Origin of the sequence: Roseobacter sp. (assembly GCF_039970775.1) — a bacterium.
Classification (GTDB): domain Bacteria; phylum Pseudomonadota; class Alphaproteobacteria; order Rhodobacterales; family Rhodobacteraceae; genus Roseobacter.
This window is the reverse complement of record NZ_JBDVLG010000049.1, coordinates 57,672-114,521: the sequence shown is the minus strand read 5'-3', so window position 1 is coordinate 114,521 and position 56,850 is coordinate 57,672. Positions and strand designations below refer to the sequence as shown.

The window sequence follows — 56,850 nt, the reverse complement described above, 5'->3', positions numbered from 1 at the left end:
ATGGCCTGAGCTTGTCAGGGGCGTTGGATACTTTGGCCAATAGCTTGGTGAATACTGCCTATAATGCGGCCATCACGCCAGTGACCAAACAGGTTGGCGGGATCCTTGCACAGGGCGTTGATGGGCTGTTGGGTAACATTTTGCCTTTTGCCGATGGTGCGCCCTTTAGCCAAGGCCGCGTGATGCCTTTTGCCACAGGCGGTGTCGTCAGCGGGGCCACCCCCTTTGGGATGCGGGGCGGTATGGGCGTTATGGGTGAGGCAGGGCCAGAAGCCATCATGCCGCTGGCACGTGGTCCTGACGGTAAATTGGGTGTGCGCGGAGCCGGTGGAGGCGGGCAGTCTATCGTGATGAACATCTCAACCCCTGACGTGCAGGGGTTCCAGCGCAGCCAAGGCCAGATCGCCGCGCAAATGTCACGTGCCCTTGGGCGCGGCCAACGCAATCGCTAGTTTTAGGGGAGCATATCGATGCAGTTTCATGAAGTGAGATTTCCTGCCACGCTGAGCTTTGGGTCCGTCGGGGGGCCTGAGCGGCGTACCGACGTCGTGGCGATCAGCAACGGGTTCGAGGAGCGCAATTCGCCGTGGGCACATTCGCGCCGTCGGTATGATGCCGGTATGGGAATGCGATCCTTGGATGATATCGAGACGTTGATCGCGTTTTTCGAGGCCCGGTTCGGGCAGTTGTATGCCTTTCGGTGGAAGGATTGGTCGGATTATCGGTCTGCCAAACCGTCTGCGGATGTGACTGCGTTTGATCAAGTGATTGGTACAGGCGATGGCACACAAACAGTGTTTTCATTAACCAAGACCTATCATTCGGGGCGCTACGGCTACGTCCGGCCGATCAATAAGCCGGTGTCGGGGAGCGTTTTGGTAGGTGTTGATGAGGTCTCTTTGGTGGAGACCAGTGATTTTTCGGTCGACGACACGACGGGTGTTGTCACCTTTGCGAAAGCGCCTGCTGCGGATGTGTCTGTTACGGCGGGTTTCGAGTTCGACGTGGCCGTGCGGTTCGACACGGACCGCATTCAGACCAGTATGGCGAGCTTTCAAGCGGGCGAAGTGCCCAATGTCCCCGTTGTAGAGGTGCGGATCTGATGCCGGGTATGGATGCAGGACTACAGGCCCACCTTGAAGGCGGCCTGACCACGGTGGCGCACGCATGGGCGATCACCCGTAAAGACGGCGTGGTATTGGGGTTTACCGATCATGACCGAGACCTTGACTTTGCTGGTGTGGCGTTTCGCGCGGACACGGGGCTGAGCGCATTGGCGCTGTCTCAAAGTACCGGTTTGTCGGTGGATAACACCGAAGCACTGGGCGCGCTAAGTGATCTGTCTATCCGGGAAGACGAGATTGAGCAGGGCCGGTTTGATGATGCGGAAGTACGCGCGTGGTTGGTCAACTGGCAAGATACATCGCAGCATTGGCTGCAATTTCGCGGCACGATCGGCGAATTGCGTCGTGCAGATGGTGGGTTTCAGGCGGAACTGCGTGGCCAAACCGAGATGTTAAATCAGCCACTAGGGCGGGTTTACCAAACGCCATGTACAGCCGTTTTAGGGGATGCGAGCTGTGGGTTTGATCTCGCGACACCGGGCTTTTCCATCGAACTTCCGATTGAAGAGGTGCAGCAGCTACGGGTGTTTCGCTGGGAAGATTTTGGCGCATTTGATGCGGGGTGGTTTGCGCGCGGGCGTATGGAATTTATGGATGGGACCGCAACGGGCTTGTGGGGCATGATCAAACAAGACCGGTTTGAGGGATCACAAAGGGTGATCGAGCTGTGGGAACCGGTGCGCAGTGCACTGGAGGCGGGCACGATGGTGCGGCTGGTCGCAGGATGTGACAAGCGCAGTGAGACATGTCGGGCAAAATTTGCGAATTTGATCAACTTTCAAGGGTTCCCAGATGTGCCAAGTGAAGATTGGATAGCCGCAGTGCCCAAATCGACCAGCGCGAATACGGGTGGAAGTCTGAGATGAACGGGTTTCAATCGCAGATCATTTCCGAAGCGCGCAGTTGGATCGGTACGCCCTACGTTCATCAGTCTGCGATCAAGGGGGCCGGGACCGATTGCCTTGGGCTCATTCGCGGGGTGTGGTTGGCACTATATGGGGCCGAGCCTGAAGCCGTTCCGGCCTATTCGATGGATTGGTCGGAGCCGCAGGGCGAGGAGCGCTTGTGGGAGGCTGCGTTGCGGCATCTCGCAGAGAAACCTGTGCAAGAGGAGGCGCGGGCGGATGTCGTGTTGTTTCGGATGCGAAGCAATGGGGTTGCCAAACATCTTGGGGTCATCGGGGAAGTCGGGGACCGTCCGAGCTTTATTCATGCCTATTCGCAATACGGCGTCGTCGAAAGCCCACTGAGCTTTCCGTGGCGTCGCCGGATTGTTGCGCGTTTCACATTTCCTGAGGAGGCCACCTGATGGCTACGATTGTTCTTTCTGCTGTTGGTGCAGCTGTCGGTGGGTCTCTTGGGGGCACCGTTGCGGGCCTGTCTACCGCTGTGATTGGCCGCGCCGTTGGGGCGACATTGGGGCGGGTCATTGATCAGAAACTGCTGGGGGGAGGGTCTGAGGCCGTCGAGACCGGTCGGGTGGATCGCTTTCGTATTTCGAGTGTCGGAGAAGGTGAGGCACTAGCACAAGTCTATGGCCGCATGCGACTGGGTGGGCAGGTAATCTGGGCGTCAGATTTTGCCGAGACCGTTGCCGTTTCGGGCAGTTCGGGTGGTGGCAAGGGGATCCCAAGCCAACCGAGCGCGCAAACCAGTAGCTATTCGTACTCGGTCAACCTTGCGGTGGCGATCTGCGAGGGAGAGATTGGCCGGATCGGGCGTATCTGGGCGAATGGTGAAGAGGTCGCCCCTGATGACCTGAATATGCGCATTTATAAAGGTGCCGTTGATCAGCTGCCTGATCCGGCGATCGAAGCGATTGAGGGTGCTGGGACGGTTCCTGCGTATCGTGGCACGGCCTATGTTGTTTTCGAAAACCTTGCGTTGGAGCGGTTTGGTAACAGCATCCCTCAGTTTTCCTTCGAGGTGTCCCGCCCTGAACAAGAGGGTGAACCTGAAGCCGAGCTCGCACTGACATATGCGATCAAGAGCGTCGCGGTTATCCCCGGAACCGGGGAGTACGCGCTTGCGACCACCCCGGTGTATTACACCAGTGGCCCTGGCAGCCGCTGGAGCGCTAACGTGAATACGCCCACCGAAAAAACAGATTTCTCAACCTCGCTTGATGCTTTGGTGGAAGAACTGCCCAAATGTGAAGCCGCGTCGCTTGTGGTGTCATGGTTTGGTGATGATTTGCGGTGTGGTCAGTGCGATGTGCGCCCACGAGTGGCTAAAAAAGAATATGAAGGCGAAAATATGCCGTGGACGGTGGCTGGTTTGACCAGGTCCACAGCGTTGGCAATGCCTTTGGAAGATGAAAGGCCGATTTACGGCGGCACCCCGACAGATCAATCTGTGGTGCAAGCGATCCAAGCGACACATGCTGCGGGCAAGCAGGTCTTGTTTTATCCATTTATTTTGATGGACCAATTGTCTGATAATGACTTGCCTAATCCGTATGCGCCAGAGGACACACAACCATCGTTGCCATGGCGCGGGCGGATCACATTGTCTGTGGCACCTGATGTTGATGGGTCGCCTGATGGTACCGCAGAGGCGGAGTTGGAAGTGGATATGTTTTTCGGGGCGGCGGTTGCATCGGATTTCACAATTTCAGGCACGTCTGTTGGTTATGTCGGGCCGGATGAATGGTCATTTTCCCGGTTCATTTTGCACTATGCGGCGTTGTGCAAGGCGGCAGGCGGTGTAGAGGCGTTTTGCATCGGTACAGAGATGCGTGGTTTGACCCAAATTAGGGGGGCTGCAGGCCGCTTTATCGCTGTGGAACGCCTGCGAGCATTGGCGGCAGAGGTGCGTAAGATCGTAGGGTCGGGCACAAAAATCACCTATGCGGCGGATTGGAGCGAATATTTTGGATATCAGCCTCAGGATGGTTCAAATGACCGATATTTCCATCTGGACGCGCTTTGGGCCGACGAAAATATCGATTTCATAGGGATCGACAATTATATGCCGATGTCGGATTGGCGTGAAGGTGACGCGCATCTGGATGCCGAAGCCGGTGCGATCTACGATCTGGATTATTTGAGATCTAACATTGATGGCGGTGACGGCTATGATTGGTACTATGCGTCAGACGACGATGCTGCCGCACAGATCCGGACCCCGATTGAAGATGGCGCTCATGGTGAGCCATGGGTGTATCGATACAAGGATATCAAAAATTGGTGGTCCAACGCACACCACGAACGTATTGCGGGCGTAAGGTCGTCAGAGGCTACCTCTTGGGTGCCTCAGTCAAAGCCTATCTGGTTTACTGAAATCGGGTGTGCGGCAATCGATAAAGGGACCAACCAACCCAATAAATTCCTTGACATGAAGTCATCTGAAAGCAGCTTGCCGAATTTCTCAAATGGCGCGCGCGACGATTTTATTCAGGCACAATACCTGCGGGCAATGGTGTCATTCTGGGGTGACGAAACGAATAATCCGGTGTCTGAGGTATATGAGGCCCCGATGGTGAATATGGACCGTGCTTTCGTTTGGGCATGGGATGCGCGGCCTTACCCGTATTTTCCGAACAATTCCGGCTTATGGAGCGACTCTGAAAACTACGCTAGAGGTCATTGGATCAATGGGCGCACGTCTGCGCGTTCTCTTGCATCGGTCGTGGCCGAGATCTGCAGAAGAGCGGGTGTTACCGAGTTCGATACAAGTGGGCTTTATGGTACGGTGCGCGGGTATCTGGTGTCAGATGTGAATGACGCGCGCGCGTCTTTGCAACCGCTTATGTTGCAGCATTCGTTTGATGCTGTGGAGCGGGATGGGCAATTGATTTTCCGGATGCGGGGTGGTCAGACGCCGATAGCTCTCAGCCGAGATACGTTGGCACTGAGTGATGAATTGGACGGCACAGTTGAGCAATCCCGTTCGTCGCAGGCTGATATGGCGGGTCGGGTGCGATTGCGGTTTGTGCAGGCTGACGCAGAATTTGACGTGTTGGCCGAGGAAGCCGTCCTGGCAGATGAACAAACGCATTCGGTTTCTACATCCGAGATCCCGATTGTGCTAACCCGTGGAGAAGGGCGGCAAACCGCGGAACGGTGGTTGACCGAGGCGCGTGTTGCACGAGATTCTATCCGGTTTGCTTTGCCGCCGTCCTGTATGAATATGGGGGCCGGTGATGTGATCGAACTGGACGGGGATCAAGGCGAGGGCCGTGCGTTGTATCGGATTGACCGCGTAGAGCAGGGTGCCTTGCAGATCGCAGAAGCCGTTCGGATGGAACCGGATGTCTATACATCGGCAGAGATGATTGATGATGTTCCCAGCCCGCGGCCTTTTGTGCCGCCTGTTCCGGTGATGCCGCTTTTCCTCGATTTACCATTGATCAGCGGAGATGAAACGCCCAACGCGCCATATTTGGCGGTGACAGCCCAGCCGTGGCAGGGATCTGTCGCGGTGTATCGATCACCGACTGATAGCGATTTCACGTTGGTGAACCAGATTTCGGCGCGGTCGATTGTTGGGGTGAGCCAATCCGAAATGAAGGCAGCCCGACCGGGGATGCTGGATCGAGGGGCGCCTCTTGAGGTGAAATTGATCAGTGGGACGCTTAGCTCTGTGGATATGTCGGCCATGTTGAGTGGCACGAATCTTGCCGCGATCGGAGATGGCAGCCCAGACAATTGGGAGGTTTTTCAATTTTCGGGTGCTTCCCTTGTTGGTCAAGATACTTACCAAATCAACGGGCGCTTGCGAGGACAATTGGGCACGGATGGGATGATGCCGGACGTCTGGCCGGAAGGCTCTTGGTTCGTTTTATTGAATGGGTTCGCCGAACAGATTGACCTGAACCGCAGCTTGCGTCGCGTGTCGCAAACCTATCGGATTGGTCCGGCGCGGCGCCCGGTTGATGATCTGTCATATGTTCAAGACGTACAAAGCTTCAACGGAAATGGTGAGCGCCCCTATGCGCCAGCCCACCTTCGCGCGACAAAGGAGGTGGAGGGGCACATTGTAACAACATGGATCCGCCGTACACGTCTTGATGGGGACAGTTGGGATACGCTTGAAGTTCCATTGGCTGAGGAAACCGAGCTGTATATTGTCAAGGTCAGACAAGGAGACGATATTTTGCGCGAAGAAATGGTTGCGACCCCTGAATGGCGCTATATGGTTGAGGATCAGATCGCAGACGGCGTAACCGGCGCGTTCGAGCTTGATGTCGCGCAGGTTTCAGCGGCCTATGGTGCAGGTCTCACACGTAGCCTCACCGTGGCACTGTGAGCGGACGCGTTGTGCCGGGGGAGGGAGCATTTGTGATTGGAATATACCTTATCACAGATTTGCGTTTGGCGTTTGGGTTCTAGATAAGGGATACTCAAACGCAAAAGGATGACGGCGATGGCTGAACGCAATCCCCAAATTACCCAAGTCGACCCCGCGTGGGATCAAATTTGCACTGAGGCACGGCAGGCTGCTTCGGATGAGCCTTTGATTGGGGGCTTTTTGCATGCTTGTATCTTGCATCATAAGAGCATTGAGAAAGCGCTGTCTTATCGGATCGCCGCCAAGTTGGCGTCTAACGAGATGTCGATGGTTGTTGTACGCGAAATGGTTGAAGATGCCTATGCCGAAGACCTCTCATTGGTTCAGGCCGCGCGTGCGGATTTGGTGGCGATCTATGAGCGCGACCCCGCGTGCCATCGTTTGTTGCAACCGATACTGTATTTTAAAGGATATCAGGCCATGCAGGCCTACAGGGTTGGTCACCATCTTTGGTCGAAAGGAAAGCGAGATTTAGCTTACTTTGTTCAAATGCGGGTGTCGGAGATTTTTGGTGTTGATATTCATCCCGCCGCGCGGATCGGTAAAGGTATCATGATTGACCACGCACATTCTGTTGTCATCGGGGAAACCGCAGTGGTCGGGGACAACGTCTCTATGTTGCATTCGGTTACTCTGGGAGGGACAGGGAAAGAAGAAGAAGACCGCCATCCTACCATAGGCGAGGGGGTTTTGATTGGTGCAGGTGCGAAGGTATTAGGGAATATAAAGGTTGGTCATTGCAGCCGCATCGCAGCGGGGTCCGTTGTCTTGGAAGATGTGCCCCCGTGTAAGACTGTGGCCGGAATTCCGGCCCGCATCGTCGGAGAGGCAGGGTGTGATCAACCTTCAATTTCCATGAACCATATGCTGGGTCCGGATATTTAAATATTCATATGAAAAAGCCGGGAGCAATGCTCCCGGCTTTTTTTGTGTTTGAATGCTGGACGGTTTAGGCGAGCATGGTCATCGGATTTTCAAGGTTCTCCTTGATCGCTTGGAGCAGTTGTGCACCCAACGCGCCATCGATCACCCGGTGGTCTACCGAAAGCGTGACGGACATCACCGTTGCAACGGCAAGCTGACCATCGCTGCCAACCACTGGTTTTTTCGCGCCGGCACCCACCGCAAGAATAGCGCCATGGGGAGGGTTGATCACAGCATCGAAGTTGTCGATCCCAAACATACCCAAATTGGAAATCGCAAAGCTGCCGCCTTGGTATTCATGGGGCGCTAATTTTCGATCACGTGCTCGGGTGGCCAGGTCTTTCATCTCAGCAGAGAGCGCTGACAAAGATTTCATCTCGGCATCTTTGAGAACAGGCGTGAACAATCCACCTTCAATCGCAACCGCGACGGCAACGTCGGATGGTTGTAATTTTAGGATGCGATCGCCAGCCCAAACCGCATTTGCATCCGGCACCGCCTGCAACGCCAAGGCACAGGCCTTGATGATGAAGTCATTCACGGACAATTTGACGCCGCGCCCTTCGAGTTGCTTGTTGAGATCAGCGCGGAATTTGAGCAAAGCGTCGAGTTCGATGTCTCGTCTGAGGTAGAAATGTGGGATAGATTGCTTGGCTTCGGTCAGGCGAGCGGCAATTGTCTTGCGCATCCCGTTCAGGCTGATTTCCTCGTAGTCGCGACCTTCGTACATGGCTTTGACCAAATCAGCGCTGGGTGCTGGCGTGGATGCCGGTGCTGTGGCGGTAGGTGCATTTGCAGCCGCAGCTTTTGGTGCTGCAGTTGCATTCTCAACGTCTGCTTTGACTATTCGCCCGTGCGGCCCTGATCCTTTGATGGCGGACAGGTCCAAGCCTTTATCTGATGCGATGCGGCGCGCGAGCGGTGAAGCAAAGACACGGGTTCCACTTGCTTGTTTTGCGGCTACGGGGGCAGGGGCGGGCGCCTCGGAGGCCGTTTCGGCCACCTCGTTGCCCGCGTCAGCTGCGGGTGCAGCCGACGGCGCGGGGCTGGACGTTCCGATATCGTCGGCGCTTTCGCCGTCTTCAAGAAGGACCGCAATGACCGCGTTGACTTTGACGCCTTCGGTGCCTTCTGAGATCAGGATTTTCCCGATTGTACCTTCATCCACGGCTTCGAATTCCATGGTGGCTTTGTCGGTTTCGATTTCGGCCATGACGTCACCGGACGACACGGAATCACCCTCTTTGACGTGCCATTTGGCCAATATGCCTTCTTCCATGGTGGGGCTTAGGGCGGGCATAAGGATTTCTATAGGCATCTTGCGCGCTCCTTACTTATAGGTGACTTGCTTGACGGCGGCGATGACCTCATCGGTTGTCACCAGCGCCAGCTTTTCGAGATTTGCCGCATAAGGCATCGGAACATCTTTGCCAGTGCAATTGATGACTGGTGCGTCCAGATAGTCGAACGCTTCGGTCATGATCACGCTGCTGATATAGTTTCCGACGGATCCTTGGGGCCAACCTTCTTCAACTGTGACGCAGCGGTTGGTCTTCATCACAGATTTGACGATACTATTGGTATCCATGGGGCGCAGCGTCCGCAGGTCGATGACCTCAGCAGAAATGCCGTCTTGGGCCAGTTTATCTGCGGCCTCCAAGGCGTATTGCATGCCGATCCCAAAGCTAACGATGGTGACATCCGTGCCTTCTCGCCAGATACGCGCTTTTCCAAACGGGACAGTATAGTCATCGATGTCTGGAACATCGAAGCTGCGGCCGTAAAGAATCTCATTTTCTAGGAAAATGATCGGGTTCGGGTCTCTGATGGCAGTTTTCATCAGACCTTTGTAGTCCGAAGCCGAGTAGGGCATTGCGACCTTGAGGCCAGGGACCTGCATGAACCACGCTGCGTAGTCTTGGCTGTGCTGTGCGCCTACGCGTGCAGCAGCGCCGTTCGGGCCACGGAACACCATAGGCGCCCCCATTTGTCCGCCTGACATATAAAGTGTTTTGGCCGCAGAGTTGATGATCTGGTCCATGGCCTGCATCGCAAAGTTGAAGGTCATAAATTCAACGATTGGGCGCAAGCCGCCGAAGGCGGCACCCGTGGCGATGCCTGCGAAACCGTGCTCGGTGATCGGTGTATCGATCACGCGTTTATCGCCGAATTCGTCCAACATGCCCTGAGAAATCTTGTATGCGCCTTGGTACTCGGCGACCTCTTCCCCCAATAAGAACACGGTATCGTCGCGTCGCATTTCTTCGGACATGCCATCGCGCAAAGCTTCACGCACAGTTTGTTGCTTGATCGGAGTGCCCTCGGGCCAATCGGGTGTTGTGTCCGTCTGTGGGGCGGCAGGGGCAGGGGCGGGCGCCTCGGAGGCCGTTTCGGCCACCTCGTTGCCCGCGTCAGCTGCGGGTGCAGCCGACGGCGCGGGGCTGGACGTTCCGATATCGTCGGCGCTTTCGCCGTCTTCCAGAAGGACCGCAATGACCGCGTTGACTTTGACGCCTTCGGTGCCTTCTGAGATCAGGATTTTCCCGATTGTGCCTTCATCGACGGCTTCGAATTCCATGGTGGCTTTGTCGGTTTCGATTTCGGCCATGACGTCACCGGACGCGACCGTGTCGCCTTCCTTGACCAGCCATTTGGCCAGTGTGCCTTCTTCCATGGTGGGGCTCAGGGCGGGCATGAGGATTTCAATTGTCATGTCTCAAGCCTCCTGCGGCGCTTCGGTTGCGTAGATGTCGGTCCAAAGTTCGTCCAGCGCGGGTTCTGGCGAGGCTTTAGCAAATTCGGCGCTCTCGTTCACGATATTCTTAATGTCCTTGTCGATGGCTTTAAGATCTTCTTCCGTCGCGTGCTCCCCAGTGAGAAGCAGGGCGCGGACCTGTTCGATTGGGTCGCGTTCGTCCCGCATCTTTTGAACCTCTTCGCGTGTCCGGTATTTCGCGGGGTCAGACATAGAGTGGCCACGATACCGGTATGTCTTGATCTCTAGGATATAAGGGCCTTTGCCAGCGCGACAGTGGGCAACAGCCTTTTGGCCAGCCTCTTTTACGGCCAACACATCCATCCCATCGACCTCTTCACCCGGAATGCCGTATGCGACGCCACGCTCCCAATAACTGGGTGACATTGTCGACCGTTTGGTTGATGTCCCCATCGCATACTGGTTGTTTTCAATTACAAAAACCACCGGCAAGCTCCACAGCTCTGCCATGTTGTAGGCTTCATAGACTTGGCCTTGGTTCGCAGCACCATCGCCAAAATATGCAAAGGTAACCCGGCCATTGTCTTTGTATTTGTCGGCGAAGGCGAGCCCTGCGCCCAACGGCACCTGTGCCGCCACAATGCCGTGACCGCCGTAAAAGTGTTTCTCCTTGGAGAACATGTGCATGGAGCCGCCCTTGCCCTTGGAGTATCCTCCTTCGCGGCCGGTCAGTTCTGCCATAACGCCGTTCGGGTCCATCCCGCAGGCCAACATGTGTCCGTGATCGCGATAAGACGTGACGCGCTTGTCTCCCTCTTCGGCCGCAGCTTCCAGCCCAACGACAACGGCTTCTTGGCCGATATACAGATGGCAAAACCCACCAATCAGTCCCATGCCATAAAGCTGGCCGGCCTTTTCTTCGAACCGACGGATCAATAGCATGTCGCGGTAGTACGCTTTAAGCTCCTCCGCAGATACATTGGGTTTTTTAGTGGATTTTCGCGGTGCCATCAGAGCGGTTCTCCCTCGTCACGCCCGGTGGCCGGGCAGATAGTTTAGCGTTAAACTATTCTTTATCGGATTCGATCTCGGAATGCGAGCAACAATGTGACGCGCGTGCTGTTTCGTTACAATCAGAGCTGTTTTTACCCCGAATCCGTCAAAATCACACGAGCCTTGGGGCGACATCCCCATGCCACCGCCGACGCAAATCTTCGCCCCGCACAAGGATCGAACTTGCCGTGGCTGTGGCTCCTAGGGCGCTGGCTGGGTGCATGAGCACCCCGGGCCTATGTCAGCGAATAACGATTTCGTCTGCGCGGATCATCCCCAAAACCGAACGGGCCTGCTCATCCAGCAGATCAAGATCCAGATACGTATCCGACAGTCGCCGCGTGAGGTTTTCCATCCGGCTCACGTCGCTTTGCACCAGTTCAAGTTGTTTGCGTAAAGCGTCAGATTCAGCGTTGATTTCAGTGCGGCTGAAGATGCCAAAGTCACCTTGGATTGCGGCAAAGGTAAAATAGGTGGCCAGCGCGAGTGCGAGCGTAAAGAATACGAATGTCCCAACGGCGGGGCGGGGTGTTTTTGTCATTTGATCGGCCTCATGGGTGCCTCTTGGCGGGCATGAAACCTATATGGCACACTGCGGCCAACATGGGAATCCCCCTTGTCAGCCGCCGTGCAGGATACTTTAGGTGGTTAAGACGACAGGGCCGCAACCCCCGGCAATTCCTTGCCCTCCATCCATTCCAAAAACGCGCCGCCCGCCGTCGAGATATAGGTGAAATCCTCGGAGGCTCCGGCTTGGTTCAGCGCCGCGACCGTATCGCCGCCCCCTGCCACAGACACCAACGTGCCCGCACGGGTGTGCCGTGCCGCGTCGGCTGCAGCAGCATTGGTGGCCTGATCAAACGGCGCGATTTCAAAGGCCCCCATCGGGCCGTTCCAGATCAGCGTTTTCAGGTCGGCGAATGCGGCCGACACCGCCTTGACGCTATCGGGCCCCGCATCCAACACCATCTGATCGTCTGCCAACACGGTATCGGGGCCCAAAGCGACGACCTCATGCGGTGCGCCGGCTTTGAATTCGCGCGCAACCAACCCATCAAAGGGTAGCAAAATGCGGCACCCGGTCGCGGCGGCCTGCGTCATGATCGCATTTGCGGTGTCGATGAAATCGGGCTCTTGCAGGGATGCGCCCAATTGCGCGCCTTGGGCGGCCAGAAACGTGTTGGCCATGCCGCCACCAATCACCAGCACGTCAAGTTTCCCCACCAGATTTTCCAACAGCGCGATCTTGGTCGACACTTTCGCCCCGCCAACCACAGCCCCGACGGGCCGTTTGGGATGCGACAGTGCGCCTTCCAGCGCCGACAGTTCCGCCTGCATCAGACGCCCCGCACAAGACGGCAGCAATTGCGCAACACCGGTCGTTGACGCATGCGCACGGTGTGCGGCTGAAAAGGCATCGTTGCAAAAGATATCCCCCAGCGACGCAAGGAACTGCGCCATTGCGGGGTCATTGGCTTCTTCGCCCGCCGCAAACCGCGTGTTTTCGATCAAAACCACACTGCCTGCGGGCAACGCCTTGAGCGCTTCCACATCGGGACGTTCAACAAAGGTAACGGGCTGGCCCAATGCGGCCTCTAACGTCGGCAGCGTCACACGCAAGGACATGTCAGGCACGGGCTGCCCTTTGGGGCGACCAAAATGCGCCAACAAAATCGGCACACCGCCGCCCGCCAAAATATCCTTAATCGTGGGGATGATGCGGTCAATCCGGGTGCTGTCAGTCACGCGGCCATCTTCTACGGGCACGTTGATATCCACCCGCACCAGCACGCGTTTACCCGCGAGCTCCATGTCGTCCAGCGTCTTCCAACCCATCGTCTTGTCCTTTCGTAGCCGTTTGCCCCGTGTGTTGCGCGTATCACCGCTTGGGTCAATGACCTGCTTGGCATTCGGGGCTGCACGAATTAGGTAATCGGGCAACACAACTGACAGGAGCGCCACCATGGCCGATATCAAAGACCCCGAAAACACAATCCTGATGGAGCTGAAAGGTGGCACCGTGACCATCGAACTGCTGCCGGACGTTGCCCCAAAGCACGTGGAGCGTATGAAAGAACTGGCCCGCGCCGGTGAATACGACAACGTCGCGTTTCACCGCGTGATCGAAGGGTTCATGGCGCAAACGGGCGACGTGCAGCACGGCGATATGGAAGACGGCTACAACCTGTCGCGCGCCGGTACCGGTGGGTCCGACCTGCCGGACGTACCTGCAGAATTCTCAAAGGTTCCGCATGCGCGTGGGTCGTTGGGGGCCGCTCGGTCGCAAAACCCAGACAGCGCCAACAGCCAGTTCTTTATCAACTTCAAAGACAATGATTTCCTGAACGGCCAATATACCGTTTACGGTCAGGTCACGTCGGGTATGGAACACGTTGACGCGATCACCCGTGGCGAGCCCGCCCCAGAGCCCGACCGGATGATTTCGGTCAAGGTAGCGGCTGATGTATAAGGCCGCAGTCGCCGCAGTGATGTTGGCCAGCCCCGCGCTGGCCACAGATCTCGAAATCCAAGTGACGGGCGAAGCCAACGGCACGATCACCATCGATCTGCTCGAGGACATCGCACCCGGCCACGTTGAACGGATCACATCACTGGCAAAAGCAGGCGCCTATGACGGCGTCGTGTTTCACCGCGTGATCGAAGGATTCATGGCGCAAACGGGCGACGTAGAACATGGCAAGGTCGGCGCAGATCTGCGCCGGGCAGGCACCGGCGGGTCAGACCAACCCAACCTAGCGGCCGAATTTTCGGATGTGCCGTTTGACCGGGGTGTGGTGGGCATGGCGCGGGCGCAAAGCCCCGACAGTGCCAACAGCCAGTTCTTCATCATGTTTGACGCAGGCCATTTCCTGAACGGGCAATATACCGTGGTTGGCCGCGTGACCGAAGGGCTCGACGTGCTGGACACGATCAAACGCGGCGCTGGCCCCAACGGTGCCGTAATTGGCGCGCCGGATGTGATGCAAACCGTGACCATCACGGATTGATTGCCCCTGATGAGCGGCCGCCATTATCGGTGGCCGCTCTCTAGTAATCTACTCTAACAGCCAAATTTCACTCGATCAAAGTCGAACTGATCTGGCGCCTTGCATCGATCAAGGCGGTAGGGCACCTGACCTGAAGCGAGGTCAAAAACATCCCCAGACAGTTCTGAAACAACCGCTTTGCTGGCGAAAGCCAACGGTTCGCAGGCAAAGCTTCCGCCGTTTTGACCCGTCACAGGATTGTAGCTATTGTTAGGATGTTGCCAGCAAATTGCGGCCTGGCCCGACACACGATCCAGCTTGTAAGTTTCGGGTAAACTGCGCCCATTTCCGGGATACCAAAGCCAAGCCTTGGATGCTTGAGCGATATAGTTCACCTGAAATCCATGTGCGTGAGAGAACGACAAATAGGTTCGTCCAGACTGTGGATATTCCGGGAAGCGGATGTCTCGGTCCTGAACTTCTTGAATGGCTGCCGCAACGGATTTCCCAGATGATCCTGTTGACGGGGTGCAGGCCGCAGCCAGCAGACAGACCAACGCGCAAATAAACGTTGACTTCAGCACTGCAGACCGACGTTCCAGCCGCTGAAGGGTTTATTGCTTTTTGAGTTGATCTTGCTGAGGTCGCTCGTATCAACATCAAACCCTCAGATAAACACCAGGACACCGGCGCCGAACGTCGCTTTGCATCCGGTCACATTGCGCGCCGCGGTTTCAAGGTTGGCGCCAGTATAGGGCGTAGGCGTACCGACTAAAGCGACCAAGGCAAAAGCGGTGCCTTCGGGCAGAGCGACACGAAAGGTCTTACCATCCACGGTGGTCTGCGTTGCGCTTTCTACAGCCTTCTCATTGCGGGCAAATGCGGCGTCTTGAGCCGTCCGTTGCTCGGGTGTGAGCGACGGTCCAGAGCCGCAACCCGCAAGCGTAAGAGCGGTGAGAATGCTAAAAACTGACTTTTTCATATTGGCATCTATCACTTCAATTTTAAGTTGAAATCTTATTTCAAAAGCCAAAGATGAGGTCAATCTCTAATATAGATAGCGCCGGCTTTATGCTTGTACAGTAAGTTCGATGTTTAGCGCAGGTCCTGATCACTTTAGGGGCAAGCAACCGCCCTAAAGGATTGGCCACCTGTTGTCGCACGGATAGGCCGTCATCAAGCGACACATAACGCAAAAAGACGCGCCTGTCTGGCGCGCCATCGTGTCGCTTATGAAGCCTGTGTAGCCCTTAGGCGGCCGGGTTGGCTTTCCCAGCAGGCGCTGATTTTGCACCGGGGTTCAGAGGGTCGTCCTGGCGTTGAACCGACCCTTCGAAATGCGCACCGCTTTCGATCGCGATGGTCTTGTGGATGATATCACCCTCAACCCGCGCGGTCGACGTCAGGCGGACCTTCAGACCACGCACGCGGCCCACGATACGGCCATTCACTACGACATCATCCGCGATCACTTCGCCTTTGATGGTCGCCGTTTCGCCAATGGTCAGCAGGTGCGCACGAATATCGCCCTCAACAGTGCCTTCCACCTGGATATCGCCGGTGGTCTTCATGTTGCCCGTCACGTGCAGATCGGACGACAAAACAGACGCTGGCGGCTTGGCCTTGGGCGGGCTGGGTTTGTACTCAGCCGGTTTGGGCGTGGCAGGCGCCGCAGCAGAGGCTGCCGCTGGTGTCGTGTCCGAATCAGCCGGTTTGGTGCCTGGTTCGTTGATTTTGCTCTTAGAAAACATCTTTTGCAGCCTTGATATATATCATTGGGTTTACAGCTTTCCCTCCAACGCGCACCTCATAGTGTAGGTGTACGCCGGTCACCCGTCCTGACGCACCCATATCACCGATATGTTCGCCACGCGAGACCCTTTGCCCTACTTTGACGCGAATTTTTGAAAGGTGAGCGTATCTTGTCTCAATTCCGAAGTCGTGTTTGATCTTCACAAGGCGCCCGTAACCCGATTGCCAACCGGCATGAATGACCACGCCATCCGCCGTCGCAAAGAGGTCCGTCCCAGAGGGGGCGGCGAAATCGACACCTTTATGCATGCGTCTGCCACCGGTCTTTGGGTCGCGCCGAAAGCCGTAATCGCTGGTGAAACGAAACGCCTGTTTGATAGGCAACGCAAAGGGTGCTTTTTCAGCCGCAATGCGATATAGGTTGAGTGTATCCATCTGTTCAAGGATCCGGTTGGCCCGCAAATAGTCGGACGATAGTTCCTCGCCACGGCTCGAAAACGACAGCGGCGTCAGCGGGCCGCCCTGACCTGAATAGCCGCGGCGCACCTGCTTCAAAATCCGCTCAGGCGCCATGCCCGCAGCTTTGAACATCTTATCCAGCGGCTCGACCGATACGGTCATCGCTTCTTCCAGCTGGCGGAAAATATGCTCGTTGTTTTCCTGCATCAGTGCAATCTCGAGCTTCAACTCATCCGCGTGATCTTGCGCTTTGCGGGCGCTGGTGACCAAATCATCACGCTCGGCTGCGGTGCTGGCCAATGCCTCGGTCAAAAACGTGACCGGCGCGCCCGTATCAGCCGCTTGGGGCCGGGCGGGGTCGCCCTGTGCCGCATCGGTTTCCAAAGACGCCAGCGCATCGCGGGCTATATCACGGTCGGTCATCGTGCGCCGCAGCGTGTTTTGGATCACGTCGATCCCCGTTTCCAGTTCGTGCCGACGGGTTTCAGAGGCCAGCAATTCCGACTGCATCACAGAAATCTGTCCCAGCGCTGCATTGAACCGCTGTTGTGCCAAAGACGCTTCAGTGGCGCGCTGATCACGTTGACCGGACAGGGCGTTCAACCGCTCCTGATACGTGATCTGATCGCGCTTGGCCTGTTCGCGGAAATTCCCCGCGCCAATGCTGTCCATAAGCAACACAGCCGTTGATACGATCGTCCAGGTTATCACAAGTGCCGCGCCCGAAAAGGCGACCAACTGCGTTTCCGGACGCAACCGTATGAATTTTGTATCGGTATCAGATTTCAGAAAAACACGACGTTCGGGGAAATGGTGCTCGAGCAAGCCATGGAATTTGATAGCCAAACGTGTCCGCACGAAGTCTTCCCTTTGCTCGTTTCCCCCCGGCGCATGCCTCTTCTGTTGCAGGCTGGCACCGTCGCCAAAGGCTTAATGACGGGGGGCGTATCGGGCAAGCTGCTTTGAAGGAACTGTCACAACTTTGCGTTGAATTGTTGCAAATCGGCAAAAAATTGCTGATTTGTGCCGGTTTTTGCAGGAAAAATCCGAACTGGTTGGTTTGGTTTGGCTCTTTTTTCGGCGTTTTGAGGTGCGGCACGTTGGGGCAGGGTGCGGACAACCATCCATGTGAGCCTGCGATGCAACCTAATGGTGTAGGGCAGGGCGGGATAAGCGGACTCGCACATCTATTTCGCGCGTTGATTTGGGTAACGTGCAGAAATGCTGACACATTTTTGCCCTCGATCGTGTGGCGAACGCTTCAGGTCAGCTTATGACTTTGGGAGACGTGATGAAGGTGTTGTTGACCTCTAGCTAATTGTTAATGTTCAATTTTATTGAATTTACCGAATCGCAATAGTTATGCGCGACCTTGCAATCGTATTATGTTCAGAGGTGTTGTATGGCGAAGTTCGGTTTGAAAAAAGACGATGGCAATACCCCTGGTCGGGGCAGTATTGGCACCAGGCTTCCGCTCATTATGTCGGGGCTTGTTGCTTTGACGATCCTGGTGACGGTTGCTGCAAATGCTGTACTGACCGAACGGATTATTGACCGGGGCGCCCGAACCAAACTTGAAAGCGTGGTCGCATTGAAAGCCGTAGAGGTTGAAACCCTTTTGGCGACGATCGACCGTGACCTGCGCATCCGCGCGGCGGATCCGTCTATGCGCACCGCGCTGATCGCGTTGACAGATGGATATCAAACCTTAGAAAACGCGGCCGAAGTGTTGCCACGCATCTACATCACAGAAAACGAATTTCCCTTAGGGGAAAAAGATCGACTGGTGTCGGCTGATACGGGGTCTAGCTATGGCTACATCCACACCATCTATCACCCACCGATGCACGAACTGCAACGTGCGATGGACTACTATGACGTCTTCTTGTTCGATACGGTCGGCGACCTAGTCTACAGTGTGTTCAAGGAAAATGACTACGCCACCAATATGATCGACGGCCCCTGGAAAGACAGCGGGTTGGCGCGTGCCTACCGTGGCGCCATGGAAGCCGCGCCCGGCGATCCGTCAACATTCATTGATTTCGAACCCTACGCACCAAGCGCGGATGCGCCGGCGGCGTTCATCGCCCGCCCGGTACTGAATGAGCAAGGCGAAACGATGGGGGTCTTGGCATATCAAATGCCAATCTCGTTGCTGAACCATGCGATCGGCGACCTGCCCGGAGTTGGTGACACTTCCGATGGATTTTTGGTTGGCTCTGACCTGTTGCTGCGGACCGATAGCGTGATGACAGAGGAAAACGATATTTTGACGGGGACCTACGATACCCCTTTGATGCAGGATGCGCTTGCGGGGGCGGCTGGCTTGGCGAACTTTACCGAACCAACTGGCCGCGACGTGATGGCCGCCTACACGCCGATCACGTTTTTGGGCACGACTTGGGTGGCAGTTGTTCAACAAGACACAGATGTGCTTTTCGCCGGACTGCCGCTGGCGTTGAAATGGGCGGGGTTCATTGCGGTCATCGTGTTCGGTGGTGTGCTGGTGATATCGATCCTCTTTTCCCGAACAATCACGCGCCCCATGTCGACCCTGACCAAAGCAGTTAAGCACGTGGCGGACGGCGATTTGGAGGTTGATATTCCCGCAACAGATCGGCGCGATGAATTGGGCGAGTTGGCCCGTGCCACTGAGATCTTTAAGGAAAACTCGATCAAAGTTGCTAAGCTGAGCGAAGAACAAGAACTCGCCAGCAAAGAAATGGCCGAGATGGCTAAAGAACGCGAAAAAACCGCCCAACGTGAAGTGGAACAGATCAAAGAGAAAGAAGAAGCAGATCGTAAGGCTGCGCAAGACCGCGAAGAGATGATGCTGCACCTTGGGGCATCCTTCGGCGAGGTCGTTGAAGCCGCAATCGATGGTGAGTTCACCAAGCGGGTTGATGCGAATTTTGCGGATGGTGTGCTCAATGATTTGGCGCAGAACATTAACCGTTTGATTGGGTCTGTTGATGACGGGTTAAACGAGACCGGGCGGACGCTTGAACGAGTAGCTGGCGGAGACTTGTCAACGCGGATGGAAGGCGAATACCACGGCGCATTTGGGCGCTTGCAGGCCAACGCAAATGATATGATCGACGCGCTAAAACAATTGATCGGGGAAATATCAGGAAGCGGCACAACGTTGGTTTCATCGTCCGCGGAGCTGCGCGACACCGCAACGCTTTTGTCTGGTCAAGCGGAACAGAACGCGGCGTCTTTGGAAGAGACATCCGCCGCGCTTGAAGAAATGTCTGCGAGCATTAAACAAGTCAGTTCAAACGTGTCCGAAGCGAGCGATAACGCTCAGATTGCACGAAAAACAGCCGATAAAAGCGAAAAAGTCGCAGCTGAGGCCGCAACATCAATGGAACGTATCGCGGATGCCTCCGAAGAGATTGCGCGTGTGATTGGTGTGATTGATGACATCGCGTTCCAGATTAATTTGCTCGCGCTCAACGCAGGGGTCGAAGCCGCGCGCGCCGGTGAGGCCGGACAGGGGTTCTCGGTTGTCGCCTCAGAAGTGCGGCAGTTGGCTCGCAGAGCCAGCGAAGCGTCTAAGGAAATCGCAACCGTCATTATAAAGAGCGATGCTGCGGTGACAGAGGGTGTTGAAAAAGTTGCAGGGGCGCAATCCTCGCTAAAAGATATTGCCGAGAGCGTGGTGAATATTTCGTCGCGGGTTGATGATGTGGCGTCTGCGATTTCTGAACAGGTTACAGGAATCAATGAAATAACCAGCGCAATTGGCCACATAGATCAGAACACACAACGGCAAAGCGCGTCCTTTGAAGAGGTCACGGCGGCCAGCAGTGTGTTGGCAAACGAGGCGGATGGGCTCAGTAAAGCCACTGCGCGTTTTGACACTGGGCAAACCAACCAACCCGAAGTCCGCCCTTCGCAAGAACCCGAACCAGAGATCGAGCGGCCCGCACCGAAGATGGTTGCAGTCAGTGGCGGCGCCCCAGTTGTATCCCATGAAGGTTGGGACGAATTCTAGCGTCAGAAAGGCGAACGGCTTATGGATAGATCTGCGAACGTGCATATGATGTAGCACGGCTGGCCCGGAACGGGCCGGCCTTCGGACAGAGGTTTCAGGCGGCGCCGATGGCTGTGCTCCCGCGCGTTTTGCTGGCATGATAGTTGTCTCTCATGCGGGACTCGCGGGATGACTTATGTGACTGTATATCGTCTGACGATGTGGCGTAACCGCTTGCGGCGCCTTTGACGACAGCCAACGTCCACATCTAGATGGTTGCATAATTTCACAAAATCATCCGTAGCCAGTTTTGCTTTACGCTATCATCCATGGGGGGGCTGTTTTGTACAGAATGTTAGACCCTTGAAAGGCAGGTAAACACAGGCATAGGCGCGCGCTTTGCTGATTGATGTGGTGGAAAAATAATCGCTGAACCACGGCGATCCGCGCAAACACTCAGCCCCCTAAACCTAACGTTTCTTTAAAATGGCACATATCTGAGAAGGTACAAAAGGCGGGCGCGCAAAGCGGCAGGGTTGGCGTGGTCTCGACCAGTTCACCTAATATTTGAGGGATTTCAGCTTTCCAGACAGGCAACGCACTATCGGACAACCACGTGACGGGGTAGGCAAAGCTTATATGAAACCGGTAAGCGTCATGATCGTGATGACGATACCCAAAAGGTTCCGTCAATGCATCGCGCCACAACCGTGCAATCTCGTCGTTGCTGTCATCAGAACCTGCCAATGTGAGGCCCGTCGGCAACAAACCAACGGCCCGCATCGTAAAGGTCCGGAGAGGCGAAAACCCGGCCAATCGCCGTTGTAAAACGTTGGTGGTCTCTGTCACGGGGGCTGATAAATCCAAATCGCGAGGCCAGGCATCTTGCGTGCGCCTTGTGTCTAATACCCCTTCGAAGAGGGTCATATGTAGACTGTCTTCGGGGGTAAACAAAAAACCCGATGCACCCGGCAAAGCCATCATTTGGGCGCGGGCGCGCAAAACGGCGCTATGCGTGGGGGCCGTGCGATCCAGATGGCAGACAACCGTATTTCCCGCCTCTGGCAAAAACCGGTGCGCGTCATAACGTTGCCCAAGCCGGACGGGGGGCTGCGTGTTATTGCGTGCGGCAAATGGGGCGATATCGCAGTGGGTCGTCATGGGCCTGCCTTCATATGTCATGATATAAACGTCTCCATGCATCACGTGATCTTGCCTATCTCGTTGATCTATAGGTTGGAAAACTCTCTATGGCGATGATGTTTTTCATCATACCGCAACGGGCATAGACACCAAACCTCTTGAAACCTTGGTTGTATTTTGGTTTGGCTGCGTCCATCGTATGTGCCCAACCAAACAGCCCCGCCGCGCGCAACGGCCGACCCCGAGGAGAGACGATGCCACACCAAATGAGCCTGAGCGAAATGGCGGTTGATGTTCTCACCACTGCGGATGGGCGCGAAAAAACCGCCAAATCTCGCGCCTACGCCGCGATTTGGCAAGAGGCGCGCGCGCAAGATACACCGATCCCGTTGGGGTGGGCGTCGCCGCCGGTGCACCCAGCCCGACCCGACCATCCAGAATTGCTTAGTCCGCGTGACGTGCCCAAACGCAAACCGGGCAGCCCTGCGGGTCGTATCGCGTTGCTGCACGCGGTCGCACATATTGAGCTGAACGCGGTAGATTTGCATTGGGATATCATCGCGCGGTTTGCGCATATCGCGATGCCGTTGGGCTTTTACGACGATTGGGTGAAGGCGTCGGACGACGAGGCCAAGCATTTCAATTTGATGTGCGATTGCCTTGAGGCAATGGGCAGCTGGTATGGTGCGTTACCGGCTCACGCGGGCATGTGGCGGGCGGCAGATGACACCGCCGAAGATCTGGTGGGCCGGTTGGCCATCGTGCCCATGGTGTTAGAAGCGCGCGGGTTGGATGTGACGCCCGGTATGATTGCGATCTTTGAAAAGGCGGGCGAAGACGGCGCGGTGGCCGCGTTGCGCACCATTTACGCCGAAGAGGTCAGCCATGTGGCTTATGGCTCCAAATGGTTCAACTTTTGTTGCGGCAGGCAGGAAGAGGACCCAAAAGAGCTGTTTCATGCCTTGGTGCGGACCTATTTCAAAGGGGGCCTAAAACCCCCCTTTAACGACGAAAAACGCGCCGAAGCCGGCCTGCCGCCCGATTTTTATTGGCCGCTGACATCCGAATAGGCGGGCGACAACGCACGCACCGCGTCGAGCACCTCTTCGACGTGGCCGGGCACTTTGACCTTGGGCCAGATGCGCGCAATCGTGCCATCAGGGCCAATCAGAAATGTGGCGCGTTGAATGCCCATAAACGTCTTGCCGTACATGCTTTTTTCTATCCATACGCCGTAATCTTCGCAGGTTGATCCGTGTTCATCGGATAACAATGGCACGGTCAGGCCTTTTTTCGTGACGAATTTCTCATGGCTGGCCATGCTGTCTTTGGAGATGCCGAACACCAAGGCCCCCGCGGCGGCAAAGGCATCGCCGTATTCGGAAAACCCGACGCTTTCTTTGGTGCAGCCGGGCGTGTTGTCGCGCGGGTAGAAAAACAAAACCACCGGGGCGCCGGTCAGGGCCGACAGGGTGACATCGCTGCCGCCGGTGCTGGGGAGGGTGAAATCGGCGGCAGGGTGGGAAATTTCAGGCATTGCGGTCTCTTGGGTTTAAAGGTTGGTGTGGCACTGACATATTAGACTGGTATGAGGCAGAGGAAAGACCTGCCGTCTCGATTAATTGTTTGCCTCGGTCAGCCACGAAAGTCGTCGTTCATTTTGGATCAGACCCCGCAAGACACACCTCGGCCGCGCCGAAAAAAGCGCTATACGATCCCGCTGGGCGGGCTCGTCATTGTTTTGGTGCTGGTTTTGGCGGGGGTCGTGTGGATACGGGACCGCGATATTGTGGTGCCCGACTGGGCGCGGGCGCAGATTGAACAGCGGCTGGCCGTGGCTGTCCCCGAGGCACAGATTTCTTTTGGCGAAATGGTGCTGATTGTCGATGAAGGTTGGCGCCCGCGGGCGCGTATCCGCGACGTGCAGGTCCAAACCGACGACGGCCGCGAGATCGTGGCCTTTGCGGAACTGCGCGCGACCTTGTCGATGCGCGGGGTGGCCAAGGGATATCTGCAGCTAAAATCGATCGACCTTAACGGTGTCTTTGTGACGCTGCGACGGGGCGCGGGCGGGGTGGTGTTGTCGGGCGGTGGTGGCGCGTCGACGGTGTCGCGGGCGGCGCCGAATTTGGCACAGATGGTCGCCGATCTGGATGATCTGTTGTTACGGCCGGGGCTGGCACGGTTGCGCCGCGCGACGGTGCAGGGATTGACCTTGCGTTATGAAGACGAGCGCGCCAACCGCGCCTGGACAATTGACGGCGGGCGGCTGTCGTTGGACAGGACGGGTGCGGATCTCCAGATCAGCGTCGATCTGGCGGTGTTGGGCGGTGGCGCGCAGGTGGCGACAGTTGCCGCCAATTACGGTGGCCGCATTGGGGTATTGGCGTCCGAGTTCGGCGTGAGTTTCGCAGATGTGGACGCGGGAGATGTGGCCGCGCAGGGGCCGGCGTTTGGCTGGCTGAATGCGTTGCGCGCGCCTATTTCGGGGTCGCTGCGCGGCGGGGTCAAGGAAGACGGCAGCTTTGACCCGCTGAGCGCCACGTTCCAGATTGGCGCGGGCGTTATTCAACCAACGCCCGAAACTCGCGCGATTCCGATCAATGGCGCGCGCAGTTATTTCACCTACGACCCCGCCGCACGATTGTTGCGGTTTGATGAACTGTCAGTGGAGAGCGATTGGGTCACCGGGCGGTTGGATGGCACCGCGACACTGGCCGATGACGGACAGGGCCGGATCGAAGATCTGGTGGGGCAATTGCGTCTGTCGGACTTGCAGATCAACCCTGCAAACTTCTATTACGCACCCGTGACCCTATCCGCCGCCGAGCTTGATTTTCGCCTAACCCCAAAGCCATTTGCGTTGCAGTTGGGGCGTTTGCAAGTGACCGACCAAGGCCATGTCTTAACCGCATCCGGCACGCTGAGCGCGGATGCCAAGGGCTGGGATGTGGCCGTTGACGCACAGATGGATGGCTATAACCGCGACCGGTTGATGCAGCTGTGGCCTGAACCCGTGGCCCCCAAAACGCGGCTTTGGCTTAGCGAAAACCTATATGCTGGGCGGCTGCATGATATCACTGCGGCTTTGCGGTGGTCTGCCGGTGGTCAACCCGAACCCTATTTGGGGTTTAGCTACGACCAAGGGCATGTGCGGTTTTTAAAAAACATGCCACCAGCCACGCAGGCCCGTGGGCATGGGTCGTTGATCAAGGACCGGTTTGTGTTGGTCATCGACGAGGCATCCGTCGAGGCCCCACAGGGCGGCACGGTCAACGTCACCGCGTCGTCGTTTATTGTGCCCGACATCAAGGCAAAAGACGGCACCCCCGGCGTGATCCGCCTGACCGCCGAGGCGTCGGTGACGGCGGGGTTGTCGATGCTCGATCAGCCACCGCTTGAGGTGATGCGCAAGGCCGAATTGCCGGTGGCGCTTGCAGACGGGCGCGCGCGGGTGTCGGGCACATTGGCCTTGCCGTTGATCAAAGACGCCCCCGTCGAGGACGTCACATTTGACCTGACCGGCCAGATCACCGATCTGCGCAGCGCGGTGCTGATCAAGGACCGTGTGGTGCGTGCGCCAGCGCTTGACCTTGTGGTGTCCGAAACGGGCGCGCAACTCAGCGGTGCGGGCGACCTTGATGGGCTGCCCTTTGACGTCACATGGCAACAGCCGCTGCAAAACCCCGGTGCGCCGGGGCATGTCACCGGGCAAGTTGAGGTGTCCCCCGAAGGGTTGGCGGCCTTGGGCATTGATTTGCCTGCCGGATACGTGCGCGGGCAAGGCACTGCCGATATCGATATCACCTTGGCCAAAGACCAACCCCCGGCGTTGCAGCTGCAATCTGATCTGCGCGGCATTGCTCTGTCGGTGCCACCGGTGGGGTGGTCAAAACCGGCGGCAACCCCCGGCGCGTTTGCGCTAAGTGCGCAGCTCGCTGAGGTGCCGGTGGTCGATCAAATCTCGCTGGATGCGCCGGGGTTGGTCACAAACGGGACGATCACGTTTTCCGGGCCGGGAGCGTTGGACCAGATCAGCCTTGACCGGCTGCGAGTGGCCGATTGGCTGGATGTGCAGGTCGATCTGGTTGGCCGCGGCGCAGGTGTGCCCTTGGGCGTTGTGCTGGGGGGCGGCACGTTGGATTTGCGGCGTGCAGAAACCCCCGATGATGCCGCAACCTCTGACCCCGCACCTCTGACGGTGGCGCTGGACCGGCTGCAGGTCACCGATACGATTGCCATCACTGATATCCGCGGGGATTTCACCACCGGCGCGGGGCTTGGCGGGCGCTTTACCGGGCGGGTCAACGGGGGCGCGCGGGTCAACGGGCAGATGATCCCGCAGGGCGCGCGCAGTGCGATCCGGCTCACGGCAGAAGACGCCGGTGCGGTTTTGGCATCGGCCAATGTGGTGCAACAGGTGCGCGGCGGTGCATTCGAATTGATCTTGCGGCCTGTGGGCACGGGGGGCGCCTTTGATGGCACGCTCGCGGTGCGCGATACCAGCGTGCTGGACGCCCCGGCGATGGCGGGGTTGCTGAATGCGGTCAGCGTGGTTGGGCTGTTCAACGTCGAAGGCAGCGATAGCTTGTTTTTCTCGGATGTGAACGCAGATTTTCGCCTGTCGCCGCGCCAGATCACCCTGCGCGAAGCCAGCGCCGAGGGCCCCTCAATGGGGATCTCGATGGATGGAATTTACGCCACCGACACCGGTGCCTTACAGATGCAGGGGGTGATCACGCCGGTCTATATTCTGAATGGCATTGGCAGTATTTTAACCCGCCCCGGCCAAGGTCTGTTTGCGTTCAACTACACCATTGGCGGCACAGTGGACGACCCGCGCGTGTCTGTGAACCCGCTGACGGCGCTGACACCGGGTGTTGTCCGCGACCTGTTTCGTGCGCCTAAACCCGACGTGCCCTTGGCCGAAGGCGAAACCCCGCCGCCCAAGCCCGAACGGACGCGCCCCTCTTTCACTCACGGTTCAGACCGTTAAAAGGCCCCCCCATGAAACTGAGCGATTTTGATTTTGACCTGTCCGACAGTTTGATCGCGACCCGCCCCGCCGTGCCGCGCACATCTGCGCGCATGTTGGTGGCGCAGGGCGACCAGATCACCGATGCGGCGGTCACGGATATACTGACGTATCTGCGCCCCGGTGACCGGTTGGTGCTCAATGACACACGGGTGATCCCCGCCCGGCTGACAGGGGTGCGCCACAGGTCCAGTGCGCAGGGCAACACCCAAGCGCAAATTCAGGTGACCTTGCTCGAACCACGCGCCGATGGCACCTGGGCCGCGCTGATCAAGCCGTTGAAAAAGCTGAAAATTGGCGAAGAGGTGGTGTTCAACGCTGATCTGCGCGCGACATTGCAAGACACGGCAGACGGGCAGGGGCATCTGGCCTTTAACTTGACGGGCGATGCATTCGATGCCGCATTAAACGCCGCGGGCGCGATGCCCTTGCCGCCCTATATCGCGGGCAAACGCGCGGCGGACGCCCAAGACAAAACCGACTATCAAACCGTCTTTGCGCGCGCAAATGGCGCGGTCGCAGCGCCGACGGCATCGTTGCATTTTGACACTGATCTGTTGACCCGCATTGCCGATCATGGCGTGGATTTCACCCATGTCACGTTGCACGTGGGCGCGGGCACGTTTTTGCCGGTCAAGGTCGATGACGTGACCACCCACAAAATGCACGCCGAATGGGGCCAGGTCAACGCGCAGGCCGCCGCGGAGATCGCCGCGACCAAAGCTGCCGGTGGGCGTGTTATTCCTGTGGGCACCACCGCGCTGCGGCTGATCGAAACGGCGGCGCGGGGCGGCACCATTGCCGCATGGGAAGGCGACACCGATATTTTCATCTACCCCGGTTTTGCGTTTCAGGTCACCGATGCCTTGATGACCAATTTCCATCTGCCCAAATCGACGTTGATGATGTTGGTGTCGGCGCTGATGGGGCAGGGCACCGTGCGGTGCATTTACGACCACGCCATACGACAACAGTATCGTTTCTTTTCATATGGTGACGCGTCGCTGCTCTTTCCCAGATAGCCTGATGGCGTCAAAGCGACCATTGGCGTCGCACATGGACAGGATCGGCTGGCGATGGTGCGGCACGCAGTGCGTGTTGCCTCTGCCACCGCGTAATGGAGATTCGTATGCTGCAGGTCCTCTCTAGCGCTTGGGCGCTCTTGCTTGGTATGTCGTTGCTGATGGTCGGCAACGGGATGCAAGGCACTTTGCTGGGTATTCGCGGCGCGATCGAAGGGTTTTCGACGTTCGAGATGTCCATCGTGATGTCGGCCTATTTTGTCGGTTTTTTGGGGGGCTCGCGCATGGCGCCGGGGCTGATCCGCAGGGTCGGCCATGTGCGGGTGTTCGCCGCGCTAGCCTCGTTGATCTCGGCGGTGATGATCTTGTACCCCACCGTCACCGAGGTGTGGCTGTGGACATTGGGCCGCGTGCTGATCGGGTTTTGCTTTTCTGCCGTGTATGTCACCGCCGAAAGCTGGCTGAACAATGCCGCCACCAACGACAACCGTGGTCAGGCGTTGTCCCTTTACATGATCGTGCAGACGGCGGGCATCGTGCTTAGTCAGGCGTTGTTGTTGACGGCAGACCCGTCCGGATATGTGCTGTTTGTGATCCCATCGGTGCTGGTGTCCATCGCGATCACGCCGATCTTGCTGTCGATCAGCCCGACCCCCGCCTTTGACACCACCAAACCTATGAGCCTGCGAGAGCTGGCCGGGTTTTCGCCGATGGGGTGCGTCGGCATGTTTTTGCTGGGGGGGATCTTTTCGGCGCAGTTTGGCATGGCATCGGTTTATGGCGCCAAGGCGGGGCTGACGGTGCCGCAAATTTCGACCTTTGTGGCCACGTTTTTCGTGGGTGCGGTGTTGTTGCAATACCCTATCGGGTGGATATCCGACCGCATGGACCGCCGGTTTTTGATCTTGATTGTGTCGGCTGTTGGGGGCGCGGGCTCGGTTTTGGGTATGCTGCTGGGAGCAGAGTTTTCGTTGTTGTTGGTGTCGGCGTTTATTGTGGGGGGCATGTCTAACCCGCTGTATTCATTGTTGATCGCGCACACCAACGACTTTTTGGAACACGAAGACATGGCGGCAGCCTCGGGGGGGTTGATATTTATCAACGGTCTTGGTGCGATCTTGGGCCCGGTCACCACGGGCTATATGATGGATGTTTTTGGGCCGGGTGGGTTCTACCTGTTCACGGCTGTTTTGTTTGTCGCACTGGTGTTTTACGCGGGTTACCGGTCGTCGGTCAGCGCGGCCATTCCGGTGGACGAAACCGGGGCCTACGTGGCGGTTGCGCCATCCTATAGCCCGGTTGCCCTCGAATACGCGCAGGAGTACGCGATTGAGACCGAGCTAAGCGAGGACCCCGACGCGGCGACCCCCTAAATATCTCTTATTGGTGTAAATTATGACTATGAAATCAAACCAAATCACAGATAATATGTGGTTAAGGCGTGTTTATGAGGAGCGAGTGTAATGGTAGGCCCGAATGATATTTTAAACTTTTGGTTGGACGAGATTGGCCCGGATGGCTGGTACAAACAATCGGATGCGCTGGATGCGGCGATCCGCACCCGGTTCAAAGGCGCATGGGACGGGGCCAACGAGGGGCGGTTTTCGCTGTGGCTCACATATCCGTCTGGGGCGTTGGCCTATATTATTTTGATGGATCAGCTGCCGCGCAACATGTTCCGCGACACAGATCAAGCCTTTGCCAGCGACCGTGCAGCCCTTGCCGCGGCGAAATCTGCGATCGATAAAAACTGGGATCAAAAGATAGATGAACCCGCGCGGCAGTTCTTTTACCTGCCGTTGATGCATTCCGAAAACCTGCCGGATCAGGACAGATGCGTCCGGTTGATGTGCGAAAGAATGCCCGATTGCGGGGCCGACAACCTGCTGCATGCGCGCGCGCACCGGGCTGTGATCCGCAAATTTGGGCGCTTTCCCTTCCGCAATGCGGCACTTGGGCGTGGGGTGACACCACCGGAGGTCGAATTTATGGCGCAGGGTGGCTATGGCGCGATTTTGCGTGATTTACAGGCCTCTCGAGCGGCCTGATCGGGGCATCTACCCGCCCTGCCAGACCGGCGTGCATGTGTCGCGGCGCACTTCGTGTTGCTGTGGTCCGAAATATAGTTTAGCGGTAAACTATATCTTCTGAACCATCTGCGAGGACATGTCATGGCTGCGAAATCCTTTGATCTGATTGTGATCGGTGCGGGGCCTGGCGGCTATGTCGCCGCGATCCGTGGCGCCCAACTGGGCCTGTCGGTTGCGATTGTCGAACGCGAGCATTTGGGCGGCATCTGCCTGAACTGGGGCTGCATCCCGACCAAGGCGATGCTGCGGTCTTCCGAAGTGTTCCATCTGATGCACCGCGCTAAGGAATTCGGGCTCAAGGCTGACAACATCGGCTATGATCTGGATGCGGTGGTCAAACGGTCGCGCAAGGTGGCAGGGCAACTGTCGGGTGGCATCGGCCATTTGATGAAAAAGAACAAAGTCACTGTGTTTATGGGGGCGGCAACGCTGCCCGCCAAGGGCAAGGTTTCGGTCAAGACCGACAAGGGCACCGAAGACCTGACCGCCAAGAACATCGTCTTGGCCACTGGCGCACGGGCCCGCGAATTGCCGGGCCTCGAGGCGGACGGTGATCTGGTCTGGACGTACAAGCACGCGCTGGAACCCAAACGTATGCCGAAAAAGCTGCTGGTGATCGGATCAGGCGCAATCGGCATTGAATTTGCCAGCTTTTATAATACGTTGGGCGCAGATACGACCGTGGTCGAGGTTATGGACCGTGTGTTGCCCGTAGAAGACGCAGAAATTTCCGCCTTTGCGAAAAAGTCGTTTGAAAAGCAAGGCATGAAGATCATGCAAAAGGCGATGGTCAAGAAACTGGACCGTGCCAAGGGCAAGGTCACCGCGCACATCGAAGTGGGTGGCAAGATCGAAAAACAAGACTTTGACACGGTCATTTCTGCCGTGGGCATCGTGGGCAACGTCGAAGGGTTGGGCCTTGAGGCGCTTGGGGTCAAACTGGACCGCACGCATGTCGTCACGGACGAATACTGTCGCACGGGGGTTGAGGGGCTGTATGCGATCGGCGATATCGCCGGTGCGCCGTGGTTGGCGCATAAGGCCAGCCACGAGGGCGTTATGGTCGCAGATCTGATCGGCGGCAAACACGCGCATCCTGTGAAACCTGAAACCATCGCGGGCTGCACGTATTGCCACCCGCAAGTCGCGTCGGTTGGCTATACCGAAGCCAAGGCCAAAGAGCTGGGTTACGACATCAAAGTCGGGCGGTTTCCGTTTATCGGCAACGGCAAGGCCATTGCTTTGGGGGAACCCGAAGGCATGATCAAAACGATCTTTGACGCCAAAACCGGCGAACTTTTGGGCGCGCATATGGTGGGTGCCGAGGTGACAGAGCTGATCCAAGGCTACGTCGTCGGCCGCCAGTTGGAAACCACCGAAGAAGACCTGATGAACACTGTCTTCCCGCACCCAACCCTGTCGGAAATGATGCACGAAAGCGTCTTGGACGCCTACGACCGTGTGATCCACATGTAAAACCTACGTTGCCACACGCGGTGCCTGTGGATCTGGTGCTGCGCGTGGTGGCCATATTGGTGGGCAACCGGTTACATTGAGTGGTTTATAGGCCGTTGCACGACGGCGACCGAGAAAATGCCCGTGCCGCACCGTCAGACGTCGCGCAAACACCGCCATCGCCGGGCTGCGGGTATACATACACGCCCGACGTGCAAGACCCATAACGCGCTGGACGTTGATTGCGTCTGGGACGGCGCTCTGTCATGCACGGACCAAGGAGACCCGCCATGCAAAAGACACCTTGGGGATTGGTCTTGGCGCTGTGGGGCGCGGGGCTGGGCGCTGCGGCGCAATACGGCAAATTCAGCGTTATTTTTGACCAACTGCCCGCGGCTTATCCGCAGGCGGGTGCGGCTATTGGGTTTATTGTATCGGTCGTGGGGATACTGGGCATTTTCCTTGGCGTTGCTGCAGGGCTGTTGGTGGCGCGTGTCCGGTATCGGCGCGCGGTGGTGTGGGCGCTTTGGGCGGGGGCGGCGATTTCAGCGTTTCAGGCCAGCCTGCCGCCCTTGCCGTGGATGTTATTGAGCCGCGTGCTTGAAGGGCTGTCGCATTTGGCCATCGTTGTGGCGGTGCCCACGCTGATCGCGCAGATCTGCGTGCCCAAGGACCGCGGTCTGGCCCTGACGCTGTGGGGTACGTTCTTTGGCGTGGCGTTTGCGGTGCTTGCGTGGGGTGGGCTGCCGCTGGTGGCGTGGCGGGGCATCCCCGCCTTATTGCTGGCGCATGGGGGCTATATGGCAGCGTTTGCCGTGGTGCTGGGCGCGTGCCTCAAGGGTCTGCCGGATGATGCCCCGGCCCAGCCGTTTTCGCTGGCCGCCCTGATGCGCGACCACGTTGCGATCTACCGCTCGCCCTTTATCGCGGCGCCAGCGGTGGGGTGGCTGTTTTACACGTTTTGTTTCGTCTCGATCCTGACGGTGCTGCCGGGCTATCTAGCGGCTGATGTGCGCGGGCTTGTCATGGGGGCGATGCCACTGGTTAGCATTGCGTCGTCGATGACCTTGGGCGTGGTTTTGATGCGCTACATGTCCGCGATCGCGGTAGTACTTGTGGGGTTTGCGGGCAGCGCGTTGGCAATGAGCTGGCTTGGGGTTGCAGCGGGGTTGCCGGCCGCCTGCCTGACGTTGGCTGCCACGATGGGGCTGATCCAGGGCGCCAGCTTTGCGGCGGTGCCACAGCTGAATAAAACCGCGCGCGCCCAGGCCCAAGCCAACGGCGCGATGGCCCAAACCGGCAACATCGGCAACACGTTGGGTACACCCGTTATGGCGCTGGCTGTGGGCGGTATGGGCTATGCGGGGGTGCCGATATTGGCAGGGGTGGCGTTTGCTTTGGGGGCCTGCGCGCATCTGGCTCTTGCCAAGAAACGGCAGTAGGGTGCTGGTTCTACGTTTGTTCCGTATTTTTCATTGGCACTGACGCGCATTCCGCCTATGTCTAGCCGGTGAACCGGGGGTGCCCTATGGCCGAGTTAAAGAACATCGAAGTGCGCGGCGCGCGCGAGCATAATCTCAAAAACATCGACGTGGATATCCCGCGCGACAAACTGGTGGTGATCACCGGGCTGTCGGGGTCGGGTAAATCGTCGCTGGCGTTTGATACGATCTACGCCGAAGGCCAACGCCGCTATGTGGAATCGCTAAGCGCGTATGCCCGCCAATTCCTTGATATGATGCAAAAACCCGACGTGGATCATATTGCAGGGCTCAGCCCGGCGATTTCGATCGAACAAAAAACCACCTCGAAAAACCCGCGATCCACGGTGGGCACGGTCACCGAAATTTATGACTATATGCGGCTGCTCTTTGCCCGCGTCGGCACGCCGTATTCGCCCGCCACCGGCAAGCCCATCGAGGCGCAGCAGGTGCAGGATATGGTCGACCGGATCATGACAATGGAAGAGGGCACACGCGCCTATCTTCTGGCGCCGATCATCCGCGACCGCAAAGGCGAATACCGCAAAGAATTCATCGAATTGCGCAAGCAGGGTTTTCAACGTGTCAAAGTGGATGGCGCGTTTTACGAGCTGGACGAACCGCCCGCCTTGGACAAAAAATTCCGTCACGACATTGATGTGGTCGTGGACCGGATTGTGGTGCGCAAAGGGCTGGAAACACGGCTGGCCGACAGCGTGCGCACGGCGTTGGATTTGGCCGAAGGCATTGCCATTCTCGAGACGGCACCGTCCGAAGGCGACCCCGAACGCACGACGTTCTCGGAAAAATTTGCCTGCCCCGTCAGTGGGTTCACCATCCCCGAGATCGAACCGCGGTTGTTTTCGTTCAACGCGCCTTTTGGGGCCTGCCCGCAATGCGACGGTCTGGGCGTCGAGCTATTTTTTGACGAACGGCTGGTGGTGCCTGATCAAAATCTGAAAATCGCAGATGGCGCGTTGGCGCCATGGCGCAAAGGTAAATCGCCCTATTTCCTGCAGACCATCGAGGCGATTGCAAAGCACTATAAATTCAAGCAATCGACCAAATGGAAAGACCTGCCCGAAAAGATACAGAAGGTGTTTTTATACGGCTCGGGCGACGATGAAATCCCGTTCCGTTATGACGAAGGCGGCCGCGTTTATCAGGTGACCCGCAGCTTTGAAGGGGTGATCCCCAACATGGAACGGCGCTACCGCGAGACCGACAGCAACTGGATCCGCGAAGAATTTGAGCGCTATCAAAACAACCGCTCCTGTGGGGCCTGTGGTGGGTTCCGTCTGCGCGACGAGGCCTTGGCGGTCAAAATTGGCCCTGCCGGTGACGCGTTGCATGTGGGTCACGTGGTGCAGATGTCGATCCGCGAGGCGTTTGAGTGGTGCGAAGAGGTGCCCACCCATCTGACTGCGCAAAACAACGAGATCGCGCGCGCTATCCTCAAGGAAATCCGCGAACGGCTTGGGTTTTTGAACAACGTCGGGCTGGAATATCTGACGCTGAGCCGCAATGCGGGCACCTTGTCGGGCGGCGAAAGCCAACGCATTCGGCTGGCCAGCCAGATTGGGTCGGGGTTGACGGGCGTGCTTTATGTGCTGGATGAGCCTTCGATTGGGTTGCACCAGCGCGACAATGACCGGCTGTTGCTGACGCTGAAAAACCTGCGTGATCAGGGCAATACCGTTATCGTGGTCGAACACGACGAAGAAGCGATCCGCGAGGCGGATTACGTGTTTGATATCGGGCCGGGCGCAGGTGTGCACGGCGGGCAGGTGGTGGCCCACGGCACCCCGCGTAAAATCGCAGCGACTAAGAAATCGGTCACCGGGCAGTACCTGACCGGGGTGCGCGAAATCCCCATTCCGGCAGAACGGCGCAAGGGCAACAAGAAGAAACTGCAGGTGGTCAAGGCCACGGGCAACAACCTACAAGGGGTCACTGTTGACTACCCGCTGGGGCAATTCGTCTGTGTCACGGGCGTGTCGGGGGGCGGTAAATCGACCCTGACGATTGAAACCTTGTTCAAGACCGCGTCGATGCGTCTGAACGGCGCGCGCCAGACGCCGGCGCCTTGCGAAACCATCAAAGGGTTGGAACATCTCGACAAGGTGATCGATATCGACCAACGCCCAATTGGGCGTACGCCACGGTCGAATCCGGCCACCTATACAGGGGCGTTCACGCCCATCCGCGACTGGTTTGCAGGCCTGCCCGAGGCCAAGGCGCGCGGCTATAAACCGGGGCGGTTTTCGTTCAACGTCAAGGGCGGGCGCTGCGAGGCGTGTCAGGGTGACGGGGTCATCAAGATCGAGATGCACTTTTTGCCGGACGTCTATGTCGAATGCGAAACCTGCAAGGGCGCGCGCTATAATCGCGAGACGCTGGAGGTCACGTTCAAGGGTAAGAACATCGCGGATGTACTTGATATGACAGTAGAAGATGCGCAAACGTTTTTCCAGGCGGTGCCGTCGATCCGCGAGAAAATGGATGCGCTGATGCGTGTTGGTTTGGGCTATATCAAGGTGGGTCAGCAGGCCACGACCCTGTCTGGCGGCGAAGCACAGCGTGTCAAACTGTCGAAAGAGCTGGCCAAAAGATCCACCGGGCGGACGCTGTATATCTTGGATGAACCCACCACCGGGCTGCATTTTGAAGACGTGCGCAAGCTGTTAGAGGTGCTGCATGAATTGGTGGATCAGGGCAATTCGGTGATCGTGATCGAACATAATCTGGACGTGGTGAAAACCGCCGATCATATCATCGACATTGGCCCCGAGGGCGGCGATGGCGGTGGTCAGATTGTGGCAACCGGCACACCCGAAAAAGTCGCCGAAGTCGCCGAAAGCTACACCGGGAAATACCTCAAACCGATGTTAGAGGCCAAACGCAAGGTCGCCGCTGAATAACCCCGTTTGCGATGACCCTTGGGCACACAGCGTGGCATCACGCGGCGCACCAACCTGTGGTGTGCCGCGTGGTTTGGGCGCCTAGCTGTGCCCGCGCTCGGACAACCGCGGCAACATAGCCGAAAAATCCTTGCCGCGCCCGTCTTCGTTTTCGACGAACTGTTTGTACAATTCCAACGCGCGCGCGCCCATGGGGGTATCGGCGTCAACGGCCTGGGCGGCCTGTTGTGACAGCCCTAGGTCTTTGAGCATCAATTCGGCTGCAAAACCGGGCTGATAGTCGTTGTCAGCCGGGCTAGACGGGCCAACGCCGGGGGCCGGGCAGTAGGCATTCATCGACCACGATGACCCAGAAGACGTGCTGACCACGTCATACATTCGCGCCCTGTCGAGACCTAATTTATCGGCCAAAGCAAAGGCTTCGCAGGTGGCGATCATGGTCGCGCCCAAGATCATATTGTTGCAGATTTTCGCCGCCTGACCCGCGCCTGCCGCCCCGCAATGCACGGCCTTTTGCCCCATGATGTCAAACAACGGTTGCGCCTTGGCGAACCCGTCTTCGGGGCCGCCCGCCATGAACGTCAGGGTGCCGGCCGCCGCACCGCCAACCCCGCCCGACACCGGCGCGTCGACGCTGGCCACCCCGTGGATCATCGCCAGATCAGCCACGGTGCGCGCGCTGTCCACATCAACGGTCGAGCAATCCAAAAACAGCGCGCCCGACGTCATGATCGGCATAATATCAGCCGCCACCGCACGCAGAATATCGCCGTTCGGCAGCATGGTCACAACGATATCGGCGTCGCGCGCAGCCTCTTGTGCGCTGGCGGCCATGGTGACGCCATCGGCGGCCTGTACCGTCATATCAAACCCGGTGATACTGTGCCCGGCCTTGGCCAGGTTGGCGGCCATCGGCGCGCCCATATTGCCTAACCCGATGAACCCAATTTTCGTGTGCGCCATCCCTGTCTCCTCCAGCTTTAGTGCGTTTTTTCCAAGTGGCATCAACATCTTGCTCACCGCGGTTGCCGGCACAGATGTGCCTGCAAATTGCCATGCGGGCTTGCGGTCCTTGTCGATGATAGCAGCGCGGATGCCTTCCAGAAAATCCCCATGTTCCATCGCCCGGTAGGTAAAGCGGTATTCCAGCTCTAGCGTCTTTTCGATAGACAAAGAAGGCCCGCGTAACCGGTGGATCACCTCAATGGCGCAGGCCATCGACAGCGGGCTGTTGCGCTGCATCTTGGTCTGGGTGTCTTTGGCAAACGGCGTGTCTTCGTGGGCCAGCAGCGTCAGAATATCTGACAGGCTCTCGCCGCTAAAATACTGATCAATCTGGTCTTGCAGCGCGGCGAACTGGCCTGTGGGGGCAGGGCTGGCGGCTGCGATCAGGATGTCGGGCGTGGCCCCTGCCTCGAGCTGGGAGATCAGGTCGGGCCACAGGGTTTCATCAATGTGGTGGTCGGCAAAGCCTGCATAGATCGCATCCGCGGGACCCATGCGCGCGGCGGTCGTGGCCAGGTATTCACCCAACCGCCCCGGCGCCAGCGCCAACATCAACGACCCGCCCACATCCGGGATCAACCCAATGCCGCATTCGGGCATAGCGATCTGGCTGGTGGCGCCCACCACGCGGTGCGACCCGTGACAGCCGACGCCGACGCCGCCGCCCATGGTGAACCCTTGCAGAAACGACACAACGGGTTTGGGGTAGGCGAATATCTTGGCGTTCAGCCGGTATTCATCGGCCCAGAATTTGCGCCCGTAGGTATAATCACCCTGCGTGCCCGTCTGGTACATTTCGGCGATGTCACCGCCTGCGCAAAAGGCGCGTTCGCCCTGCGCATCAATGACGACCTGCGTGATGCCCGCATGGTTTGTCCACGCGTCGAGGGCGGCCTCGATGTCGCGGCACATCTGGTGGGTCAGGGCGTTCAACGCTGTGGGGCGGCTCAGCGTGATGCGGCCGGTCGTGCCAGCGGTGCGGAAAATAACATCTGTCATGCGGCCAGTCATAGGCGAGCGCAGGTCGTGCAGCAACCGGCGCGCATACTGAGAGCGGAGCGATCAGCTTGTGATTCGTGGTTAAAGAGGGGTCAAGCCATTTTCTATCATCAGTGGATTTTCGCGCAACTGCTCGCCTTGACGGCTCGCGTTTGGGTTGTGTTAGGGCGAAGAGAGTAGTTAATTGTCGCATCTAATCATTTGATTTCAAACAAATGTATTGTATTAACCCTGAGTTAACTAAAGCATTGAGGCAAAATATTGCTCATGTTATAAACAGCCTAAGATTTAGGCGAAAATCTACACAAAATCACGCTAAGTCGATATATATTTTGGAGGTAATTTTATGCGTCATATTTTTGCAGCAGCCGGGTTGGTTGCTTTGTCTGTTACGACCTTGGGCAGTGCCGCTTCGGCGGCAACAGCGACATTTGAATTTGGATGTGGCGGCGGTGTCGTATGCGATTCACCCTCGTCTTCAAATTCGAATGTGAACAGCCTGTCGTCATCTTTTGACCTGACAGATGGTGGCCTGACCGTCACAGCTTCTGCGGGCTTCTTCGAAGGTGGGGTTAGCTTTCTGACCGCGACCAACATCATCACCAGCGCGGACCCACAAGACAACGCCAAGATTGGTCGTTTTGTTGGAGGCGCAGGGGTGTTTTCTGCGCCCGACGGCAACCATACGGTTGACGGTTTCGACACCAACAATGATTTCATTAAGCTGAGCTTTAGCCAAGACGTTGCGCTGAGCGAAATCGGTTTTGGCTTTTTCGGCAGAAACGACGATTTCCGCTATCTTTATGATGTGGACGGCGATGGCGACATCGACGAAGGCGATTTCCTGAGCGATCAATTTGCTGTGGTTGACCCCTTTGCAGACGTCGCTCCGGCAAGCAGCTCGGTCTGGGCCGTTGCAGCCTTTGGCGCAAATGACAGCTGGAAACTGAGCTCGGTCACAGTGTCTTTTGATGACGCGTCTGTGCCACTCGCACCTGTGCCACTGCCAGCGGCTGGGTGGATGCTTTTGGCCGCTCTGGGCGGCATGGCAGGCGTGCGCCGTCGCTTCTCTGCCTAAGCGTCGATTGCTATAAAACACAAAGGGCGGCCCATACGGCCGCCCTTTTGCGTTCATCAGATGTGGTGCGCCCAGACCAACCGGCCTGGGCGTTTTGCGTTATTCCATCACGGGGATAGAAAATTCGCCGCCCTCTTTGATACCCGACGGCCAGCGCGCCGTCACGGTTTTGGTGCGCGTGTAGAATTTGAACGCATCCGGCCCGTGCTGGTTTAGATCGCCAAAGACAGATTTCTTCCAACCGCCAAAGGTGTGATAGGCCAGCGGTACCGGGATAGGCACGTTGATACCGACCATGCCGATGTTGATTCGGTTGGCAAAATCGCGCGCCGCATCGCCGTCACGGGTAAAGATCGCGGTGCCATTGCCGTATTCGTGATCCATCGCCAGCCCCAGCGCCTCTTCGTAGGTTTGGGCACGCACGGTCGACAGGACTGGGCCAAAGATCTCTTGGGTGTAGATGTCCATGTCTTTGGTCACATGGTCAAACAAATGCGGCCCCACAAAGAACCCGTCTTCGTAGCCTTGCAGTTTGAAATCACGTCCATCGACAACCAGTTTCGCGCCCTGATCAATGCCCGTCTGCACCAAACGCTCGATGTTGGCCTTGGCCGCCGCCGTCACAACAGGCCCGTAATCGACGTCATTGCCCGCAGTATAGGGGCCGACCTTTAGCTTTTCGATACGTGTGGTCAGTTTTTCAACCAGCCGGTCGGCGGTTTCGTCGCCCACCGGCACGGCCACAGAAATCGCCATGCAGCGTTCGCCCGCCGCACCGTAACCTGCACCGATCAACGCATCAGCAGCCTGATCCATATCGGCGTCGGGCATGATGATCATGTGGTTTTTCGCGCCGCCAAAACACTGCACGCGTTTGCCCTGCGCACAGCCCGTGGCATAGATATATTCCGCAATTGGGGTCGACCCCACAAAGCCGACCGATTGGACCGTGTCGTCATATAGGATCGCGTCAACGGCCTCTTTGTCGCCGTTCACAACCTGAATAACGCCTTTGGGCAGGCCTGCTTCTTCGAGCAGTTCAGCCAGCATCAGCGGCACGGATGGGTCGCGTTCGGACGGTTTTAGGATAAACGCATTGCCGCAGGCGATGGCAGGCGCAAACATCCACATGGGGATCATCGCGGGGAAGTTGAACGGCGTGATGCCGGCCGTCACGCCCAAGGCTTGGCGCATGGAATACATGTCGATGCCGGGGCCTGCGCTGTCGGTGTATTCACCTTTCAACATCTGCGGTGCGCCGATGCAATATTCCACCACTTCAAGGCCGCGCTGTACGTCGCCTGCGGCGTCGGGCAGGGTTTTGCCGTGCTCGCGGCTCAGCGCTTCGGCCAATTTATCCATGTCACGGTTCAGCAGGTCGACGAATTTCATCAACACGCGGGCGCGGCGTTGGGGGTTCACGGCGGCCCATTTGACCTGCGCCTGCGCGGCAAAGGCCACGGCCTGTTCGACTTCGGCCTTGGAGGCCAGCGGGCATTTGGCCTGCACTTCGCCGGTGGCGGGGTTCATCACGTCGGCAAAACGGCCCGATGTGCCTTTGACGTGTTCGCCGTTTATAAAGTGGGTCAGTTCTTGCATTATGTGTCTCCGCGCGGGTTGGTCTATGCCCGGCGCCTGCGCCGAACGTTTTTATACGATTGCCGCCACCTTAGTCTTGCAAAAACATGGGTGAAAGAGGGAAGATGGCAAAGTCGTTTTGTGTTTTTGCAAAATGAAATTCGCGTACGGAGCCTGACAATGCACACCAACTGGGATGATCTGCGGCTGTTTCTGGCGGTCGCGCGCGAAGAATCGCTGTCGGGGGCGGGTAAAATACTGCGGTTGGACCCGGCCACATTGGGCCGCCGGATGCAGCGCCTGGAGGCTGCGTTGCAAGCGACGCTTTTCGCCAAATCCCCCCAAGGCTACGCGCTGACCGAAGCGGGGCAGTCGCTATTGGCGCGGGCCGAAACAGCCGAACGCGCGATGCGCAACGTTGTGGCCGAACTGCCCGTCGACACAGAAACCCTCAGCGGGCAAATTCGCATTGGGGCGCCGGACGGCAGTGCCAACTATCTGTTGCCGCAGGTCTGTGCGGCGATCTGCGATCAAAACCCCGACCTTGATGTGCAAATCGTGGCGCTGCCGCGGGTGTTCAACCTGTCGCGGCGCGAAGCCGATATGGCCATCGGGGTCAGTGCGCCCACCGCCGGGCGGCTGGCGGTGCAAAAGATCACCGATTACCGCCTGCATCTGGCTGCATCGGCGGACTACCTTGCGGCCCATCCGCCGATCACAGACGTGCAAGACCTGCGGCATCACCGGTTGGTGGGGTATATCCCCGATATGATTTTCGACCGCGAACTGGATTATTTGGGGGATCTGGGCATCACACGGGTGCCGTTGGCGTCCAATTCGGTGTCGGTGCAGATCAACTGGATCCGGCAGGGCGGCGGCGTTGGCATTGCGCATGATTTCTCACTGCCCGCGATGCCGGGGGTGCAGCGTATCCTGACGGATCAGCTAAGCCTGACGCGGGCGTTTTATCTGATCCGTCATGTCGATGACCAACGAAACCTAAGGCTCAGCCGGTTTGCGCAGGCCCTGACCACAGGTTTGCGCGCCGAAGTCGCCCGATTGGAAGCGGTCGCTTGACTTGATACAACTTTAGGGTGACGCTGACCCTGTCTTCAGCACGTCCAAAGGAGGTTCGGCATGTTGGTGTCTCAGATTTTGAAAACCAAGGACTTAAGCGATATTGTGACGGTCACACCCGTGACGTTGGTCGCCGAGGCCGCGCGCATTCTATCAGAAAAGCGGATCGGCACCGTGGTTGTGTCACGCGACGGATCATCGGTGGATGGTATCCTATCGGAACGCGATATCGTACGTGAGGTTGGCGCGCGCGGGGCAGGGTGCTTGTCGCATCCGGTCGAGGCATTGATGACCACCAAACTGGTGACCTGCGGCAGTGATGACCCTGCCGACACCGTGTTGCAAAAGATGACAGACGGCCGGTTTCGCCATATGCCGGTGATGGCGGGCGGCAAATTGGTCGGCTTGATATCGTTGGGCGATGTGGTCAAGGCCAAGCTGATGGAAGTGTCCATGGAGAAAGATGCGCTAGAGGGGATGATTATGGGGCATTGACCCCGGCGGCGCATGTGGGTGTTGGGGCGTTAACCTCTTGCATTCCAGCGACCAAAATGGTCGTGTGCACACAACATCCACGACAGGAGAGCCCACATGCGCGTTGGCCTCTATCCAGGCACTTTTGACCCCATCACCTTGGGGCACATCGATATTATCAGGCGGGCCGCTGTTTTGCTGGACCGTCTGGTTGTTGGTGTTGCGATCAATCGCGACAAGGGCCCGTTGTTTGATCTCGAAGAACGCGTCGCCATGATTGAGGCCGAATGCGTGGAATTGGCCGCGCAGACGGGCACAGAAATCGTGGTGCATCCGTTCGAAAACCTGCTGATCGATTGCGCCCACGATGTCGGCGCGCAGATCATTGTGCGGGGTTTGCGGGCTGTGGCCGATTTCGAATATGAATATCAGATGGTGGGGATGAACCGGCAGCTGAACAGCGACATCGAGACGGTATTCTTGATGGCGGACGCCCAACATCAGGCGATTGCCAGCAAGCTGGTCAAGGAAATCGCGCGGCTGGACGGTGATGTCAGCAAATTCGTGACCCCGCAGGTGCACCGCGCGCTTTTGGCCCGGCTGGGCAAAAGCTAAAGCAAGCCGCCTATCCGCGCGGTCACATCCAACATTCGGTTGGAAAACGCCCATTCATTGTCGTACCACGCCAGCACGCGCACCCATGTGCCATCCTGCACGCGGGTTTGGTCTTCGGATAGGATCGCGCTGTGAGGGTCTTGGCGAAAATCTGACGACACCAATTTATGCGGCGTGGTGGCCAATGTCCCGGCCAGCGGCCCTGCGGCTGCGGCGCGAAAGGCAGCGTTCACTTGGCCCACTTCGACGGCACACGCGACCTCGACCGACAGATCAATGCACGACACATTGGGCAGCGGCACCCGAATGGCTTGGCCGGTGATCCGCCCGGCCAATTCGGGCAGAACCTCGCCCAAGGTTTGCGCCGCCCCGGTTGTGGTGGGGATCATCGACAGACCCAGCGCACGACCACGGTATAGGTCGCTGTGGGGCGCGTCATGGGTGGGTTGCGCGCCGGTATAACAGTGCACCGTGGTCATCATGCCGCGTGTCACGCCGAATGCGCTGTGCAACACCTGCGCCACGGGGGCCAAACAGTTTGTGGTGCACGACCCGTTCGAGACGATCAGGTCATCGGCGGTGATCAGGTCTTCATTTACCCCCCAAACGATGGTTTTGCACGGGCCTGTTGCTGGCGCCGACAAAATCACCCGCCGCGCGCCGTGCTCTAGATGTTGGCGCGCCTTGTCCGGGTCGGTGAACTGGGCACTACAATCAAGTACGATATCAACATCACCCCAATCGAGGGTGGTTTGGTCATGCCCTGTCATGATGCGAATGGGCCCCGCACCAAGGTCTAGCCCTGCGTCGGATTTGGTGATTGGCCCGGCATAGCGGCCATGCAGGGAATCATACTCAAACAGGTGCATCAACGTGTCTGCGGGGGCGGGATCATGGATCGCCACCACCTGCAGGCCCGGTGTCGCCCGTTGCATCAAGGCGCGCAAAACGGTGCGTCCGATGCGCCCAAACCCATTGATCCCGAGCGTTACAGTCATGTCATGCCTTTCTATGGCCCGGCAGCGGGCAGGTTATCTCCAGAAGGAGATCCATTCGATAAGCTCTGCCAGCTTTTTCCCAATGAAAATAAGGTGCTGTGTTCCATAGATCAGAACATCTACCACCACAAAAGCCGCGATCAGCGTGCCCAGAACAAGCGCGATGCGAGGTGTCATCTGGTCTCTTTCTTCAGGTTGCATGCCTATATGTCGGGTATGACAGGCCCGCCTGCGCGCCGCAAGCGGTGCTGGAATGCGCCCACTGATCAGCCCAGATGCCCCATGCTGACGGCCACATCGGCCATGCGCGCCGAAAACGCCCATTCGTTGTCGTACCACGCCAAAACGCGCACCGTACGGCCGCCGACCACTTTGGTCTGGTCGGGCGCCACAATGCAGCTGTGTTCGGTGTGGTTGAAATCAACCGATACCTTGGCCTCGGGGTCGTAGGCCATCACGCGCGACATCGGCCCGGCGGCGGCGGCCTGCAAGGCGGCGTTGACCTGCGCAACGGTGACATCGCGCGCGGTTTCAAACGTCAGATCCACCGCTGACACGTTGGGTGTGGGCACCCGCAGTGCCGTCCCATCAAGTTTACCCGCCAGATTGGGCAGCACCTCACCCAGCGCCTTGGCCGCCCCCGTCGACGTGGGGATGATCGCCATCGCTGCCGCCCGCGCGCGGTACAAATCATCGTGGCGACGGTCCAGCGTGGGTTGGTCGCCGGTATAGGAATGGATTGTGGTCATGATGCCGCGCTCTATGCCAAACGCGTCGTCCAACACCTTGGCGAGGGGCGCCAAACAGTTGGTGGTGCACGACCCGTTTGAGATGACCGTATCAGCAGGCAATAGATCGCGGTGGTTGACGCCGTAAACCACGGTGCGGTCCACGCGTTTGGCCGGCGCCGAGATAAGCACCCGTTTGGCGCCGCGGCCGATGTGGGGTTTGACCGCGTCGCCATCGTTGAATTTACCGGTACATTCGAGCACCACATCAACGCCTGCCCAGTCAAGATCATTCATGTTGTAGCTGGACATCACGCGAATGGGCCCGCGCCCCAGATCGATCGCATTTGCGCCCACGGTGACTGTGCCGGGAAAGCGCCCATGCACGGAATCGTATTTGATCAGATGCGCGGCTGTTTCCAGCGGCCCGGTGGCGTTGATCGCCACCACATCAATGTCATTGCGCCCCGATGTGGCGATATGCGCCAAGGTGCAGCGCCCGATGCGCCCAAACCCGTTGATACCAACTTTGATCGTCATGTGCACTCTCCCAACTCAAACTATGCTATGTCTATAGCCGGTGCTGATCTGGGGTGAAATTACTAAAATGGCATGTTTTCAGAATGTTAGCGTTAAACCTAAGGGCCAGATATATATCACTGCACGTATAGCATGTATTTCGACATGGATTGCCAAAACCCGCCTGTCGTTCTAGCTCTGCTGTTCAGGATCGTTGAAAAGGGAAATATGGCATGAGCGGATTGATTGCGTTGCTTGATGATGTGGCCGCGATTGCCAAGGTGGCGGCGGCCTCTGTGGATGATGTGATGGCGCAGGCGGCCAAGGCTGGGTCCAAGGTAGCGGGGGTTGTGATTGACGACGCCGCTGTAACGCCGAAATACGTCACCGGCTTTGAGGCCAAACGCGAGCTGCCGATCATCTGGAAAATCACCAAAGGGTCGCTGTTTAACAAGCTGGTTATTTTGATGCCCGCGCTGCTATTGTTGAACGCCTTTGCGCCTTGGGTGATCACGCCGATGTTGATGTTGGGCGGGGCGTATCTGTGTTTTGAAGGGGCCGAAAAGATCTATCATTGGCTCTATCCCCATGGCGACGGGCATGTGGCGCATGACATGTCCACGGGCGATCCGCTGCATCTCGAAGAGACCCGCGTCAAAGGCGCTATCAAGACCGATTTTATCCTATCCGCCGAAATCATGACGATCATCCTGTCGAACATCGAGGCCGATACCTTTTGGTTCGAGGCCGCAACGCTGGCGTTTGCCGGTGTCGCGGTGACGGTGTTTGTGTATGGGGCGGTGGCGTTGATCGTGAAAATGGACGACCTGGGCGTGTGGATGGCCGCCAATGGGCTAACCGGCGCAGGCCGCACTTTTGGCCGCGGGTTGGTCAAGGGCATGCCCAAGCTGTTGACCCTGCTGACAATTATAGGCACAGGCGCGATGCTGTGGGTGGGCGGGTCTATTATCATTCATGGGTTGGATGTGCTGGGCGCATCGTGGCTGTATGACCAGATCCACCATATCGCCGTTGCCATCGGGCAGGGCGCGGGGTTTGTTGAATGGCTGGTAACGGCGCTGTTTGACGGGATCTTTGGGATCGCCTTGGGGATGCTGTTGATCCCCGTTGTGGGCCGGGTGCTGGCCCCCGTCTTTGTGGCACTGGGCGGAAAAGACGGGGGCGCGCATTAACGCGCGTACCCGTAGGGGGGCCGGGTAGCCCCCCAATTGAGGTCGCTTATTTGATCAGCGACTTGGCTTTTTCGGCGACGGCCTCTGCGGTGATGCCGAACTCTTTATATAGTGTGCCCGCAGGCGCAGAGGCACCAAATCCGTCCATGCCCACAAAGGCCGATTTTTCGCGACGACCACGTTCGCCAGACAACCAACGGTCCCAGCCAAAGCCAATGCCCGCCTCAACCGCGACCCGTACAGGGCCACCGGGCAAGACGCGCTTGCGGTAGGCTTCGTCTTGCTCTTCGAACAGCTCCCAGCAGGGCATGGACACAACGCGGGTGCCGATGCCTTGCGCCTGCAGAATGTCCCGCGCCGCCAGCGCGATTTCGACCTCAGAGCCCGTCGCCATCAAGATCACCTGACGTTTTCCATCGGCATCGACCAACACATAAGCGCCCTGCGCGGTCAGGTTTTTGGTCTTATGTTCGGTCCGCACGGTGGGCAGCCCTTGGCGTGTCAGCGACAAGACCGAAGGTGTCTCTTTGGTGCTCAGCGCGACTTCCCAGGCTTCGGCCGTCTCGATGGTGTCGGCGGGGCGGAACACATAGGTATTGGGTGTCGCGCGGCTGATGGCCAGATGTTCCACCGGTTGGTGCGTTGGGCCGTCTTCACCCAGACCGATACTGTCGTGGGTCATCACAAAAACCGTGGGGATTTTCATCAAGGCAGCCAACCGCATAGATGGGCGCGCATAGTCGGTGAAACACATGAATGTGCCGCCGTAGGGGCGGATGCCGCCGTGCAGCGCCATACCGTTCATGGCTGCGGCCATACCGTGTTCGCGCACGCCCCAATAGACATAGCGCCCACCGCGGCTGTCGGTGTCAAACACACCCAGATCAGACGTCTTGGTGTTATTGGAGCCGGTCAGATCTGCCGACCCACCGACGGTTTCGGCCATCACCGGGTTGATGACTTCCAGCACTTTTTCCGAACTCGCACGGGTGGCCAGTTTGGGTGCCGTTTCGGACATCTGTTTCTTGAAGGCCTTCACCACAGCGCTCAGCTTTTTGGGCACGTCCAACGCGTAGGTGCGGTTGAAGGTCTCGCGCTTGCCACGGGGCAGGGTGTCAAAGCGTTCTTCCCAGGCGCGACGGGTGGCCGCGCCGCGTGCGCCGATGGTTTCCCATGCGGCTTTGACGTCTGCAGGCACCTCGAAGGGGCCGGTTGTCCAACCATAGGCGGCTTTGGCAGCGGCCATTTGGTCGGCGTCGGTCAATGCGCCGTGACCCTTGGAGGTGTCCTGCGCCGCGTGGCCCAACGCGATGTGGGTTTTGCATGCGACCATCGTGGGTTTGTTGCCCTTTTTGGCCTGTGTGAGTGCGGCATCGATTTCCGCCGGGTTATGACCGTCGATTTCGATCACAGCCCAACCTGCGGATTTGAAACGCCCCACTTGATCGGTGCGATCCGACAAAGTCACCGGCCCGTCGATGGTGATGTTGTTGTTGTCCCACAGCACGATCAGTTTGCTAAGCTGGTGACGGCCCGCCAAGGTGATCGCCTCTTGGCTGACGCCCTCCATCAGGCAGCCATCACCGGCGATGACATAGGTATAGTGGTCCACGACCTTTTTGCCGTAGGTGGCGCGTTGGATTTCCTCGGCCATGGCAAAACCCACCGAATTGGCGATGCCCTGACCCAACGGGCCGGTGGTGGTTTCAATGCCAGAGGCGTGGCCATATTCGGGGTGGCCCGCGGTGCGCGCGCCCCACTGGCGGAAATTCTTGAGCTCGTCGAGCGTCATATCCGCATAGCCCGTCAGGTGTAGTAGCGAATAGAGCAACATAGACCCGTGCCCCGCCGACAGGATAAACCGGTCACGGTCAGGCCAGTTGGGTTGGGTTGGGTCAAAATTCAGGTGCTTTTCAAACAGCACAGTGGCCACGTCTGCCATGCCCATTGGCATGCCGGAATGGCCGGAATTTGCGGCGGCCACGGCATCCAATGTCAGGGCGCGAATGGCGGTCGCTTTGGCCCAATGGTCGGGGTTTGCTGTCGCAAGAGCTTTGAGATCCACGGAAACGGTATCCTTTGTCGGTTCGAAAAGGCCCACAAGGGGCGCTGAAAAGGCGAAAACGCCGTATCTTGGGGGCTGCATATCAGGGACTTCGCAAAGATCAAGGGCGTGTCACGGCCTTTGGGGGGGGCGCAGATGAAGACCGCCCGCCAAGGGGTTGATCCCAAACAAAGGCCCATTTGTTGCCCCCGCTATTTATCGTTACGGTTGTCGCAAGTCAGAGCGATTCGGCCCGGTGTTTTGGGCGCAGGGATCGCGGAGTGCGACAATTGAGGTGGGCATGAGCGAAATCGAAAACTTGCACAGCCGGATTATGGCGGCAATGGACCGGGTCGCGCGCGGGCTGGATGGTTTGGGTGATCCGGGACGTGACCAGGTAGACGCGTTGACGCAAGCGCTTGACGCAGAGCGGGCGTCAAGCGCCGAGCTGTCGGCGCGGTTGGATGAGGTTCAGACCGATCACGATCAGGCGTTGACCCAAGCACAAACACAAGCGGCCGAGGCGCAAGCACAGGCCAGCGAGGCGCAAGCGCAAGTCGCCGAAGCACAGGCGCAGGCTGCTGAGGCGCAGGCGCGTGTCGCGGCGTTTGATCTTGATCTGCAACGATTGCGGCGGGCAAACGGCCAGCTGACCGAAGCCTGCGAGGCCTTGCGGGATGCGAATACCCAAGGTGTGGGAGACCCACATCTGATCAATACCGGGATGCGGGCCGAATTGGACGCATTGCACGCCGCGCGGGCCGCCGAGATTGCCCATGCAGATGAGATCCTCGCGGCGCTGACGCCTTTGCTTGATCCCGCACCCGCCCAGCCAGAGGAGGCCAGCTGATGCCTGACGTGACGATACATATCGGGGGCCGGCAGTTTGATGTGGCCTGCCAGTTGGGCGAAGAGCACTATCTGCACACGGCGGCCAAGATGCTGGATGACGAAGCGCAGGTCCTGGCTGATCAAGTGGGCCGTATGCCCGAGGCGCGGATGTTGCTGATGGCGGGGCTGATGTTGGCCGATAAAACCGCCAACGTCGAAGATCAGGTCGCCGAAATGCAAGCCAAGCTGGCCGCCTGCGAGGCCGAATTGGCCACTCTGCGCGAAAGCCGCGCCGAACCAGAGCGCATCGAGGTGCCCGTGGTGCCACAAGCGGTGACTGATACTTTGGCCGAACTCGCCGCGCGCGCCGAATCCTTGGCCACAGCAGTAGAGGAAAAGGCGCAGGCCTGATCTGCGTCTTTCCTATGAGTGTGTGTGCGGTTCAAAGACATACGCCATAATCGGCCGCGCGCGCAGAGTGGCGCATCTATGGTGGCGTCGCAGGTTCGACCAGCCGCAGATAGCACACAGCCCCGCCGATGATGGTCCCTGTCAAGCCGATATTGAAAGTGAGCGCCAAAGACATGCCGTTTTCGACGAGCAACACCAGCCCTAAGGACCACCCAAGGAAAACCGCGTAAGACATGCAAGCCCCCCCAAACCGCGCCCGTTTTCGTGACACTGCATAGGCAATTGCGAAGGCGACCAAGAACGGAAACCACGTTTCCAACACAGGGTTGCTGTAATGCATCCCCAAAGAGGCCCCACCCGGAAACGACCTGCCCGTAAACATCGCGATCAAGGGGTGGTTCCACGGCAAAAATGGATGGGCCGCCTCAAAGAGGCTGAGCGCTGCCCAAGTTGCGAAACCACCCAAAACCGCAGCGCTATATGTCAGGAGACGTCGTATCATATCTGCAGTGTTGGCCTAAAGGTCAGCGGCAGATGCAAGGTGCAATGAACCACACGCCGGTTTTATCGCACCGGCAGCCCCCGTGCGCCCATACCAGGCACACAGGTTCATGTTGGCCGCGGTTGAGCTTAGCCGTTGGCTTCGCGGATTTTATCGGCGGCGTCTTTGTCGAAATCCACGCCGTTTTCTTCGAACAACGTGTCCAACTCACCCGACAGGGTCATTTCTGTGATGATGTCGCAGCCCCCGACGAATTCGCCCTTGATATAAAGCTGCGGAATCGTCGGCCAGTCAGAGAATTCCTTGATGCCTTGGCGCACGGTTTCATCCGCCAATACGTTCACGTCGGAATATTCGATGCCCATGTAGTTCAACACGCCTGCGACGCGGCTGGAAAACCCGCACTGGGGCATTTCCTTGGTGCCTTTCATGAAAAGCACGACAGTATTGGCGGAAATTGCGTCTTGGATGGTGCTGTTTACGTCTGACATATGTGTGGTCCTTTACCGGTGAGCTGGCCCAATAGGGGGCCATGCAAGGGGTGTGTCAATTTTAGTCGGGCGCCTTAGTGGTCAACCCCAAGGCGTGCAGATCCCCGTTGGATCCATCCATTTTGCCTTTGAGCGCTGCATAGACGGCACGTTGTTGTTGCACGCGGTTTTTCCCGCGAAAGCTCTCATCCACCACCATCGCGGCCATATGCACACCGTCGTTGCCTTCGACTTTGATATCGGCATTGGGAAAGCTGGCGCGCAGAAGATCTTCGATTTCGTTGGCTTGCATTGGCATTGGGTGGCTCCATTCTGGTCTTGGGTACAAATGTAGGGGGCTGGGCAGTCGGGGACAAGGTGCCAATTGGGGGCATGGTGTGCAATCTCGTCGCGGATGCAGGTTTTTGGGCAGACAAGGCTGCGGGCTTGGTGAATAGTCGCCCGCAAAGAGGGGGGTATGTCATGGAAATGTTCGAAAACGCGCCAGAGCAAGCACTGGCTTGGCACGATGCAGGGCGCGGTGCGGTGCTGGCCACGGTGGTGGAAACCTGGGGGTCTGCGCCACGGCGTGTGGGGGCGCAGTTGGTCATTGCTGCAGATGGTGAAATGCAGGGGTCGGTGTCTGGGGGGTGCGTTGAAGGCGCGGTGGTGCTTGAGGCCACGGACGCGTTGGAAAAGGGCGTGGCGCGCGTGTTGGAATACGGCGTCAGCGATGACGACGCCTTTGCCGTGGGGCTGGCGTGCGGTGGGACGATCCGCGTGTTGGTGGAACCCGTGGGCGCGGTGCTGCCGGTTGATGTGTTGCGCGGCCTTGTTGCGGCCCGCGCGGCGCGCACCCCGGTGGCCTATCAGGCCAATCTGACCAGTGGCGCGCGGCAGTTGGTGCACAGCGGATATGCAGATAGGTTCGCTATGGACCGGTCGGGCTTTGAAGAAGACGGTGCTGTATTTGTGGCCATTCACAACCCGCCCTTGCGGTTGGTTGTGGTGGGGGCCGTGCATATCGCACAGGCTTTGGTGCCGATGGCGCGAATTGCCGGGTACGACCCCTATATCGTTGATCCGCGCGCGGCGTTTGGGTCTCAGGCGCGGTTTCCCGGCGAACGCATTGTGTCTGATTGGCCCGATGACGCGTTAGAAAGCATCGGGATCGACACCCGCACAGCGGTGGTTTTGTTGACCCACGACCCCAAATTGGACGACCCGGCGCTGTTGATCGCGTTGAAATCGGGGGCGTTCTATATCGGGGCGCTGGGGTCCACGCGCACCCATGCGGCGCGGCTCAAACGGTTGGGTGCCGAAGGGATTGCGCCGGGCGATCTTGACCGCATTCACGGGCCCATCGGGTTGGATATCGGGGCCTCAGGCCCGCCCGAAATCGCGGTGTCGATCATGGCGGAAATGCTGCGCGTTCTGCGGCGCGGATCATGAAATTCGGGCAGGTTGAGACGGCACAGGCCGAGGGCGCGATACTGGCGCATTCGGTGATGCTGGAGGGGGGCGGGCGGCTGCGCAAGGGCCGTGTGTTGCAGCCCGACGATATCGCAGCACTCGTTGCGGCGGGCACCGCACAGGTCGTTGTGGCGCAGATTGAACCGGGGGATGTGCTCGAAGATGCGGCGGCGCAGGCGCTGGCGCAGGCCTTGGTGCCTGACCCTGTGGGGTGTCATTTGCGCCTGTCAGAGGCCTTTACCGGGCGGGTGAACCTGTTTGCGCAGGGGCCGGGGGTGGCGGTTTTGGATGTGGCTGCACTTGAGGCGCTGAACCGGGTGCATCCGATGATCACGTTGGCCACGGTGCCGCAACATCAACAAATGAACGATGGCGGGATGGTCGCGACGATCAAGATTATCTCTTATGCGGTGCCTCAGGCCGCTTTGGCCGAGGCCTGCGCCGTGGCGCGCAGTGCCATCCGACTGGCGCCGCCGGTGATAGACGAGGTGCGGTTGATCATCACAACGATCCCCGGAGGGGCCGGAACCAAGGGGCAAAAAGCGATTGCCGACAGGGTCGCGGCCTTTGGCCTGACGTTGGTTAAGGTGCAGGTGGTGGCGCACACCGAACCGGCGCTGCGTGATGCGTTGATGGCCGCCACGCAGGGCCTGACCTTGATCCTGACGGGATCTGCGACATCAGACATCGACGATGTGGCCCCGGCCGCGGTGCGTTTGGCAGGGGGGCGGGTGACCCGCTTTGGCATGCCGGTTGATCCGGGTAACCTGCTGTTTTTGGGTGATTTCGCGGGTGGCCCCGTGATTGGGTTGCCGGGGTGCGCGCGGTCTCCGGCACTCAATGGTGCCGATTGGGTGTTGTCGCGCGTTCTGTGCGGTGTGCCCGTTGGCGACGACGACATTGCCGCGATGGGGGTGGGCGGGTTGCTCAAGGAAATCCCCACCCGGCCACACCCCCGCGCCGGGCGACGCCCGCGCTGATCACGCATAGGTGTCGCGTTTTTTCGCGCCGGGGGCAGTTTGCGGTTCTCAACTCTTGATCCACATGGTTAACTCTCCTTAATCAAAATCCAGGGAGTTTTTTAAATGGCCAAGGTTGAGATGGTTGTGAATGGGGTCGCCAGCACCGGAGATGTCGAGGGGCGCACATTGCTGTCGACATTTCTGCGTGAAACGTTGGACCTGACAGGCACGCACGTGGGCTGTGACACGTCGCAATGCGGGGCGTGTGTGGTGCATGTGAACGGCCAGGCGGTAAAGTCATGCACGATGCTGGCGGCCGAGGCCGCAGGGGCCACTGTGTCGACCATCGAAGGCATGGCCGCGCCGGATGGCACGTTGAATGTGATCCAGCAGGCGTTTCAGGATCATCACGGGTTGCAATGCGGGTTTTGTACGCCGGGCATGGTGATGTCGGCGGCGGCGCTGTTGAAGGAAAACCCCAAGCCAAGCGAAACAGAGGTGCGCGATTACCTTGAGGGCAATATTTGCCGCTGCACCGGGTATCACAACATCGTCAAGGCGATCATGGCGGCATCTGGCCAAGATGTGGCGGCTGTCGCGGCGGAATGAGCGTTTGCGCCCGCCCCGAAGGGGACGTGGTGCGCATCTGATAATCACGACTGACGCCAAGGGCGGCGGGACGTGTATGCATTTGGGTAGGGTGGGCCTTTAGACCACCATTTGACAGGGAGGAAAGACATGCCAAAGGACGGAGGCATCGGTGCCAGCTCAAAGCGGCGCGAGGATATTCGGTTTCTGACAGGGGCCGGGAATTACACAGATGACATCAATATTCGGGGGCAGGCGCATGTGTTTTTCCTGCGCTCGGATGTGGCGCATGGGACGCTGGCATCCATAGATACGGCTGCGGCCGCCGCGATGCCGGGGGTGGTGCAGGTCTTTACCGGCGCTGATTTTGAGGCAGTCGGTGGCATTCCGTGTGGCTGGCAGATCACCGACAAACATGGCCAACCTATGCAAGAACCGCGCCACCCGATTTTGGCCCACGGCAAGGTGCGCCATGTGGGCGAACCCATCGCCGCCGTTGTGGCCAACACGCTGGAACAGGCCCGCGATGCGGCCGAGGCCATTGTTGTTGAGATCAATGAACTGCCCGCCGTGGTCGATATGAAGGCCGCAGTGGCCAACGCCGACGTCAAGGTGCACGACGATCTGACGTCGAATCTGTGCTATGACTGGGGCTTTGTGGAGGAAAACAAAGCCGCCACCGATGCCGCGTTTGAGGCGGCGGCCCATGTCACCACGCTGGAATTGGTGAACAACCGTCTGGTCGCCAACCCGATGGAACCGCGCGTGGCCGTGGGGGATTACGCCCGTGGCACCGGCGACAGCACGCTTTATACCACCAGTCAGAACCCGCATGTGATCCGCCTGTTGATGGGGGCGTTTGTGTTGGGCATTCCTGAACATAAATTGCGGGTGGTGGCGCCCGATGTGGGCGGTGGCTTTGGCACCAAGATCTTCCACTACCAAGAAGAGGCGTTCGTGACCTTTGCCGCCAAGGCCTGCAACCGCGCGATCAAATGGACCTCAAGCCGGTCCGAGGCGTTTATGTCAGACGCCCATGGCCGCGACCACGTGACCAAGATCGAACTGGCGCTGGATGCGGACAATAACTTTACCGCCGTACGTACGGAGACGTATGCAAACATGGGCGCGTATCTCAGCACCTTTGCGCCGTCGGTGCCCACATGGCTGCATGGCACGCTGATGGCGGGCAATTACAAAACGCCGCTGGTCTATGTGAACGTCAAGGCGGTGTTCACCAACACTGTGCCGGTGGATGCCTATCGCGGCGCGGGCCGGCCCGAAGCGACCTATCAACTTGAACGCGTGATCGACAAGGCCGCGCGTGAATTGGGGGCAGACCCTGTGGCGCTGCGGCGGCAGAACTTCATCACGGAATTCCCCTATGCCACGCCTGTGGCGGTGGAATATGACACCGGCGATTACCACGCGACCATGGATAAGGTGCTGGAACTGTCGGATCAGGCCGGGTTTGCGGCCCGGCGCGCGACCAGCGAGGCCAAGGGTAAATTGCGCGGCTTCGGTATCAACTGTTTCATTGAGGCCTGCGGCATCGCGCCCAGCAACCTTGTGGGGCAATTGGGCGCACGTGCGGGGTTGTACGAATCGGCCACCGTGCGGGTGAATGCCACGGGCGGTTTGGTCGTGATGACCGGCAGCCACAGCCATGGGCAGGGCCACGAGACATCTTTTGCTCAGGTCGTGGCCGACATGATCGGGATCGACGAAAACATGATCGAGATCGTGCATGGGGATACCGCCACCGCGCCGATGGGCATGGGCACCTATGGGTCGCGGTCCATCGCGGTGGGGGGCTCGGCGATGGTGCGGGCCACCGAAAAGATCATCGCTAAGGCCAAGAAAATCGCCAGCCACCTGCTTGAGGCATCAGAGGGCGATATTGAACTAAAAGACGGCGCGTTTTCTGTGGCGGGTACCGATAAATCCGTGGCTTGGGGGGATGTGACGCTCGCGGCTTATGTGCCGCACAACTACCCGCTCGAAGATATCGAACCAGGGCTGGAGGAAACCGCGTTTTATGATCCGTCGAATTTCACCTACCCGGCGGGCGCTTATACTTGCGAGGTCGAAGTCGACCCTGACACCGGCGCCGTCACCATCGAACGGTTCGCCAGCGCGGATGATTTTGGCAATGTGATCAACCCGATGATCGTCGAAGGTCAGGTGCATGGCGGGATCGCCCAAGGCATCGGGCAGGCGTTGTTGGAAAACTGCACCTACGATGAAAACGGCCAATTGCTGAGCGCGTCCTACATGGATTACGCGATGCCGCGCGCCGATGATTTGCCGCAGATGGATCACTACACCGTGGATCATTCGTGCCAGACACCCTGTACGCACAACCCGCTGGGGGTCAAAGGCTGCGGCGAGGCGGGGGCTATTGGCTCGCCCCCCACGGTGATCAACGCGATCATCGACGCGCTGCAATCGGGCGGGCATGACGTGCTGGATCTGGATATGCCGGCCACCCCGGCGCGGGTCTGGGCGGCGATGCAAGGCTGACGAGACACCCCCGGCGGCGGCGCGTGCCGGTCGTCGGGGTTTAGGAATTTTGCGAAGGGCGACGCGGTGCCGCAGGCACCGATGCCGCCGGAAAGGACACAACGATGTATGATTTTGATGTAGCGACCCCCAGCACGGTGGCCGATGCCGCCGCCGCCTTGGGCCAAGAAGATGCGCAAGCCTTGGGGGGCGGTCAAACGCTGATCCCGACGCTGAAACAGCGTCTCGCCAGCCCGTCGGTTTTGGTTAGCTTAACCGGCATTGACGAGATGAAAGGTATCCGTACGGATGCGGATGGAAAACTGTGCATTGGCGGGGCCACGCCCCACGTCGATGTGGCCCGCGAAGGGTTTGCGGGGTTGGCCGGGCTGGCCGCGCATATCGGTGACCCGGCGGTGCGCAATCGGGGCACCATTGGCGGATCACTGGCCAACAATGACCCGTCGGCCTGTTACCCTGCGGCGTTTCTGGGCTGTGGCGGAACGGCCGTGACCAACACCCGCGAAATCGACGCGGATGACTTTTTCGACGGTATGTTCACCACCGCGCTGGACGAAGGCGAGATCCTCACCGAGGTGCGTTTTGCTGTGCCTCAGGCGTCGAACTATCAGAAATTCGTGCAACCTGCGTCGCGGTTCGCGTTGGTGGGTGTGTTCGTGGCGCAGTTCGCCGATGGCGTGCGCGTGGCGGTCACAGGGGCGTCCGAAGAGGGCGTCTTCCGGTGGGCCGAGGCCGAAGCGGCGCTGTCAGCTGATTTTTCAGCCTCTGCCTTGGACGGTCTAACGCTGCCGGGCGACGGCATGATCAGTGATTTGCATGGCACCGGCGCTTACCGCGCACATTTGGTTGGGGTTATGGCCAAACGGGCCGTGACCGCGGCCGCCTGACCCAAACGGGCCACATTCAGCCGAAAAACGCGCAGTCCACTGGGGTGCGCGTTTTTTAATGCAGGGGGCTTTCATCGGCGCGCGCGGTGTTCAGTTGGTATTTGAGGAACGTCGCACCGTCATACGTAACCTCGCCGACAAATGTCGCGCCTAGCCTGCGCAGGGCGCCTAGGTTTTTCCGCGAGGGTGGCAACAAAAACGTCACGAACGGAATGCGCGCGTCAGCCACCGCAAATTGGATCGCCTTGCGTGAGATCTGGGTGCCCAGTCCAAAGGCGCTTGGCTTGAGAACCAGCCCGTAGTCCCACGCGCCGTCTTCTTTTTGAAACCCGCCCCAACCGACATATACGCCGTTTTCCAATATGGCCCAATGGCCCAACCCATCGCGGGCCCAGCATGCCTCTTTGGCCGCAACGAATGTCGCGACGGCGGCGGTGTCCCATGGGGTGGTGAGCAAGGGCA

Annotated in this window: 51 protein-coding genes and 1 pseudogene (2 of these 52 running past the window's edge); 29 read left to right on the top strand and 23 right to left on the bottom strand. The window is 58.4% G+C overall.

The genetic code is table 11. The features are described from left to right. The 6 genes from ABJH13_RS12575 to cysE all read left to right on the top strand — a co-directional run. Positions 1-452: the 3' portion of a phage tail tape measure protein gene (locus tag ABJH13_RS12575; protein ID WP_348406558.1), read on the top strand. It extends 208 nt beyond the left edge of the window; 452 of the gene's 660 nt are visible here — the last part of the coding sequence; its start codon lies off the left edge, out of view; it ends in the stop codon at positions 450-452. An 18-nt stretch (positions 453-470) separates the two neighbouring features. Continuing rightward, positions 471-1,103 (top strand): DUF2460 domain-containing protein, encoded by a 633-nt coding sequence (locus ABJH13_RS12570; protein ID WP_348406557.1) that lies wholly within the window; start codon positions 471-473, stop codon positions 1,101-1,103. Further along, positions 1,103-1,990: a DUF2163 domain-containing protein gene (locus ABJH13_RS12565; protein WP_348406556.1), complete on the top strand. Its 888-nt coding sequence runs from the start codon at positions 1,103-1,105 to the stop codon at positions 1,988-1,990. Before ABJH13_RS12570 ends, ABJH13_RS12565 begins: the two co-directional genes overlap by 1 nt. Then, complete coding sequence (locus ABJH13_RS12560; protein ID WP_348406555.1) at positions 1,987-2,433, top strand: peptidase; 447 nt, start codon at positions 1,987-1,989, stop codon at positions 2,431-2,433. The genes ABJH13_RS12565 and ABJH13_RS12560 overlap by 4 nt, the downstream gene beginning before the upstream one ends. Next, a complete protein-coding gene (locus tag ABJH13_RS12555; protein WP_348406554.1) occupies positions 2,433-6,374 on the top strand; it encodes a glycoside hydrolase TIM-barrel-like domain-containing protein in 3,942 nt (1,313 codons plus the stop codon). Before ABJH13_RS12560 ends, ABJH13_RS12555 begins: the two co-directional genes overlap by 1 nt. Positions 6,375-6,491: 117 nt before the next feature. Continuing rightward, entirely contained in the window at positions 6,492-7,301 is an 810-nt protein-coding gene (cysE, locus tag ABJH13_RS12550) for a serine O-acetyltransferase (RefSeq protein ID WP_348406553.1), read from the top strand. Between the two features lie 64 nt (positions 7,302-7,365). Here cysE and ABJH13_RS12545 read toward each other — a convergent pair whose 3' ends face one another. The 5 genes from ABJH13_RS12545 to ABJH13_RS12525 all read right to left on the bottom strand — a co-directional run bounded on the left by ABJH13_RS12545 (position 7,366) and on the right by ABJH13_RS12525 (position 12,945). Then, a complete protein-coding gene (locus ABJH13_RS12545) occupies positions 7,366-8,658 on the bottom strand; it encodes a pyruvate dehydrogenase complex dihydrolipoamide acetyltransferase (RefSeq protein ID WP_348406552.1) in 1,293 nt (430 codons plus the stop codon). Positions 8,659-8,670: 12 nt separating this feature from the next. Then, positions 8,671-10,053 (bottom strand): pyruvate dehydrogenase complex E1 component subunit beta, encoded by a 1,383-nt coding sequence (locus ABJH13_RS12540; protein WP_348406551.1) that lies wholly within the window; start codon positions 10,051-10,053, stop codon positions 8,671-8,673. Positions 10,054-10,056: 3 nt separating this feature from the next. Further along, positions 10,057-11,067, bottom strand: a complete 1,011-nt coding sequence (pdhA, locus tag ABJH13_RS12535) for a pyruvate dehydrogenase (acetyl-transferring) E1 component subunit alpha (protein ID WP_348406550.1) — start codon at positions 11,065-11,067, stop codon at positions 10,057-10,059. 283 nt (positions 11,068-11,350) lie between these two features. Further along, entirely contained in the window at positions 11,351-11,650 is a 300-nt protein-coding gene (locus ABJH13_RS12530) for a septum formation initiator family protein (protein ID WP_348406549.1), read from the bottom strand. 107 nt (positions 11,651-11,757) lie between these two features. After that, positions 11,758-12,945: a phosphoglycerate kinase gene (locus ABJH13_RS12525; protein WP_348406548.1), complete on the bottom strand. Its 1,188-nt coding sequence runs from the start codon at positions 12,943-12,945 to the stop codon at positions 11,758-11,760. A gap of 127 nt (positions 12,946-13,072) precedes the next feature. On the opposite strand from ABJH13_RS12525, the gene ABJH13_RS12520 reads away from it, so the two are divergent. Continuing rightward, positions 13,073-13,579, top strand: coding sequence for a peptidylprolyl isomerase (locus ABJH13_RS12520; RefSeq protein WP_348406547.1), 507 nt, complete (start codon positions 13,073-13,075; stop codon positions 13,577-13,579). After that, complete coding sequence (locus tag ABJH13_RS12515; RefSeq protein ID WP_348406546.1) at positions 13,572-14,117, top strand: peptidylprolyl isomerase; 546 nt, start codon at positions 13,572-13,574, stop codon at positions 14,115-14,117. The genes ABJH13_RS12520 and ABJH13_RS12515 overlap by 8 nt, the downstream gene beginning before the upstream one ends. A 53-nt stretch (positions 14,118-14,170) precedes the next feature. Here the strand turns inward: ABJH13_RS12515 and ABJH13_RS12510 are convergent, their stop codons facing one another. From ABJH13_RS12510 to ABJH13_RS12490, 5 genes are all read right to left on the bottom strand, one after another. Then, on the bottom strand, positions 14,171-14,491 hold the full coding sequence (locus ABJH13_RS12510; RefSeq protein ID WP_348406545.1) for a hypothetical protein: 321 nt from the start codon (positions 14,489-14,491) through the stop codon (positions 14,171-14,173). Positions 14,492-14,763: 272 nt separating this feature from the next. Then, positions 14,764-15,129, bottom strand: a complete 366-nt coding sequence (locus ABJH13_RS12505) for a hypothetical protein (RefSeq protein WP_348406544.1) — start codon at positions 15,127-15,129, stop codon at positions 14,764-14,766. Between the two features lie 217 nt (positions 15,130-15,346). After that, complete coding sequence (locus ABJH13_RS12500; RefSeq protein ID WP_348406543.1) at positions 15,347-15,847, bottom strand: polymer-forming cytoskeletal protein; 501 nt, start codon at positions 15,845-15,847, stop codon at positions 15,347-15,349. Further along, positions 15,837-17,165, bottom strand: a complete 1,329-nt coding sequence (locus ABJH13_RS12495) for a M23 family metallopeptidase (RefSeq protein ID WP_348406542.1) — start codon at positions 17,163-17,165, stop codon at positions 15,837-15,839. Before ABJH13_RS12495 ends, ABJH13_RS12500 begins: the two co-directional genes overlap by 11 nt. Before the next feature lie 116 nt (positions 17,166-17,281). Then, entirely contained in the window at positions 17,282-17,431 is a 150-nt protein-coding gene (locus tag ABJH13_RS12490; RefSeq protein WP_348406541.1) for a hypothetical protein, read from the bottom strand. Positions 17,432-17,787: 356 nt separating this feature from the next. On the opposite strand from ABJH13_RS12490, the gene ABJH13_RS12485 reads away from it, so the two are divergent. Beyond that, positions 17,788-20,307: a methyl-accepting chemotaxis protein gene (locus tag ABJH13_RS12485; RefSeq protein WP_348406540.1), complete on the top strand. Its 2,520-nt coding sequence runs from the start codon at positions 17,788-17,790 to the stop codon at positions 20,305-20,307. Positions 20,308-20,742: 435 nt separating this feature from the next. Here the strand turns inward: ABJH13_RS12485 and ABJH13_RS12480 are convergent, their stop codons facing one another. Further along, positions 20,743-21,447: a DUF1868 domain-containing protein gene (locus ABJH13_RS12480; protein WP_348406539.1), complete on the bottom strand. Its 705-nt coding sequence runs from the start codon at positions 21,445-21,447 to the stop codon at positions 20,743-20,745. Between the two features lie 236 nt (positions 21,448-21,683). On the opposite strand from ABJH13_RS12480, the gene ABJH13_RS12475 reads away from it, so the two are divergent. Further along, complete coding sequence (locus ABJH13_RS12475; protein ID WP_348406538.1) at positions 21,684-22,499, top strand: ferritin-like domain-containing protein; 816 nt, start codon at positions 21,684-21,686, stop codon at positions 22,497-22,499. Here the strand turns inward: ABJH13_RS12475 and ABJH13_RS12470 are convergent. Continuing rightward, positions 22,475-22,966: a peroxiredoxin gene (locus tag ABJH13_RS12470; protein ID WP_348406537.1), complete on the bottom strand. Its 492-nt coding sequence runs from the start codon at positions 22,964-22,966 to the stop codon at positions 22,475-22,477. The genes ABJH13_RS12475 and ABJH13_RS12470 overlap by 25 nt on opposite strands. 123 nt (positions 22,967-23,089) lie before the next feature. On the opposite strand from ABJH13_RS12470, the gene ABJH13_RS12465 reads away from it, so the two are divergent. The 7 genes from ABJH13_RS12465 (at position 23,090) to uvrA (ending at position 35,433) form a co-directional block, all read left to right on the top strand. Next, positions 23,090-26,425, top strand: coding sequence for a hypothetical protein (locus ABJH13_RS12465; RefSeq protein ID WP_348406536.1), 3,336 nt, complete (start codon positions 23,090-23,092; stop codon positions 26,423-26,425). Between the two features lie 11 nt (positions 26,426-26,436). After that, positions 26,437-27,486, top strand: coding sequence for a tRNA preQ1(34) S-adenosylmethionine ribosyltransferase-isomerase QueA (gene queA / locus ABJH13_RS12460; RefSeq protein WP_348406535.1), 1,050 nt, complete (start codon positions 26,437-26,439; stop codon positions 27,484-27,486). Between the two features lie 107 nt (positions 27,487-27,593). After that, positions 27,594-28,859: an MFS transporter gene (locus ABJH13_RS12455; protein ID WP_348406534.1), complete on the top strand. Its 1,266-nt coding sequence runs from the start codon at positions 27,594-27,596 to the stop codon at positions 28,857-28,859. A gap of 90 nt (positions 28,860-28,949) precedes the next feature. Next, positions 28,950-29,534: a DUF924 family protein gene (locus tag ABJH13_RS12450; protein WP_348406533.1), complete on the top strand. Its 585-nt coding sequence runs from the start codon at positions 28,950-28,952 to the stop codon at positions 29,532-29,534. A 123-nt stretch (positions 29,535-29,657) separates the two neighbouring features. After that, complete coding sequence (gene lpdA / locus ABJH13_RS12445) at positions 29,658-31,052, top strand: dihydrolipoyl dehydrogenase (protein ID WP_348406532.1); 1,395 nt, start codon at positions 29,658-29,660, stop codon at positions 31,050-31,052. A 269-nt stretch (positions 31,053-31,321) separates the two neighbouring features. Continuing rightward, positions 31,322-32,473 carry an MFS transporter gene (locus tag ABJH13_RS12440; RefSeq protein ID WP_348406531.1) on the top strand — a complete coding sequence of 384 codons (1,152 nt, stop codon included), beginning with the start codon at positions 31,322-31,324 and terminating at the stop codon, positions 32,471-32,473. A gap of 86 nt (positions 32,474-32,559) precedes the next feature. Continuing rightward, entirely contained in the window at positions 32,560-35,433 is a 2,874-nt protein-coding gene (uvrA, locus tag ABJH13_RS12435; RefSeq protein WP_348406530.1) for an excinuclease ABC subunit UvrA, read from the top strand. Between the two features lie 81 nt (positions 35,434-35,514). On the opposite strand, the gene mmsB is transcribed toward uvrA, so the two are convergent. Both mmsB and ABJH13_RS12425 read right to left on the bottom strand, forming a co-directional pair. Continuing rightward, positions 35,515-36,438 (bottom strand): 3-hydroxyisobutyrate dehydrogenase, encoded by a 924-nt coding sequence (gene mmsB, locus ABJH13_RS12430; protein ID WP_348406606.1) that lies wholly within the window; start codon positions 36,436-36,438, stop codon positions 35,515-35,517. Then, positions 36,424-37,437: pseudogene (locus ABJH13_RS12425) on the bottom strand (enoyl-CoA hydratase/isomerase family protein); the annotation flags it as partial. The pseudogene ABJH13_RS12425 and the gene mmsB, both read right to left, overlap by 15 nt. Before the next feature lie 346 nt (positions 37,438-37,783). On the opposite strand from ABJH13_RS12425, the gene ABJH13_RS12420 reads away from it, so the two are divergent. Further along, positions 37,784-38,515 carry a VPLPA-CTERM sorting domain-containing protein gene (locus tag ABJH13_RS12420; protein WP_348406529.1) on the top strand — a complete coding sequence of 244 codons (732 nt, stop codon included), beginning with the start codon at positions 37,784-37,786 and terminating at the stop codon, positions 38,513-38,515. 99 nt (positions 38,516-38,614) lie between these two features. Here ABJH13_RS12420 and ABJH13_RS12415 read toward each other — a convergent pair whose 3' ends face one another. Then, positions 38,615-40,114, bottom strand: coding sequence for a CoA-acylating methylmalonate-semialdehyde dehydrogenase (locus ABJH13_RS12415; RefSeq protein WP_348406528.1), 1,500 nt, complete (start codon positions 40,112-40,114; stop codon positions 38,615-38,617). Between the two features lie 159 nt (positions 40,115-40,273). Here ABJH13_RS12415 and ABJH13_RS12410 point away from each other — a divergent pair, with 159 nt between their 5' ends. The 3 genes from ABJH13_RS12410 (at position 40,274) to coaD (ending at position 42,259) form a co-directional block, all read left to right on the top strand. Then, a complete protein-coding gene (locus tag ABJH13_RS12410; RefSeq protein ID WP_348406527.1) occupies positions 40,274-41,170 on the top strand; it encodes a LysR family transcriptional regulator in 897 nt (298 codons plus the stop codon). 60 nt (positions 41,171-41,230) lie between these two features. Next, positions 41,231-41,665 carry a CBS domain-containing protein gene (locus ABJH13_RS12405; protein ID WP_348406526.1) on the top strand — a complete coding sequence of 145 codons (435 nt, stop codon included), beginning with the start codon at positions 41,231-41,233 and terminating at the stop codon, positions 41,663-41,665. A gap of 96 nt (positions 41,666-41,761) precedes the next feature. Further along, positions 41,762-42,259: a pantetheine-phosphate adenylyltransferase gene (coaD, locus tag ABJH13_RS12400; RefSeq protein ID WP_348406525.1), complete on the top strand. Its 498-nt coding sequence runs from the start codon at positions 41,762-41,764 to the stop codon at positions 42,257-42,259. Here coaD and ABJH13_RS12395 read toward each other — a convergent pair. The 3 genes from ABJH13_RS12395 to gap all read right to left on the bottom strand — a co-directional run bounded on the left by ABJH13_RS12395 (position 42,256) and on the right by gap (position 44,525). Continuing rightward, entirely contained in the window at positions 42,256-43,257 is a 1,002-nt protein-coding gene (locus ABJH13_RS12395; RefSeq protein WP_348406524.1) for a type I glyceraldehyde-3-phosphate dehydrogenase, read from the bottom strand. The genes coaD and ABJH13_RS12395 overlap by 4 nt on opposite strands. A 33-nt stretch (positions 43,258-43,290) precedes the next feature. Then, the gene (locus ABJH13_RS12390; protein WP_348406523.1) at positions 43,291-43,434 is read right to left on the bottom strand and encodes a hypothetical protein; all 144 of its coding nucleotides are present in this window, start codon (positions 43,432-43,434) and stop codon (positions 43,291-43,293) included. Positions 43,435-43,523: 89 nt separating this feature from the next. Continuing rightward, on the bottom strand, positions 43,524-44,525 hold the full coding sequence (gene gap, locus ABJH13_RS12385; RefSeq protein ID WP_348406522.1) for a type I glyceraldehyde-3-phosphate dehydrogenase: 1,002 nt from the start codon (positions 44,523-44,525) through the stop codon (positions 43,524-43,526). Positions 44,526-44,737: 212 nt separating this feature from the next. On the opposite strand from gap, the gene ABJH13_RS12380 reads away from it, so the two are divergent. Continuing rightward, positions 44,738-45,697 (top strand): DUF808 domain-containing protein, encoded by a 960-nt coding sequence (locus ABJH13_RS12380; protein ID WP_348406521.1) that lies wholly within the window; start codon positions 44,738-44,740, stop codon positions 45,695-45,697. Positions 45,698-45,743: 46 nt separating this feature from the next. Here ABJH13_RS12380 and tkt read toward each other — a convergent pair whose 3' ends face one another. Next, entirely contained in the window at positions 45,744-47,762 is a 2,019-nt protein-coding gene (gene tkt / locus ABJH13_RS12375; RefSeq protein ID WP_348406520.1) for a transketolase, read from the bottom strand. 280 nt (positions 47,763-48,042) lie between these two features. On the opposite strand from tkt, the gene ABJH13_RS12370 reads away from it, so the two are divergent. Next, positions 48,043-48,591, top strand: a complete 549-nt coding sequence (locus ABJH13_RS12370; protein WP_348406519.1) for a hypothetical protein — start codon at positions 48,043-48,045, stop codon at positions 48,589-48,591. After that, the gene (locus tag ABJH13_RS12365) at positions 48,591-48,983 is read left to right on the top strand and encodes a cell division protein ZapA (RefSeq protein ID WP_348406518.1); all 393 of its coding nucleotides are present in this window, start codon (positions 48,591-48,593) and stop codon (positions 48,981-48,983) included. Before ABJH13_RS12370 ends, ABJH13_RS12365 begins: the two co-directional genes overlap by 1 nt. A gap of 76 nt (positions 48,984-49,059) precedes the next feature. Here ABJH13_RS12365 and ABJH13_RS12360 read toward each other — a convergent pair whose 3' ends face one another. From ABJH13_RS12360 to ABJH13_RS12350, 3 genes are all read right to left on the bottom strand, one after another. Further along, complete coding sequence (locus ABJH13_RS12360; protein WP_348406517.1) at positions 49,060-49,485, bottom strand: hypothetical protein; 426 nt, start codon at positions 49,483-49,485, stop codon at positions 49,060-49,062. A 128-nt stretch (positions 49,486-49,613) separates the two neighbouring features. Continuing rightward, the gene (gene grxD / locus ABJH13_RS12355) at positions 49,614-49,976 is read right to left on the bottom strand and encodes a Grx4 family monothiol glutaredoxin (protein WP_348406516.1); all 363 of its coding nucleotides are present in this window, start codon (positions 49,974-49,976) and stop codon (positions 49,614-49,616) included. A 61-nt stretch (positions 49,977-50,037) separates the two neighbouring features. After that, positions 50,038-50,274, bottom strand: a complete 237-nt coding sequence (locus tag ABJH13_RS12350; protein WP_348406515.1) for a BolA/IbaG family iron-sulfur metabolism protein — start codon at positions 50,272-50,274, stop codon at positions 50,038-50,040. 164 nt (positions 50,275-50,438) lie between these two features. Here ABJH13_RS12350 and ABJH13_RS12345 point away from each other — a divergent pair, with 164 nt between their 5' ends. From ABJH13_RS12345 to ABJH13_RS12325, 5 genes are all read left to right on the top strand, one after another. Next, positions 50,439-51,407, top strand: coding sequence for an XdhC/CoxI family protein (locus tag ABJH13_RS12345; protein WP_348406514.1), 969 nt, complete (start codon positions 50,439-50,441; stop codon positions 51,405-51,407). Next, positions 51,404-52,408, top strand: coding sequence for a molybdopterin-binding protein (locus tag ABJH13_RS12340; protein ID WP_348406513.1), 1,005 nt, complete (start codon positions 51,404-51,406; stop codon positions 52,406-52,408). Before ABJH13_RS12345 ends, ABJH13_RS12340 begins: the two co-directional genes overlap by 4 nt. A gap of 105 nt (positions 52,409-52,513) precedes the next feature. Continuing rightward, positions 52,514-52,999 carry a (2Fe-2S)-binding protein gene (locus ABJH13_RS12335; protein ID WP_348406512.1) on the top strand — a complete coding sequence of 162 codons (486 nt, stop codon included), beginning with the start codon at positions 52,514-52,516 and terminating at the stop codon, positions 52,997-52,999. A 129-nt stretch (positions 53,000-53,128) separates the two neighbouring features. Further along, on the top strand, positions 53,129-55,501 hold the full coding sequence (locus ABJH13_RS12330; RefSeq protein ID WP_348406511.1) for a xanthine dehydrogenase family protein molybdopterin-binding subunit: 2,373 nt from the start codon (positions 53,129-53,131) through the stop codon (positions 55,499-55,501). Positions 55,502-55,605: 104 nt separating this feature from the next. After that, the gene (locus ABJH13_RS12325) at positions 55,606-56,388 is read left to right on the top strand and encodes a xanthine dehydrogenase family protein subunit M (RefSeq protein ID WP_348406510.1); all 783 of its coding nucleotides are present in this window, start codon (positions 55,606-55,608) and stop codon (positions 56,386-56,388) included. A 55-nt stretch (positions 56,389-56,443) separates the two neighbouring features. Here ABJH13_RS12325 and ABJH13_RS12320 read toward each other — a convergent pair whose 3' ends face one another. Further along, positions 56,444-56,850: the 3' portion of a GNAT family N-acetyltransferase gene (locus tag ABJH13_RS12320; protein WP_348406509.1), read on the bottom strand. 91 nt of this gene lie beyond the right edge of the window; only the last 407 of its 498 coding nucleotides appear in the window; the start codon falls outside the window, past its right edge — the gene reads right to left on this strand; it ends in the stop codon at positions 56,444-56,446.

What these genes read in the sequence shown, in the direction of transcription:
- ABJH13_RS12405 (WP_348406526.1), top strand. Translation starts at nt 41,231, where the DNA reads ATGTTGGTGTCTCAGATTTTGAAAACCAAGGACTTAAGCGATATTGTG.
- pdhA (WP_348406550.1), bottom strand. Translation starts at nt 11,067, where the DNA reads ATGGCACCGCGAAAATCCACTAAAAAACCCAATGTATCTGCGGAGGAG.
- ABJH13_RS12340 (WP_348406513.1), top strand. Translation starts at nt 51,404, where the DNA reads ATGAAATTCGGGCAGGTTGAGACGGCACAGGCCGAGGGCGCGATACTG.
- ABJH13_RS12370 (WP_348406519.1), top strand. Translation starts at nt 48,043, where the DNA reads ATGAGCGAAATCGAAAACTTGCACAGCCGGATTATGGCGGCAATGGAC.
- ABJH13_RS12330 (WP_348406511.1), top strand. Translation starts at nt 53,129, where the DNA reads ATGCCAAAGGACGGAGGCATCGGTGCCAGCTCAAAGCGGCGCGAGGAT.
- ABJH13_RS12420 (WP_348406529.1), top strand. Translation starts at nt 37,784, where the DNA reads ATGCGTCATATTTTTGCAGCAGCCGGGTTGGTTGCTTTGTCTGTTACG.
- ABJH13_RS12555 (WP_348406554.1), top strand. Translation starts at nt 2,433, where the DNA reads ATGGCTACGATTGTTCTTTCTGCTGTTGGTGCAGCTGTCGGTGGGTCT.
- ABJH13_RS12415 (WP_348406528.1), bottom strand. Translation starts at nt 40,114, where the DNA reads ATGCAAGAACTGACCCACTTTATAAACGGCGAACACGTCAAAGGCACA.
- ABJH13_RS12570 (WP_348406557.1), top strand. Translation starts at nt 471, where the DNA reads ATGCAGTTTCATGAAGTGAGATTTCCTGCCACGCTGAGCTTTGGGTCC.
- ABJH13_RS12440 (WP_348406531.1), top strand. Translation starts at nt 31,322, where the DNA reads ATGCAAAAGACACCTTGGGGATTGGTCTTGGCGCTGTGGGGCGCGGGG.
- ABJH13_RS12395 (WP_348406524.1), bottom strand. Translation starts at nt 43,257, where the DNA reads ATGACTGTAACGCTCGGGATCAATGGGTTTGGGCGCATCGGACGCACC.
- ABJH13_RS12345 (WP_348406514.1), top strand. Translation starts at nt 50,439, where the DNA reads ATGGAAATGTTCGAAAACGCGCCAGAGCAAGCACTGGCTTGGCACGAT.
- ABJH13_RS12565 (WP_348406556.1), top strand. Translation starts at nt 1,103, where the DNA reads ATGCCGGGTATGGATGCAGGACTACAGGCCCACCTTGAAGGCGGCCTG.
- gap (WP_348406522.1), bottom strand. Translation starts at nt 44,525, where the DNA reads ATGACGATCAAAGTTGGTATCAACGGGTTTGGGCGCATCGGGCGCTGC.
- ABJH13_RS12360 (WP_348406517.1), bottom strand. Translation starts at nt 49,485, where the DNA reads ATGATACGACGTCTCCTGACATATAGCGCTGCGGTTTTGGGTGGTTTC.
- ABJH13_RS12470 (WP_348406537.1), bottom strand. Translation starts at nt 22,966, where the DNA reads ATGCCTGAAATTTCCCACCCTGCCGCCGATTTCACCCTCCCCAGCACC.
- ABJH13_RS12560 (WP_348406555.1), top strand. Translation starts at nt 1,987, where the DNA reads ATGAACGGGTTTCAATCGCAGATCATTTCCGAAGCGCGCAGTTGGATC.
- queA (WP_348406535.1), top strand. Translation starts at nt 26,437, where the DNA reads ATGAAACTGAGCGATTTTGATTTTGACCTGTCCGACAGTTTGATCGCG.
- ABJH13_RS12490 (WP_348406541.1), bottom strand. Translation starts at nt 17,431, where the DNA reads ATGGTTGTCCGCACCCTGCCCCAACGTGCCGCACCTCAAAACGCCGAA.
- ABJH13_RS12500 (WP_348406543.1), bottom strand. Translation starts at nt 15,847, where the DNA reads ATGTTTTCTAAGAGCAAAATCAACGAACCAGGCACCAAACCGGCTGAT.
- ABJH13_RS12475 (WP_348406538.1), top strand. Translation starts at nt 21,684, where the DNA reads ATGCCACACCAAATGAGCCTGAGCGAAATGGCGGTTGATGTTCTCACC.
- cysE (WP_348406553.1), top strand. Translation starts at nt 6,492, where the DNA reads ATGGCTGAACGCAATCCCCAAATTACCCAAGTCGACCCCGCGTGGGAT.
- ABJH13_RS12540 (WP_348406551.1), bottom strand. Translation starts at nt 10,053, where the DNA reads ATGACAATTGAAATCCTCATGCCCGCCCTGAGCCCCACCATGGAAGAA.
- ABJH13_RS12545 (WP_348406552.1), bottom strand. Translation starts at nt 8,658, where the DNA reads ATGCCTATAGAAATCCTTATGCCCGCCCTAAGCCCCACCATGGAAGAA.
- grxD (WP_348406516.1), bottom strand. Translation starts at nt 49,976, where the DNA reads ATGTCAGACGTAAACAGCACCATCCAAGACGCAATTTCCGCCAATACT.
- lpdA (WP_348406532.1), top strand. Translation starts at nt 29,658, where the DNA reads ATGGCTGCGAAATCCTTTGATCTGATTGTGATCGGTGCGGGGCCTGGC.
- ABJH13_RS12520 (WP_348406547.1), top strand. Translation starts at nt 13,073, where the DNA reads ATGGCCGATATCAAAGACCCCGAAAACACAATCCTGATGGAGCTGAAA.
- ABJH13_RS12485 (WP_348406540.1), top strand. Translation starts at nt 17,788, where the DNA reads ATGTCGGGGCTTGTTGCTTTGACGATCCTGGTGACGGTTGCTGCAAAT.
- uvrA (WP_348406530.1), top strand. Translation starts at nt 32,560, where the DNA reads ATGGCCGAGTTAAAGAACATCGAAGTGCGCGGCGCGCGCGAGCATAAT.
- ABJH13_RS12455 (WP_348406534.1), top strand. Translation starts at nt 27,594, where the DNA reads ATGCTGCAGGTCCTCTCTAGCGCTTGGGCGCTCTTGCTTGGTATGTCG.
- ABJH13_RS12380 (WP_348406521.1), top strand. Translation starts at nt 44,738, where the DNA reads ATGAGCGGATTGATTGCGTTGCTTGATGATGTGGCCGCGATTGCCAAG.
- ABJH13_RS12530 (WP_348406549.1), bottom strand. Translation starts at nt 11,650, where the DNA reads ATGACAAAAACACCCCGCCCCGCCGTTGGGACATTCGTATTCTTTACG.
- ABJH13_RS12480 (WP_348406539.1), bottom strand. Translation starts at nt 21,447, where the DNA reads ATGACGACCCACTGCGATATCGCCCCATTTGCCGCACGCAATAACACG.
- coaD (WP_348406525.1), top strand. Translation starts at nt 41,762, where the DNA reads ATGCGCGTTGGCCTCTATCCAGGCACTTTTGACCCCATCACCTTGGGG.
- ABJH13_RS12515 (WP_348406546.1), top strand. Translation starts at nt 13,572, where the DNA reads ATGTATAAGGCCGCAGTCGCCGCAGTGATGTTGGCCAGCCCCGCGCTG.
- ABJH13_RS12410 (WP_348406527.1), top strand. Translation starts at nt 40,274, where the DNA reads ATGCACACCAACTGGGATGATCTGCGGCTGTTTCTGGCGGTCGCGCGC.
- ABJH13_RS12350 (WP_348406515.1), bottom strand. Translation starts at nt 50,274, where the DNA reads ATGCCAATGCAAGCCAACGAAATCGAAGATCTTCTGCGCGCCAGCTTT.
- ABJH13_RS12325 (WP_348406510.1), top strand. Translation starts at nt 55,606, where the DNA reads ATGTATGATTTTGATGTAGCGACCCCCAGCACGGTGGCCGATGCCGCC.
- ABJH13_RS12525 (WP_348406548.1), bottom strand. Translation starts at nt 12,945, where the DNA reads ATGGGTTGGAAGACGCTGGACGACATGGAGCTCGCGGGTAAACGCGTG.
- ABJH13_RS12365 (WP_348406518.1), top strand. Translation starts at nt 48,591, where the DNA reads ATGCCTGACGTGACGATACATATCGGGGGCCGGCAGTTTGATGTGGCC.
- mmsB (WP_348406606.1), bottom strand. Translation starts at nt 36,438, where the DNA reads ATGCCACTTGGAAAAAACGCACTAAAGCTGGAGGAGACAGGGATGGCG.
- ABJH13_RS12450 (WP_348406533.1), top strand. Translation starts at nt 28,950, where the DNA reads ATGGTAGGCCCGAATGATATTTTAAACTTTTGGTTGGACGAGATTGGC.
- ABJH13_RS12335 (WP_348406512.1), top strand. Translation starts at nt 52,514, where the DNA reads ATGGCCAAGGTTGAGATGGTTGTGAATGGGGTCGCCAGCACCGGAGAT.
- ABJH13_RS12390 (WP_348406523.1), bottom strand. Translation starts at nt 43,434, where the DNA reads ATGACACCTCGCATCGCGCTTGTTCTGGGCACGCTGATCGCGGCTTTT.